This is a genomic window from Rhodococcus sp. RDE2, assembly GCF_020885655.1.
Taxonomy (GTDB): Bacteria; Actinomycetota; Actinomycetes; order Mycobacteriales; family Mycobacteriaceae; genus Rhodococcus; species Rhodococcus pyridinivorans.
Genome location: NZ_AP025186.1, coordinates 3,669,118 through 3,724,550, shown reverse-complemented (window position 1 = coordinate 3,724,550; position 55,433 = coordinate 3,669,118). Strand labels below are relative to the sequence as shown.

The 55,433-nt window shown below is 69.1% G+C and carries 57 protein-coding genes, 1 pseudogene and 1 riboswitch (2 of these 59 only partly in view); of the genes and pseudogenes, 31 read left to right on the top strand and 27 right to left on the bottom strand.

Annotation, left to right across the window (positions count from 1 at the left end; all coding sequences use genetic code 11):
• Positions 1 to 474: the end of a glutamine-hydrolyzing GMP synthase gene (guaA, locus tag LPH33_RS17415; protein WP_145693352.1), read on the top strand. 1,101 nt of this gene lie to the left of the window's left edge; only the last 474 of its 1,575 coding nucleotides appear in the window; its start codon lies beyond the left edge, outside the window; it ends in the stop codon at positions 472 to 474.
• A 174-nt stretch (positions 475 to 648) separates the two neighbouring features.
• On the opposite strand, the gene LPH33_RS17410 is transcribed toward guaA, so the two are convergent.
• Positions 649 to 882 carry a hypothetical protein gene (locus LPH33_RS17410; RefSeq protein WP_229565261.1) on the bottom strand — a complete coding sequence of 78 codons (234 nt, stop codon included), beginning with the start codon at positions 880 to 882 and terminating at the stop codon, positions 649 to 651.
• Positions 875 to 2,422 (bottom strand): PspC domain-containing protein, encoded by a 1,548-nt coding sequence (locus LPH33_RS17405; RefSeq protein ID WP_229565259.1) that lies wholly within the window; start codon positions 2,420 to 2,422, stop codon positions 875 to 877. Before LPH33_RS17405 ends, LPH33_RS17410 begins: the two co-directional genes overlap by 8 nt.
• A 97-nt stretch (positions 2,423 to 2,519) precedes the next feature.
• Between LPH33_RS17405 and LPH33_RS17400 the strand changes: the two genes are divergently transcribed.
• Both LPH33_RS17400 and LPH33_RS17395 read left to right on the top strand, forming a co-directional pair.
• Positions 2,520 to 3,842: an ATP-binding protein gene (locus LPH33_RS17400; RefSeq protein ID WP_229565257.1), complete on the top strand. Its 1,323-nt coding sequence runs from the start codon at positions 2,520 to 2,522 to the stop codon at positions 3,840 to 3,842.
• Positions 3,839 to 4,525 (top strand): response regulator, encoded by a 687-nt coding sequence (locus LPH33_RS17395; protein ID WP_120279934.1) that lies wholly within the window; start codon positions 3,839 to 3,841, stop codon positions 4,523 to 4,525. Before LPH33_RS17400 ends, LPH33_RS17395 begins: the two co-directional genes overlap by 4 nt.
• Positions 4,526 to 4,619: 94 nt before the next feature.
• Here the strand turns inward: LPH33_RS17395 and LPH33_RS17390 are convergent, their stop codons facing one another.
• Entirely contained in the window at positions 4,620 to 5,768 is a 1,149-nt protein-coding gene (locus LPH33_RS17390; protein WP_081314853.1) for a serine/threonine-protein kinase, read from the bottom strand.
• A gap of 273 nt (positions 5,769 to 6,041) precedes the next feature.
• Between LPH33_RS17390 and LPH33_RS17385 the strand changes: the two genes are divergently transcribed.
• Genes LPH33_RS17385 through LPH33_RS17370 form a run of 4 tightly spaced genes read left to right on the top strand, consistent with a single transcriptional unit; the run spans position 6,042 to position 10,098 of the window.
• Positions 6,042 to 6,803, top strand: coding sequence for a DNA recombination/repair protein RecA (locus LPH33_RS17385; RefSeq protein ID WP_229568377.1), 762 nt, complete (start codon positions 6,042 to 6,044; stop codon positions 6,801 to 6,803).
• Positions 6,800 to 8,380 carry a DNA polymerase Y family protein gene (locus LPH33_RS17380; protein ID WP_229565255.1) on the top strand — a complete coding sequence of 527 codons (1,581 nt, stop codon included), beginning with the start codon at positions 6,800 to 6,802 and terminating at the stop codon, positions 8,378 to 8,380. The genes LPH33_RS17385 and LPH33_RS17380 overlap by 4 nt, the downstream gene beginning before the upstream one ends.
• A gap of 15 nt (positions 8,381 to 8,395) precedes the next feature.
• Entirely contained in the window at positions 8,396 to 9,172 is a 777-nt protein-coding gene (locus LPH33_RS17375) for an alpha/beta fold hydrolase (protein WP_160874376.1), read from the top strand.
• A gap of 11 nt (positions 9,173 to 9,183) precedes the next feature.
• Positions 9,184 to 10,098, top strand: coding sequence for an exodeoxyribonuclease III (locus LPH33_RS17370; RefSeq protein WP_229565253.1), 915 nt, complete (start codon positions 9,184 to 9,186; stop codon positions 10,096 to 10,098).
• 24 nt (positions 10,099 to 10,122) lie between these two features.
• Here the strand turns inward: LPH33_RS17370 and LPH33_RS17365 are convergent, their stop codons facing one another.
• A complete protein-coding gene (locus LPH33_RS17365; RefSeq protein WP_229565251.1) occupies positions 10,123 to 11,229 on the bottom strand; it encodes an alcohol dehydrogenase catalytic domain-containing protein in 1,107 nt (368 codons plus the stop codon).
• 50 nt (positions 11,230 to 11,279) lie between these two features.
• Here LPH33_RS17365 and LPH33_RS17360 point away from each other — a divergent pair, with 50 nt between their 5' ends.
• Positions 11,280 to 11,804 carry a hypothetical protein gene (locus LPH33_RS17360; protein WP_160874370.1) on the top strand — a complete coding sequence of 175 codons (525 nt, stop codon included), beginning with the start codon at positions 11,280 to 11,282 and terminating at the stop codon, positions 11,802 to 11,804.
• 55 nt (positions 11,805 to 11,859) lie between these two features.
• Entirely contained in the window at positions 11,860 to 12,738 is an 879-nt protein-coding gene (locus LPH33_RS17355; RefSeq protein ID WP_160874368.1) for a sucrase ferredoxin, read from the top strand.
• 30 nt (positions 12,739 to 12,768) lie between these two features.
• On the opposite strand, the gene LPH33_RS17350 is transcribed toward LPH33_RS17355, so the two are convergent.
• The 4 genes from LPH33_RS17350 to LPH33_RS17335 all read right to left on the bottom strand — a co-directional run bounded on the left by LPH33_RS17350 (position 12,769) and on the right by LPH33_RS17335 (position 18,357).
• On the bottom strand, positions 12,769 to 14,892 hold the full coding sequence (locus tag LPH33_RS17350) for an MMPL family transporter (RefSeq protein WP_229565249.1): 2,124 nt from the start codon (positions 14,890 to 14,892) through the stop codon (positions 12,769 to 12,771).
• Positions 14,893 to 15,177: 285 nt separating this feature from the next.
• A complete protein-coding gene (locus LPH33_RS17345; RefSeq protein ID WP_229565247.1) occupies positions 15,178 to 16,707 on the bottom strand; it encodes a multicopper oxidase family protein in 1,530 nt (509 codons plus the stop codon).
• Positions 16,708 to 16,781: 74 nt separating this feature from the next.
• A complete protein-coding gene (locus LPH33_RS17340; protein WP_229565246.1) occupies positions 16,782 to 17,921 on the bottom strand; it encodes an RNA polymerase sigma factor in 1,140 nt (379 codons plus the stop codon).
• Positions 17,922 to 17,949: 28 nt separating this feature from the next.
• The gene (locus LPH33_RS17335; RefSeq protein WP_026061262.1) at positions 17,950 to 18,357 is read right to left on the bottom strand and encodes a YciI family protein; all 408 of its coding nucleotides are present in this window, start codon (positions 18,355 to 18,357) and stop codon (positions 17,950 to 17,952) included.
• Positions 18,358 to 18,469: 112 nt separating this feature from the next.
• On the opposite strand from LPH33_RS17335, the gene LPH33_RS17330 reads away from it, so the two are divergent.
• Positions 18,470 to 19,375, top strand: a complete 906-nt coding sequence (locus tag LPH33_RS17330; RefSeq protein ID WP_229565244.1) for a D-isomer specific 2-hydroxyacid dehydrogenase family protein — start codon at positions 18,470 to 18,472, stop codon at positions 19,373 to 19,375.
• Here LPH33_RS17330 and LPH33_RS17325 read toward each other — a convergent pair.
• Together LPH33_RS17325 and LPH33_RS17320 are read right to left on the bottom strand one after the other, a co-directional pair.
• Complete coding sequence (locus tag LPH33_RS17325) at positions 19,369 to 19,701, bottom strand: ArsR/SmtB family transcription factor (RefSeq protein ID WP_229565242.1); 333 nt, start codon at positions 19,699 to 19,701, stop codon at positions 19,369 to 19,371. The genes LPH33_RS17330 and LPH33_RS17325 overlap by 7 nt on opposite strands.
• Entirely contained in the window at positions 19,688 to 20,146 is a 459-nt protein-coding gene (locus tag LPH33_RS17320) for an ATPase (protein ID WP_016933556.1), read from the bottom strand. The genes LPH33_RS17325 and LPH33_RS17320 overlap by 14 nt, the downstream gene beginning before the upstream one ends.
• 187 nt (positions 20,147 to 20,333) lie before the next feature.
• Between LPH33_RS17320 and LPH33_RS17315 the strand changes: the two genes are divergently transcribed.
• Genes LPH33_RS17315 through LPH33_RS17305 form a run of 3 tightly spaced genes read left to right on the top strand, consistent with a single transcriptional unit; the run spans position 20,334 to position 24,755 of the window.
• Entirely contained in the window at positions 20,334 to 23,585 is a 3,252-nt protein-coding gene (locus LPH33_RS17315) for an error-prone DNA polymerase (protein WP_229565240.1), read from the top strand.
• 11 nt (positions 23,586 to 23,596) lie between these two features.
• Entirely contained in the window at positions 23,597 to 24,454 is an 858-nt protein-coding gene (locus LPH33_RS17310; protein ID WP_088897641.1) for a DUF4349 domain-containing protein, read from the top strand.
• Positions 24,447 to 24,755 (top strand): rhodanese-like domain-containing protein, encoded by a 309-nt coding sequence (locus LPH33_RS17305; RefSeq protein WP_016692855.1) that lies wholly within the window; start codon positions 24,447 to 24,449, stop codon positions 24,753 to 24,755. Before LPH33_RS17310 ends, LPH33_RS17305 begins: the two co-directional genes overlap by 8 nt.
• Here LPH33_RS17305 and LPH33_RS17300 read toward each other — a convergent pair.
• Positions 24,752 to 25,216, bottom strand: a complete 465-nt coding sequence (locus LPH33_RS17300) for a tRNA (cytidine(34)-2'-O)-methyltransferase (RefSeq protein ID WP_080597680.1) — start codon at positions 25,214 to 25,216, stop codon at positions 24,752 to 24,754. The two genes, LPH33_RS17305 and LPH33_RS17300, sit on opposite strands and share 4 nt — an antisense overlap.
• A 144-nt stretch (positions 25,217 to 25,360) precedes the next feature.
• On the opposite strand from LPH33_RS17300, the gene LPH33_RS17295 reads away from it, so the two are divergent.
• The 4 genes from LPH33_RS17295 to LPH33_RS17280 all read left to right on the top strand — a co-directional run bounded on the left by LPH33_RS17295 (position 25,361) and on the right by LPH33_RS17280 (position 28,615).
• Entirely contained in the window at positions 25,361 to 26,023 is a 663-nt protein-coding gene (locus LPH33_RS17295; protein ID WP_229565238.1) for an excalibur calcium-binding domain-containing protein, read from the top strand.
• 154 nt (positions 26,024 to 26,177) lie between these two features.
• Positions 26,178 to 27,209: an aldo/keto reductase gene (locus tag LPH33_RS17290; protein WP_229565236.1), complete on the top strand. Its 1,032-nt coding sequence runs from the start codon at positions 26,178 to 26,180 to the stop codon at positions 27,207 to 27,209.
• Between the two features lies 1 nt (position 27,210).
• Positions 27,211 to 27,939, top strand: coding sequence for a GNAT family N-acetyltransferase (locus LPH33_RS17285; RefSeq protein ID WP_088897644.1), 729 nt, complete (start codon positions 27,211 to 27,213; stop codon positions 27,937 to 27,939).
• A 61-nt stretch (positions 27,940 to 28,000) separates the two neighbouring features.
• Positions 28,001 to 28,615 (top strand): maleylpyruvate isomerase N-terminal domain-containing protein, encoded by a 615-nt coding sequence (locus tag LPH33_RS17280; protein WP_160874350.1) that lies wholly within the window; start codon positions 28,001 to 28,003, stop codon positions 28,613 to 28,615.
• 10 nt (positions 28,616 to 28,625) lie between these two features.
• On the opposite strand, the gene LPH33_RS17275 is transcribed toward LPH33_RS17280, so the two are convergent.
• A complete protein-coding gene (locus LPH33_RS17275) occupies positions 28,626 to 29,840 on the bottom strand; it encodes a glycosyltransferase (RefSeq protein ID WP_088897645.1) in 1,215 nt (404 codons plus the stop codon).
• Positions 29,841 to 29,959: 119 nt separating this feature from the next.
• On the opposite strand from LPH33_RS17275, the gene LPH33_RS17270 reads away from it, so the two are divergent.
• From LPH33_RS17270 to LPH33_RS17260, 3 genes are read left to right on the top strand one after another with little or no spacing between them, the layout of a single operon-like run.
• A complete protein-coding gene (locus LPH33_RS17270) occupies positions 29,960 to 31,435 on the top strand; it encodes a wax ester/triacylglycerol synthase domain-containing protein (protein WP_202399492.1) in 1,476 nt (491 codons plus the stop codon).
• A 5-nt stretch (positions 31,436 to 31,440) separates the two neighbouring features.
• Complete coding sequence (locus LPH33_RS17265) at positions 31,441 to 32,295, top strand: bifunctional methylenetetrahydrofolate dehydrogenase/methenyltetrahydrofolate cyclohydrolase (protein WP_186455312.1); 855 nt, start codon at positions 31,441 to 31,443, stop codon at positions 32,293 to 32,295.
• Positions 32,296 to 32,321: 26 nt separating this feature from the next.
• Complete coding sequence (locus tag LPH33_RS17260) at positions 32,322 to 32,606, top strand: DUF3017 domain-containing protein (protein ID WP_016692847.1); 285 nt, start codon at positions 32,322 to 32,324, stop codon at positions 32,604 to 32,606.
• On the opposite strand, the gene metX is transcribed toward LPH33_RS17260, so the two are convergent.
• Positions 32,603 to 33,730 (bottom strand): homoserine O-acetyltransferase MetX, encoded by a 1,128-nt coding sequence (gene metX, locus LPH33_RS17255; RefSeq protein WP_229565234.1) that lies wholly within the window; start codon positions 33,728 to 33,730, stop codon positions 32,603 to 32,605. The two genes, LPH33_RS17260 and metX, sit on opposite strands and share 4 nt — an antisense overlap.
• Before the next feature lie 134 nt (positions 33,731 to 33,864).
• Positions 33,865 to 33,976, bottom strand: a riboswitch (SAM riboswitch).
• Between the two features lie 269 nt (positions 33,977 to 34,245).
• On the opposite strand from metX, the gene LPH33_RS17250 reads away from it, so the two are divergent.
• Together LPH33_RS17250 and LPH33_RS17245 are read left to right on the top strand one after the other, a co-directional pair.
• Complete coding sequence (locus LPH33_RS17250) at positions 34,246 to 35,463, top strand: NADP-dependent isocitrate dehydrogenase (protein ID WP_229565233.1); 1,218 nt, start codon at positions 34,246 to 34,248, stop codon at positions 35,461 to 35,463.
• 144 nt (positions 35,464 to 35,607) lie between these two features.
• Positions 35,608 to 36,822, top strand: a complete 1,215-nt coding sequence (locus LPH33_RS17245; protein ID WP_229565231.1) for a hypothetical protein — start codon at positions 35,608 to 35,610, stop codon at positions 36,820 to 36,822.
• 46 nt (positions 36,823 to 36,868) lie between these two features.
• Here LPH33_RS17245 and LPH33_RS17240 read toward each other — a convergent pair whose 3' ends face one another.
• Both LPH33_RS17240 and LPH33_RS17235 read right to left on the bottom strand, forming a co-directional pair.
• The gene (locus tag LPH33_RS17240; RefSeq protein ID WP_174556231.1) at positions 36,869 to 37,015 is read right to left on the bottom strand and encodes a hypothetical protein; all 147 of its coding nucleotides are present in this window, start codon (positions 37,013 to 37,015) and stop codon (positions 36,869 to 36,871) included.
• Between the two features lie 113 nt (positions 37,016 to 37,128).
• Positions 37,129 to 37,230 (bottom strand): annotated as a pseudogene (locus tag LPH33_RS17235) (IclR family transcriptional regulator); the annotation flags it as partial.
• A 217-nt stretch (positions 37,231 to 37,447) separates the two neighbouring features.
• On the opposite strand from LPH33_RS17235, the gene LPH33_RS17230 reads away from it, so the two are divergent.
• The 4 genes from LPH33_RS17230 to LPH33_RS17215 all read left to right on the top strand — a co-directional run bounded on the left by LPH33_RS17230 (position 37,448) and on the right by LPH33_RS17215 (position 40,711).
• Positions 37,448 to 38,251 carry an exodeoxyribonuclease III gene (locus LPH33_RS17230; protein ID WP_088897653.1) on the top strand — a complete coding sequence of 268 codons (804 nt, stop codon included), beginning with the start codon at positions 37,448 to 37,450 and terminating at the stop codon, positions 38,249 to 38,251.
• A 75-nt stretch (positions 38,252 to 38,326) separates the two neighbouring features.
• Positions 38,327 to 39,367 carry a tryptophan--tRNA ligase gene (gene trpS / locus LPH33_RS17225; RefSeq protein WP_026061260.1) on the top strand — a complete coding sequence of 347 codons (1,041 nt, stop codon included), beginning with the start codon at positions 38,327 to 38,329 and terminating at the stop codon, positions 39,365 to 39,367.
• A 16-nt stretch (positions 39,368 to 39,383) separates the two neighbouring features.
• Positions 39,384 to 40,412 (top strand): YhjD/YihY/BrkB family envelope integrity protein, encoded by a 1,029-nt coding sequence (locus LPH33_RS17220; RefSeq protein WP_145693340.1) that lies wholly within the window; start codon positions 39,384 to 39,386, stop codon positions 40,410 to 40,412.
• Between the two features lie 68 nt (positions 40,413 to 40,480).
• Positions 40,481 to 40,711, top strand: a complete 231-nt coding sequence (locus LPH33_RS17215; protein ID WP_229565229.1) for a LapA family protein — start codon at positions 40,481 to 40,483, stop codon at positions 40,709 to 40,711.
• Positions 40,712 to 40,729: 18 nt separating this feature from the next.
• Here the strand turns inward: LPH33_RS17215 and LPH33_RS17210 are convergent, their stop codons facing one another.
• The 5 genes from LPH33_RS17210 to sdhC all read right to left on the bottom strand — a co-directional run bounded on the left by LPH33_RS17210 (position 40,730) and on the right by sdhC (position 44,959).
• A complete protein-coding gene (locus LPH33_RS17210) occupies positions 40,730 to 41,254 on the bottom strand; it encodes a winged helix-turn-helix transcriptional regulator (protein ID WP_088897655.1) in 525 nt (174 codons plus the stop codon).
• A gap of 312 nt (positions 41,255 to 41,566) precedes the next feature.
• Entirely contained in the window at positions 41,567 to 42,343 is a 777-nt protein-coding gene (locus tag LPH33_RS17205; RefSeq protein WP_229565227.1) for a succinate dehydrogenase iron-sulfur subunit, read from the bottom strand.
• Positions 42,343 to 44,094 (bottom strand): succinate dehydrogenase flavoprotein subunit, encoded by a 1,752-nt coding sequence (gene sdhA / locus LPH33_RS17200; RefSeq protein ID WP_016692833.1) that lies wholly within the window; start codon positions 44,092 to 44,094, stop codon positions 42,343 to 42,345. The genes LPH33_RS17205 and sdhA overlap by 1 nt, the downstream gene beginning before the upstream one ends.
• Before the next feature lie 15 nt (positions 44,095 to 44,109).
• On the bottom strand, positions 44,110 to 44,550 hold the full coding sequence (locus LPH33_RS17195) for a succinate dehydrogenase hydrophobic membrane anchor subunit (RefSeq protein ID WP_088897657.1): 441 nt from the start codon (positions 44,548 to 44,550) through the stop codon (positions 44,110 to 44,112).
• A 1-nt stretch (position 44,551) separates the two neighbouring features.
• Positions 44,552 to 44,959 carry a succinate dehydrogenase, cytochrome b556 subunit gene (gene sdhC / locus LPH33_RS17190; RefSeq protein WP_071935442.1) on the bottom strand — a complete coding sequence of 136 codons (408 nt, stop codon included), beginning with the start codon at positions 44,957 to 44,959 and terminating at the stop codon, positions 44,552 to 44,554.
• 254 nt (positions 44,960 to 45,213) lie between these two features.
• On the opposite strand from sdhC, the gene LPH33_RS17185 reads away from it, so the two are divergent.
• From LPH33_RS17185 to LPH33_RS17175, 3 genes are read left to right on the top strand one after another with little or no spacing between them, the layout of a single operon-like run.
• The gene (locus LPH33_RS17185) at positions 45,214 to 45,633 is read left to right on the top strand and encodes a cytidine deaminase (protein ID WP_088897658.1); all 420 of its coding nucleotides are present in this window, start codon (positions 45,214 to 45,216) and stop codon (positions 45,631 to 45,633) included.
• Positions 45,575 to 46,909, top strand: a complete 1,335-nt coding sequence (locus tag LPH33_RS17180) for a thymidine phosphorylase (RefSeq protein WP_202399491.1) — start codon at positions 45,575 to 45,577, stop codon at positions 46,907 to 46,909. The genes LPH33_RS17185 and LPH33_RS17180 overlap by 59 nt, the downstream gene beginning before the upstream one ends.
• Before the next feature lie 56 nt (positions 46,910 to 46,965).
• Positions 46,966 to 48,051, top strand: coding sequence for an adenosine deaminase (locus LPH33_RS17175; protein ID WP_229565225.1), 1,086 nt, complete (start codon positions 46,966 to 46,968; stop codon positions 48,049 to 48,051).
• Between the two features lie 245 nt (positions 48,052 to 48,296).
• Here LPH33_RS17175 and LPH33_RS17170 read toward each other — a convergent pair whose 3' ends face one another.
• Genes LPH33_RS17170 through LPH33_RS17150 form a run of 5 tightly spaced genes read right to left on the bottom strand, consistent with a single transcriptional unit; the run spans position 48,297 to position 51,647 of the window.
• Complete coding sequence (locus LPH33_RS17170) at positions 48,297 to 49,541, bottom strand: primosomal protein (protein ID WP_229565223.1); 1,245 nt, start codon at positions 49,539 to 49,541, stop codon at positions 48,297 to 48,299.
• A 60-nt stretch (positions 49,542 to 49,601) separates the two neighbouring features.
• Positions 49,602 to 49,949, bottom strand: a complete 348-nt coding sequence (locus LPH33_RS17165; protein ID WP_088897662.1) for a YbaB/EbfC family nucleoid-associated protein — start codon at positions 49,947 to 49,949, stop codon at positions 49,602 to 49,604.
• On the bottom strand, positions 49,946 to 50,260 hold the full coding sequence (locus LPH33_RS17160; protein ID WP_088897663.1) for a hypothetical protein: 315 nt from the start codon (positions 50,258 to 50,260) through the stop codon (positions 49,946 to 49,948). Before LPH33_RS17160 ends, LPH33_RS17165 begins: the two co-directional genes overlap by 4 nt.
• 59 nt (positions 50,261 to 50,319) lie before the next feature.
• Positions 50,320 to 51,315 (bottom strand): C40 family peptidase, encoded by a 996-nt coding sequence (locus LPH33_RS17155; RefSeq protein WP_088897664.1) that lies wholly within the window; start codon positions 51,313 to 51,315, stop codon positions 50,320 to 50,322.
• Positions 51,312 to 51,647, bottom strand: coding sequence for a type VII secretion target (locus tag LPH33_RS17150; RefSeq protein ID WP_160874338.1), 336 nt, complete (start codon positions 51,645 to 51,647; stop codon positions 51,312 to 51,314). The genes LPH33_RS17155 and LPH33_RS17150 overlap by 4 nt, the downstream gene beginning before the upstream one ends.
• 112 nt (positions 51,648 to 51,759) lie before the next feature.
• On the opposite strand from LPH33_RS17150, the gene upp reads away from it, so the two are divergent.
• The gene (gene upp / locus LPH33_RS17145) at positions 51,760 to 52,383 is read left to right on the top strand and encodes a uracil phosphoribosyltransferase (RefSeq protein ID WP_016692821.1); all 624 of its coding nucleotides are present in this window, start codon (positions 51,760 to 51,762) and stop codon (positions 52,381 to 52,383) included.
• Between the two features lie 165 nt (positions 52,384 to 52,548).
• Positions 52,549 to 53,250 carry an MspA family porin gene (locus LPH33_RS17140; protein ID WP_202399490.1) on the top strand — a complete coding sequence of 234 codons (702 nt, stop codon included), beginning with the start codon at positions 52,549 to 52,551 and terminating at the stop codon, positions 53,248 to 53,250.
• Positions 53,251 to 53,286: 36 nt separating this feature from the next.
• Here LPH33_RS17140 and LPH33_RS17135 read toward each other — a convergent pair whose 3' ends face one another.
• Positions 53,287 to 54,786 (bottom strand): phospho-sugar mutase, encoded by a 1,500-nt coding sequence (locus tag LPH33_RS17135; RefSeq protein ID WP_088897666.1) that lies wholly within the window; start codon positions 54,784 to 54,786, stop codon positions 53,287 to 53,289.
• Positions 54,783 to 55,433, bottom strand: the 3' portion of a protein-coding gene (locus tag LPH33_RS17130; RefSeq protein WP_088897667.1) for a purine-nucleoside phosphorylase. Its footprint extends 162 nt past the window's final position; 651 of the gene's 813 nt are visible here — the last part of the coding sequence; the start codon falls outside the window, past its right edge; its stop codon occupies positions 54,783 to 54,785. Before LPH33_RS17130 ends, LPH33_RS17135 begins: the two co-directional genes overlap by 4 nt.

Sequence of the window (55,433 nt, the reverse complement as noted above, 5' to 3'; positions counted from 1 at the left end):
TTCGAGCTCGTCGAGCCGCTGCGCCTGCTGTTCAAGGACGAGGTGCGCGCGGTCGGACGTCAGCTCGGCCTGCCCGAGGAGATCGTCGGCCGCCAGCCGTTCCCCGGCCCCGGCCTCGGCATCCGCATCATCGGTGAGGTCACCCGCGACCGCCTCGAGATCCTGCGCCGCGCCGACTCGATCGCCCGCGAGGAGCTCACCTCCGCCGGCCTCGACGGACAGATCTGGCAGTGCCCGGTCGTGCTGCTCGCCGACGTCCGCAGCGTGGGCGTGCAGGGCGACGGCCGCACCTACGGACACCCGATCGTGCTGCGTCCGGTCTCCAGCGAGGACGCGATGACCGCCGACTGGACGCGCCTGCCCTACGAGACTCTCGAGCGGATCTCCACCCGCATCACCAACGAGGTGGCGGAGGTCAACCGAGTGGTGCTCGACGTGACGAGCAAGCCCCCGGGAACGATCGAGTGGGAGTGATCCTCACTCGCGTGTGACCGAGTGGGAGTGATCCTCACTCGCGTGTGACCGAGTGGGAGTGATCCTCACTCGCGTGTGACTGCGTGGGAGTGATCCTCGCTCGCCGGAAGCGGTGAGACGACGAACGTCCCCCGGACCGATCAGGTCCGGGGGACGTCGCGTAGGTGGGGGTGGTTACCTCCGGCGGGTGGGGAGGAAGACCAGCACCGCTCCGATCAGCAGGGCCGCGCCCACCAGGACCCATCCGAGGTTGACGGCGGCGAGGAACTCGACGGAGAACGGCCCGATCATGGCCCATCCGCTCACGACCAGCGCTGCCAGTGCGGCGAGCAGGAGCAGGAGCGACGGTCCCTTGCGGGTGCGCTCGGTCCGATCCTCGGTGTGTGTTCCGGTTTCGTGATCAGCCACGATGCACCTCCAGAGATCCGAATTCCATGTTCGCGTTCAGGTCCAGGACCGGCCCGTCGTCGACTCCGTCGGCGCCGCCGTCGATGCCGGGGGCGGGGCATCCCCTGATCTCACCGGGGCCGACCGTGCAGTCGGCGCGGACGTCCAGGTTCTCCGGCAACAGCACCTCGACGCTGCCGAACCGGCCGTCGACCTGCACGGTGCGGTCCTCGGTGAGTTCGAGTCCCCGCAGGTCGAGGGTCATCGCCCCGAACTGGAAGCTGTACTCGGACTCGAGCTGGTCGGTGCTGGTCGGTGCCCAGGTGCGGTCGCCCCAGTTCGAGGTGTCGACCGGTCCGGCGATCGAGGCGAGGACGACGAATCCCAGCAGGGGGCCGGTGACGACGAGCAGTCCGTGACCACGGTGCAGGAACGCGCCGATCAGCAGGCCCAGACCGACGACCGCGAGGGCCACAGCGCCCACCCGGGCGGGGGTCACCCAGGCCAGGTCGGCGGCGGCACCGAGCGCGCCGGTCACCGCAGCGGCGATCACGGCCAGGCCGAGGACCGTCGTGGTCAGGCGCGAACGCCTGTTCGTGACGACCGCGGGTTCGTGCTTCGGCGCCGGTTCGGGCAGATCCCACGCGAACGGGGCGACCCCGAGGGGATCCCATGCCGGCGGTGCCGAACGGTGGGGCGAGAGTGCGTTGACATCCGGGAGCGGAACGTCGGTGTCCGTGCGGTCGGTGTCCTTGCGTAGGTCGGGCATCGGGGACGTCTTCCTCTCCGTCGTCTCGGTGGGCGCTGTGGCGTCGGTGCCCGAGGCAGGGGTATCGGTGCCCGAGGCAGGGGTATCGGTGCCCGAGGCAGGGGTATCGGTGCCCGAGGCGGGGGTGTCGGTGCCCGAGGCGTCGGTGGTGTTCACGACCTCCGTCGCATCGGTGGTCTGCGCAGGCGGGGTTGTCTCCGTGCCTGCTGTCTCCCCGCCCGGTGTCGTCGTGGCCGCCGGACCCGCGTGCATGTTCCATGCACCGGTGTGTGCGCCCCACGGGGAGCAGTACGAGTTCGTCACCGGGGGCTGAGGAAAGGCCGCCTGGGTGGGGAAAGACGTTCCTTCGGGGGCCGGCAGCACCGGCGGTTCGGGACGCCGCTGATAGAGCAGCCACCAGCCGCCGAGCAACAGGAGCGTTCCGATGAATCCGGAACCACCCGAACCCGCCCCCACCGGTCCGATGGCGCCCGCCGCGATCGCCAGGGCCACGAGGATTACGACGACCTTGGTGGTCGAGTCCGAGCTCGCGCCCCGCCCGACGAGCGATTCGAGCGGAGAGACCTGGTCGCCGTGGCGGGGAAACATCAGCCAGGCAGCCAGATAGAGGACGAGACCGCCACCGCCGAACAGCGCCGACGCGACGAAGACGACACGGATCAGCACGGGATCGACGCCGTAGCGCACTCCGATACCCGAGCACACACCCGCGATGTGCCCCCCCTTCGGCAGACGCACGGGGCGGGTCCGCCACATGTCCGCCACCTGGTCCTGAAAGCTCCTCGTGTCCATGGCACCCATCCTGCTGGGCTTCCGCGCGCGGCACATCAGGGACCGACCCTGATTTCCGAGGGCCCGATCGGAACCCGGACATCAGGGTTCGTCCCCGATGCCGGGCCGGCGATCGCCGTGCCAGTATCGAGGTGTGCAACCGGTACCTGGACTACCCGTGACCGTTCCCCGCCTCGAACGGCGGGTGGGCGGTCGCATCGTGGGCGGTGTGGCCGGTGGCGTCGCCGACCATCTCGGCATCGACGCCACCAAGGTGAGGGTCGCGTTCACGGTGCTCGCCGCCCTCGGCGGCTTCGGGATCGCGGCCTACGGCCTGCTGTGGATGTTCGTGCCCCCCGGCTCCGACACCGATCGCCCCACCGGCCCCGAACGTCGCCGTGCCATCGGTCTCGCCTTCATGGGTATCGGGCTGGCGGTGGGTCTTTCGTGGCTGTTCAGTGGTGGTGCCGCCGGCGTGGTGCTGCCGATCGTCGTGGTGGTCGTCGGTGCGGCGCTCGTGTGGCGTGAATTCGACGTCGAAGGCCCCCGATCGGTGCTCGGGCTGCCCGCGCATCCGACGGTCCTCACGTGGGCTCGCGTACTCGGCGGCCTGACCCTCGTAGTCACCGGACTCGGGGTGATGGTCATCGCGCAGGTCGACGTCGCGGCGCTGCGCTCGTCGCTGGTCGCCGTGGTGGTCACGCTGGTCGGCGCGGCCCTGCTGTCGGTGCCGCTGTGGATCCGGATGTGGCGTGCCCTCGAGACCGAGCGTGCCGCCCGGGTGCGCAACGAGGAGCGCGAGGAGATCGCGTCGCACCTGCACGACTCGGTGCTCCAGACCCTCGCGCTCATCCAGAAGCAGGCCGGCGACCAGCAGGAGGTCGTGCGACTGGCACGCAGCCAGGAACGCGAACTGCGCCGCTGGCTGTTCGGCGGGGACGAGACGCCGAGCACCTCGCTCGCCGAGACGCTGCGCACCATCGCCGGTGAGGTGGAGGACCAGTACGGCCTGTCCGTCCAACCCGTCATCGTCGGCGACGTCGCGCCGGACGACAGCGATCTGACCCCCGAGGCCGCGACCGCCGTGCTCGGCGCGACCCGCGAGGCTCTCGTCAACGCCGCCAAGCACGCCGGGGTGGACAGCGTCGACCTCTTCGCGGAGGTGGAACCGCATCAGGTGAGCGTGTTCGTGCGCGATCGCGGCGTCGGATTCGATCCCGACGAGGTGCCGGCCGATCGGCAGGGTCTGGCCAAGTCCATCCGGGCGCGCATCGAACGTCGCGGCGGCCGGACGGTCGTGAAGTCGAGTCCCGGAAAGGGAACCGAGGTGCGCATCCATGTGCCGCGCGCCGGCCGTACGGAGACCGAACGCGAACAGGACACCGAGTCGACCTTAGAGTGGGGGGTGAACGACCCCCACCCCGAGGAGCAGACACAGTGACTTCGATTCCGGCGACATCGTCCGATGCCACCGAGAACAACCGTCCCTATCGTGTCTTCCTGGTGGACGACCACGCCGTCTTCCGCTCCGGAGTGCGCACCGAACTGGGGCGCGAGGCCGACATGGAGATCGTCGGCGAAGCCGGGGGAGTCGCCGAGGCCGTCGCCGGGATCGAGGCGACCAAACCGGATGTCGTGCTCCTCGACGTCCACATGCCCGACGGTGGTGGCGTCGCCGTCCTCCAGCGGATCCCGGACGGTCCGGTGTGCCTGGCGCTCAGTGTGTCCGACGCGGCCGAGGACGTCATCGCCGTCATCCGCGCCGGGGCCCGCGGGTACGTGACGAAGACGATCTCCGGTCCGGATCTGGCCGACGCCGTCCGGCGGGTCGCCGGGGGAGACGCCGTGTTCAGTCCGCGTCTGGCCGGTTTCGTGCTCGACTCGTTCACCGGCCGGTCGGCCGCGCCGGAACCGCCCCTCGATCCCGAACTCGACTCGCTGACCCCACGGGAACTCGAGGTGCTGCGCCTGCTCGCTCGCGGCTACACCTACCGCGAGATCGCCGAGGAACTCGTGATCTCGGTGAAGACCGTCGAGACGCACGCGTCGAACGTGTTGCGCAAGACGCAGCAGTCGAACCGCAACGCGCTGACCCGTTGGGCACACCGGCGACGCATCGACTGAGCGTGACCGGTGCTCGTCGTGCCGATGCCGGCGGCGTGCAGTTCTCGTCGCTCGCGCGCAGAATTGCCGACGAGAACTGCGCAGCCGGGGCGGGTCAGACGACCAGCGCGATGATGACGGCGACGAGCAGCGCCACCAGGATCACCGCGACCATCGCCGCCATCGCCAGGGGCGCATAGGCGACGATGCGGTCCTGCGGGTTGTCGGGCACGGGGCCCTTCGGGAGCAGACGGTCGAGCAGATCCGCCGGGGCGAAACCCTTCGCCGACTTCTTCGGACCACCGGCGGCCTGCGTCGCGGCACCGAGTGGCCGGTCGACGAAGGAACCACGGGGACGTGCGGGTTCGGCGAAGTGCGCGGAACGCTGTGCCCACGACGGGATCGTGCCGTCCTCGTTCTGGATGGGACGGCCGCGCAGGGCCGCCGCCGATCCGCCCGGTCCGAGGACCACGCGGGCGAGCAGATCGCGTGCCTGCGCCATCGTCGGGCGTCGCGCCGGATCGGGCTGGAGCATCTCGAGCAGGGGCTCGGTGAGCGGACCGGTGTGCGTGGGCATAATGATCTCCGCCCGCGCGACCCGGTGCAGCAACGCGATCGAGTCGGTCTCGAAGCCGAAGGGCGGTTGCCCCTCCACCGCGGTGTAGAGGGTGGCGCCGAGCGAGAAGACGTCGCTGGCCTCGGTGGGGTCGTTGCCGCGCGCGACCTCGGGCGCGAAATAGGCGGGGGTGCCGATGATCACGCCGTCGGGGTCGTTGTCGCCCTTCGCGCGGGCGATGCCGAAGTCGCTGATCTTCACGATGCCGGCGTCGCGGCCGCGCTCGGCGATGAGGATGTTGCCGGGCTTGACGTCGCGGTGGACGATCCCAGCGGCGTGCGCGGCGGTCAGGGCGTCGGCGACATTCGCGCCGATCTGCGCCACCACGTACGGCGGGAGGGTGTCGACGACGTTCATCACCTGCGCCAGGCTGCGGGACGGCAGGTGCTCCATGACGAGCCACGGTTCGCCGTAGTGCAGAGCCATGTCGTACATCGAGATGGCGTGCTCGTGGGCGAGCTGGGCGGCGGCCCGGCCCTCCCGGAGCGCGCGGCGGCGGAGATCCTCGGCCTCGTCGGGATCGAGGTCTGCGGTGGAGATCACCTGCTTGACGGCGACGTCGCGGCCCAGACGGTTGTCGCGGGCGAGCCAGACGGCACCCATGCCGCCACCGCCGAGCTTGGAGTCGAGCCGATATCGACCGGCCACCAAGTGATCCGGCCCTACGGCCCGTCCTACCCACGCCTGCTCCGCCACTCGATCGAGAGTAGCCGATCGGAGGTGTTCGCCCCGGCCGAAAAACGTGTGAGCTGCACTGTAGTCACCGTCGGGGCGGTGCTTCCGGCTTGACGGGAAGGATTCGGGTCGGTTCTACTTGAGGAAGATCGAAAGTATGTTCGAATGGAGTGCGAGCCGGGCCACGACTTCCCCGTGGTCGGCCGGTCGTGTGTGTCAGGCGGCAGGCGGATGACAGGGGTGACAGTGGGCGAGGTGGCCGAATTTCCGGTGGACGACGAGGAAGCGGGTCGCGCGGAGCGGATCGAAGCGTTGCGACGTCGGATCGCGGCAGTGCCGGCGCGGGGCGAGGTTCAGTCCCTCGCGCGAGGCCGGGTCGAGGCCCCCTCCGACCGCATCCTGCCCGTCCCGGCACCGCTCGCGGAACTGTTGCCCCAGGGCGGACTGGTGCGCGGCAGCGTCGTCTCGGTGTCCGGCGCCACCTCCCTTCTCCTCGGGATGCTCGCGTCCGTGACGGCCGCCGGCGGGTACGCCGCCGTGATCGGTCAGCGCCGGCTGGGTCTGCTCGCCGCCGCGGAGATGGGAGCCCGTCTGCACCGGTTGGCCGTGATCCCCGATCCCGGACCGGATCCCGTGGAGATCGCCGCGGTGCTGCTCGACGGGATCGACCTGGTGGTGTTGGGGCTCGGTGGGGCATCGGTGCCGCCGTCCCGCGCTCGTGCGGTCGCCGCCCGGGCGCGGAACAAGCAGTCCGTCCTTGTAGTCACGGACGGTCGCTGGGAGGGTGCCCACGTGCGACTGGAGGCGCGGGTCGACGGTTATCGGGGTGTGGACGGTCCCGGCCGGGACCGGCTGTGCGCGACCCGCCTGTCGGTCCGGGCGCACGGGCGTGCGTTCCCTCCGCGCGCCACCCGCGTGGAGGTGTGCGCCGACCGCAGTGCCGTCGAGTGGGCGAGCGAGGAGCGGAATCGGCTGGAGGACGGGCGTTTCCGTAAAGCGGTCCGGTGAACGAATCGTCCTCTCTGCGGGCGTCCGCGCGGGTCGTGGCCCTCTGGTGCCCCGACTGGCCCGCGGTCGCCGCCGCCACCGCCGCGGAGTTGCCCGCGACCGTCCCGGTGGCGGTGGTCTCGGCGAATCGTGTCGTCGCCTGCTCGGCCTCGGCGCGGGCCGCGGGTGTCCGGCGCGCCCTGAGACGACGTGAGGCGCAGGCGCGCTGCCCGGAACTGCATGTGGCCCGCTCGGATCCCGACCTGGAAGCGCGGACGTTCGAGGCGGTGGTGGCCGCGATCGATGCGGTGGCCCCGGGCGTGGAGGTGCTGCGCCCGGGTCTGGTGATCCTCGCCGCGCGCGGTGTGGTCCGGTGGTTCGGTTCGGAGGAGGCCGCCGCGGAGGCCCTGATCGACGCGGTCGCCGCGACCGGCGTGGAATGTCAGGTCGGTGTCGCCGACGAGTTGTCCACAGCGGTCCTCGCCGCGCGCCGGAACGCGCTGGTCCCGACGGGGAGGGGCGCCGAGTTCCTGGCGCCGCTGCCCGTCTCGTATCTCGCGGTGGAACCGGCGCTGGCGGCTCCTCGGCGGGCCGACACGGTGGATCTGTTGCGTCGTCTCGGTATCCGCACCATCGGAGCGTTCGCCGCGTTGTCCTCGATCGATGTGGCCTCACGCTTCGACGCGGACGTCGTGGCTGCGCACCGGAGCGCGCGGGGGCTGCCGGAACGTCCCCCGTCGGGACGGCCGATCCCTCCGGACCTGACGGTCGAGCAGCCCTGCGACCCGCCGGTGGAGCGCGTCGACGCCGCGGCCTTCGCCGGTCGCGCACTGGCCGAACTGCTCCACACCCGGCTCGCGGCGGCGGGAGTCGCGTGCACGCGACTGCTCGTGACGGCACGCACCGGGGCCGGGGAGGAGCTCGCGCGCACCTGGCGCTGCGCCGAACCGCTCACCCCCGAGGGCACGGCCGATCGTGTGCGCTGGCAGCTCGACGGATGGCTCACCGGCCGCAACACGAACCGGCCCACGGCGGGAATCGTGCTGCTGCGTCTCGAACCGGTCGAGGTCGTCGCCGCCGGTGCGCTGCAACTCGGGTTGTGGGGCGGTGTCGGCGACGAGGACGAACGGGCACGTCGGGCGCTCGTCCGGGTGCAGGGCCTGCTCGGTGGGGACGCCGTCCGGATCGGGGTGCTCGGCGGCGGCCGGGGACCCACCGAACGGATCGTCCTCGTGCCCGTCGGCGACGAGGCGATACCGCACTCCGACCCGGACGCATCGTGGCCGGGCCGGCTCCCGCCCCCGGCTCCCGCACTGGTGTTGCACACACCTCCCGCGATCCGGCTGGACGACGACGTGGGAAATCCGGTCTCGGTGACCGAGCGCGGACTGCTCAGCGGGTCACCTGCTCGGCTGCGATGGGGAAGTCGCAGCTGGACGGTGATCGGATGGGCCGGTCCGTGGCCGGTGGACGAGTACTGGTGGGATCCGGCCGCGGCCCGGTGCGCCGCCCGTCTGCAGGTGCTGCTCGAGGAATCACGGGCCCTGCTGGTGTTCTTCGGTGCCGACGGCTGGCGGGTGGAGGGCGTCTACGACTGAGTAGGCTCGAGCATCATGAGATCTCCGGTCCTCACCGCCGCGCCGAACGGGGTCGCCCTCGCATATCGCGAGTTCGCACCCTCCGCTGCCGCCGCCCGTTCCGTGCCCGTACTGCTGGTGCACGGGATGGGTGGCGACGGGCGCACGTGGACCCGGTTCGCCGGAGCCCTGGTGAAGGCGGGCCGACGGGTGGTCACCGTCGACCTGCGCGGGCACGGACGCAGCGGCCGGGCCCCCTCGTACCGTTTCGGCGAGTTCGCCGCCGACGTCGCCGGCTTGTGCGCCCACCTCGACGTCGAGGCCGTCGATCTCGTCGGGCACTCGCTCGGCGGTCACGTGGGATCGCTGGTCGCGCAACAGAATCCCGGCCTCGTCCGACGGCTCGTCCTCGAGGAGACACCCCTGCCGCTGCGGGAGGGGGATCCGGTTCCGGAGGTGCCGGCCCACCGCCCGACTCCCGCGGAGCTGTGGCACGCCGCGACCAGCATGGCGCTCAACCCGCGCGCGGTCACCGCCTTCGACCGTTCGATGACACCGTCGGTCGTCGCCCAGTTCCACACGCCGAATCCGGTGTGGTGGCAGCACCTTCCGTCCCTCACCGCCCCCACCCTGCTGTTGCGCGGAGTGCGGCGCGGCAGCATGGTCGACCCGCGCCTGCTGACGGCGGCAGTCGAGGCGCTGCCTTCGGCATCCGTGCGGGAGGTCGGCTGCGGGCACAGCATCCATCGCGACCGTGCCCGCGATTTCGCGGCGGCGGTCGTCCCGTTCCTCACGGATCGAACGGTTGCCTAGACTGGACGATCGTGCGCATCGCGACCTTCAACATCAACGGAATCCGCGCCGCACAGCGACGCGGATTCGAGAACTGGCTGCATGAGCGCAACCCCGACGTAGTGGCCCTGCAGGAGGTACGTGCTCCGGCGGCCGCGATCCCGCAGGGTGTCTTCGGCAAGTACCACCTCGCCTACGACGAGGGCACCCTTCCCGGCCGCAACGGCGTCGGGATCCTGACCCTGCACGAACCCGCCGCCGTGCGCGCCTGGAGCGGCACCGCACTGCTGCGACTTCCCGGTGAGGAACACGTCGACCGGATCGAGTTCGATCGGGGACCGCTGGCTCGCGGACTGTCCGAATTCGCCCACGAGGGGCGGTACGTCGAGGTGGATCTCGCCGACGCGCCGATCACCGTGGCGTCGTTGTACCTGCCGAAGGGTGGGCTCCCGGCGCACCTCCAGAAGCCCGGGCGCATGCGCGACGAGCCGGACGGTGGGGTGCGTTACCAGCGCAAGATGCGGTTCCTGTCGGCCTTCGCCCGGCAGCTGACCCGTAGCCGGCTCGCGGCGCGCGCCCAGGGGCGGGAGTTCCTGATCATGGGTGACTTCAACGTCGCCCACACGCGTTACGACGTGCGCAACTGGCGGCGTCGCGGGCAGGCCGAGGGTTTCCTGCCCGAGGAACGCGCCTGGTTCGATTCGCTGCTGTCGCCGCGCACGCTCGTCGACGTCGTCCGCCGGCATCATCCCGAGGTCGACGGTCCCTACTCGTGGTGGTCGTGGCTGGGGGAGTCGTTCACCTCCGATTCAGGGTGGCGGATCGACTACCACCTCGCCACCCCGCGATTGGCCCGGACCGCGATCTCCGCAGGGACCGACCGCGATCCGGCGCCCGACCGGAGGATCAGCGATCACGCGCCGGTCGTCGTGGACTACGACATCTGAACCGACGGGGACATGGATGGATGTTCAGTCCATGGTGAGGATCTGACGGAGGGCGGTTCCGTCGGCCAGGGCGTCCATCGCCTCGTTGATCTGGTCCAGCGGCAGACGGTCGGTGACGAGCCGCTCGACCGGCAGTCGCCCCTCGCGCCACATGTCCACGAAGCGGGGGATGTCGCGGGCCGGGACGGCGGAGCCGAGATAGCTGCCCACCAGCGAGCGACCCTCGCCGACGAGAGCGGTGGGCGAGATCTCGAGCCGGGCGTCGGGCGCAGGTAGTCCGACGGTGATCGTGGTGCCTCCCGGTCCGGTGAGCGCGACCGCCGTGGTGAGCGCGGGCACGCTCCCCGCGGCCTCGATGACCAGTCGTGCCTTCACACCCTGTCCGACGGCCTCGTCCGGTGAGAGCACGAGTTGTGCTCCCAACGAGCGTGCCGTGTCGCGCTTGTCGGGGGAGGTGTCGACGGCGATCACGGTGACGTCGTCGTGGGCCAGCGCCACGAGCAGCGCGGCCATGCCGACTCCGCCGAGACCGACGACGACCAGCGTGTCCCCGGCCTGAGGACGAGCAGCATTGACGACCGCACCGCCACCGGTCAGCACGGCACAGCCCATCAGCGCGGCGACCTCGGCGGGGACGTCGTCGCCGACACCGACGAGCGACCGCGTGTCGACGACGGCGTGGGTCGCGAAGGCCGATGCTCCCAGGTGGTGGTGGACGTCGTTCCCGTCGCGGTGCAGCCGCCGGGCGCCCGACAGCAGGGTCCCCGCAACGTTCGCGGCCGATCCCGGGATGCAGGGGCGGATGCCGTTGCTCGCGCAGCCCTCGCATTCGCCGCAGCGGGGCATGAAGGTCATGACGACCCGCTCGCCGACGGAGAAGCCGGTGGTGTCGTCGCCGAGTTCGACGATGCGTCCGGCCGCTTCGTGCCCGAGGAGCATGGGCACCGGCCGGGGCCGGTTGCCGTCGACCACGGACAGATCGGAATGGCACACACCCGCGCATTCGATCTCGACCAGCGCCTCACCCAGTCCCGGTGGGTCGAGTTCGAGAAGGTCCACGCTGAGCGGGGTGGACTCCTCGTACCGGCGTCGACGTCCGATCTCCTCCAGGACTGCTCCGGTGATCTGCACGGGTCTCCCTTCCGTAGGGTCGCGGATTCTCTGCCCCTAGCATCACGAGCATGACACTCACTCGGGCGGACCGCTTCCTCATCGGTGCTGCCGCCGTCTTCCTCGTGTCCCAGGCGAACATCGGCCGGGTCCTCGGCTCCACGGCGCCGACGGTGGGCACCGTCCAGACCACCTTCTCGGCCGCGAAGTACCGGAAGATCCTCGACGATCTCGGTCCCGAGGAGATCGAGCGCTACCGGGAGCACTACTACTGGGACATGGTCCACCCGGCGACCTTCGCGATCGCGCTGCGGGCCGGTGCGCGCTCGCTCGACAAGCACCGCCCGCTGTCGCCGCGCACGCGTCGGATCCTGATGGCGGCGCCGGTCGTCGCCGCGGCGGGGGACTACGTCGAGAACGTCGTCGGCCTGTACCTGCTGGATCACCGCACCCGGATCGACGACCGGACGGTCCGGGCCGCCTCGACCGTCAGCGTCACCAAGTGGGTGCTGGCGCTGGGCAGCTTCACGTACCTGTCGCAGGGATTCCTGCGGATGTGGGGCGGTGCGGCACGGCGGCTTCTTCGCCGCGGCTGACCGGTCACCGCGGGGTGCCGGGCCGTCACGAGGGTGTCCGGGCCACAATGTCCGCGTGACCACCATTGCCGCGCCCACCTGTTCCGCACTGTCCGCGCTCGACGAGCCGCTGCCCGGTACGGCGGCCACCGCGCCCGGCTACGTGTGTCTCGAGGTGCCGACGGGTTGGGGACGCGACGTGCTCGACGGCACCGCCCTCGGCACAGAGTTGTCGGACGAGCTGTCCGCCCGGGCGAAGGTCGCGGACGTGCGGATCCTGTTCATCCGGAGACCCGGCCGCGACGTGGTGCGGGAGACCCGGACCGTCCTGCTGGCCCGCACCGAACCGGGGAACACCTGGTGCGAGCGGCTCGAGATCACCGAGCCGGCGGAGCTGCTCGACATCGTCCCGCGCGTGCTCGCGGGTCCCGCCCCCGGTATCGGTGCCGCCGTGCAGGACCCGATCGCCCTGGTGTGTGCCCACGGCAAACGGGACCGGTGCTGCGCTGTGCTGGGGCGTCCGATCGCGGCGGCTCTGACCGCCGAGTTCGGGCAGGACGTGTGGGAGTGCTCGCACACCGGCGGACACCGTTTCGCGCCGTCGATGATCATGCTGCCGACCGGGTACACCTACGGACGGCTCGACGAGGACGACAGTCTCGCCGCGGTCCGCGACGCCCGGAACGGACACGTCCACGCGGCCGGCCTGCGGGGTCGCAGCACCTGGGGTGCGGCCGGGCAGTCCGCCGAGATCGCGGTGCGCGAGGCGATCGACGAGTTCGCGATCGACGCCGTGACGGTCGAGGACGGGGACGAGCCGATCGTGCGTCACCGCGACGGCCGGGCATGGCGGGTCGGGGTGGAGACCTCGGAACTACCGGCGCGGCCGGCGAGCTGCGGTGCCGCGGCCAAGCCGGCGCGTCCCGTCGTCGCGACGACGATCACGCCGCTGTAGCGACCCCTGCACACCCGGCCGCCCTGCGGTCTAATGACCCAGTCCGACCTTCGCGTGCACGCGCTTCATCCATGCCGGTGCCCACCAGTTGGCCTCGCCCATGAGTTTGACCAACGACGGTACGAGCAGCATGCGCACGATCGTCGCGTCGATGATCAGCGCGACGATCATGCCGACGCCGAGGAACCGCATGATCGACAGGCCGGAGACGGTGAAGGCCCCGGTGACCACGATCAGCAGGAGGGCGGCGGCGGTGACGACACGTCCGGTGCGGGAGATGCCGTACTCGACGGCCTCGACCGTGCTCGCCCCGGCCGCGCGGGCCTCCATCATGCGCGACATGAGGAACACCTCGTAGTCGGTCGACAGGCCGAACACCACGGCGAGGATGAGGACGACGAAGGTCGGCTCCATCGCCGCGGGCACGACGTGCAGCCACGAGGCGCCGTGACCCAGCTGGAACACCCAGGTCAGCACACCGAAGGTCGCGGCGAGGCTCAGTGCCGCCATGAGCACCGCCTTGATCGGCAGTGCCACCGACCCGAATGCCAGGAACAGCAGTACCAGGGTCGAGAGCACCATGATCGTGATCATCCAGGGCAGCGAATCCGAGACGGCCTGGTTGGCGTCGTCGACGAGCGCCCGGCCACCGCCGACGAGCAGATCGGTGCCGTCCGGCACGTCCAGGGCGCGCAGTTCGCCGGTGATCTCGCTCGCCCGTGCGGTGCCGTCCACACCCTGCGCGTAGAGGCCCTGCAGGACCACGACGTCGGACTCCTGCCCGACGATGACGGTCTGCGAGATGCCGTCGATCCTGGCGACCTCGGTGGACACCGTGCGCACGGCAGTGCTGTCCGGGGCCTGCCCGTTCTCGCCGCGCAGGACGAGCGTGGCGCCGTTGCCGGTGCTCGGGAACTCGTCGAGCAGGGTCTGGGTGGCCGCGCGGGCCTGGCTGTCCTCGGGCAGCGCGGTGTATTCGATCTCCCCGAACCGGGCTTCCACCACGGGCGACGCGAGCACGAGCAGACCGCCCGTGATCACCACGGCGATCAGGGCGGGACGGCGCACGACCTTGCGGACGACCCCGCCCCAGAAGCGGCGCGCCCGCGCTTCGGCGCGGGTGGAGGTCTCACGGTCCCAGGTCCACGCGTTGATGCGGTGGCCGAGCATCGTCAGCAGCGCGGGAACGGCAGTCAGCGACAGGACGGCGGCACCGAGGACGGCGGCCATGGCCCCGAGGCCGAGCGACCGCAGCACCGTCTGCGGGAAGACGAGCATGCCCGCGAACGCGCAGATCAGCAGGGCAGCGGAGAACATCACGGTGTGACCGGCGGTGGACATCGTCCGCTTGACCGCCGACGCGACGTCCGAACCGGCCGCGAGTTCCTCGCGGTAGCGGCTGACGATGAACAGGCCGTAGTCGATCGCCAGACCCAGACCGATCAGCGACGTGATGTTCAGTGCGTACGACGACACCTCGGTGAAGTTCGACAGCAGGCGCAGGGTGGCGAGGGACGAGAAGATCGCGAGCACACCCACGAAGACCGGGACCGCAGCGGCGATCACGCCGCCGAAGATGAACACCAGCAACACCAGCGTGATGGGCACCGCGATGAGCTCGGAGCGGATGAGGTCGCTCTCCAGGGTGTCGGTGAATTCGATCGCGACCACGGTGTTGCCGGCGAACTGTGATTCCACACCGGGTACTTCGAGCAGCTCGAGGGCATCGGGGAAGTTCGCGGCGGTGAGTCCGGAATTCGCGCCGAGCGTGATCGAGGCTGCCACGCTGCGCTGGTCGGTCGACAGCAGCAGCTGGTTCATCGGCGGGGGAGCGGTCCAGTAGGTCTGGATGGATTCGGCGGGGACGGCGTCCTGGAACTCGGCGAGGGTTCTCTCGATGTCGGGACGGATGTCGTCGACCGTGCGTCCCTCGGGTGCGGCGTAGAGCGCGATGATGTCCGCGGCCTGCGACCCGAAGTTCTCGTAGATGATCTGCTCGACCTCGACGGCCTCGCTGTTCGGGTCGTAGTAGCCCGTACCGGTCAGCTTGCCGAAGATCCCGACGCCCCAGGCGCCGGCGAAGAGCACGACGAGCAGCACGATCGCCAGTACCCATCGGCTCCTGGTGACGACGATCTCGGCCCAGCGACTCATGCCCACTCCCGGTTCCGCTGACGATTGTGACGATCGGCAACTGTACTGGCGTGGAGTGGGAGGGCTTCACCCTGCTCGGCCGGAACGGGTGCGAGATCAGGGGAGGAAGTAGGTGGACCGACGCGCCGGATGCCTCACGGCACGGTGCGCAACGTGGCTCCAGCCGGACGGTATTCCACGAAGGCGGTTTCTCATTGGCTCCGGGGCGTACGCGACGCGCCGATCCACACTCCTCAACAGGGGCGGGCGGGGATCCATTCCCCACCCTGCCGGACGTGACCGGGTTCACCCGCCGTCGTGGGCATGGTGGGCCGTGCCGGCCGCGTGCGTCACGTCGTGCACCTCGTCGGCGCCGACCACCACGAACTGCCCCATCATCCCGGCGTCCTCGTGTTCGAGCAGGTGACAGTGGTACATGTACGGCATCACCGGATCGGTGTGGCTACCGAACGGGACGAGCAGCCGCGCGGTCGCCGCCGGCGGGATGAAGACGGTGTCCTTGCGCCCTGCCAGGGACGGATGGTCGGGACTCATCCCGGTCATGCCGAGGATCTCGAACTGCACGTCGTGGATGTGGAAGTTGTGGATCGTGCCGCTGGCGTTGGTCACCTCCCACAGCTCGGTGGTGCCGGCGACGACCACCTCGTCGATCCGGTCCATGTCCATCTCGCGATCGTTGATGGTCGTCGACGAGGTCAGGTCGATACGGCGGGTGGTGTTCGGTTCTCCGAGCTCCGGGAGGGTCGTCAACTTCTCCGGGATCGCGGCCGACGACCGGAGGACGGGTGCCGCCCGCAGTTCGAGGACGTCCATGCGGTCGTCCCCACCGGAGAAGCGGTCCTGGAAGAAGCCGGCCTTCAACTCGGGTGGGGTGCTGCGCAGCACGTGCCTCGAACCGGCTTCCGGCCGGACGACGATCTCCGCGCGTTCACCCGGCGACAGCTGGAGGCTGCGGACGGCCTGCGGTTCCTCGAGCAGACCGCCGTCGCTGCCGACGACGAGGAACGGTATCCCGGTGTCGAACGAGAAGTTGTAGACGCGCGCGTTCGACGCGTTGAGCACCCGGAGCCGGACCGCCTCGGTGCCGACGTCCAGGAAGGGCCGCGGTGTGCCGTTGACGAGGATCTCGTCACCGAGCGTCCCGACATCGGCGAAGATCGCGTTGCTGTCGTCGAGCTGATCGCCCTCGAACTTCCGGTCCTGGACGACGAGGGGGATGTCGTCGACACCGTAGTCGTGGGGGAGCGGCGACGTGCCGGGTTCGTCGATCAGGAACATGCCCGCGACACCCCGGTACACGTGCGCGGCGGTGGAACCGTGCAGGTGTGGGTGGTACCAGAGGGTCGCGGCCGGTTGATCGACGGTCCAGTACGGCGACCATGTCGTTCCCGGCTCGATCGGCTGGTGCGGTCCGCCGTCCATCGCCGCGGGCAGGTGCATGCCGTGCCAGTGCATCGTGCTCGTCTCGTCGAGTTCGTTCGTGACGTTCACGCGCACGTTCTCACCCCGCACGGCGCGGAGGGTGGGCCCGAGATAGCTGCCGTTCACTCCCCACGTCCGGGTGCCGGGACCGTGCCCGAGGTCGGTCGTGCCGCGCTGCATGGTCAGGTCGAACACGCGTGTGCCGTCGGCGTCGACGGTGCCCGACTCGACGGGAGGGATGCGCAGGGCGGTGTCGAAGTCGACGCGTCCGGTGGTGTCGATCGCGCGCGTGGTCCACGCGTGGACGGCCAGGCCACCGATGACCGCCACGAACGCGATGAAGAGCACGAAGGGTATGGCGAGCAGACGCACCAGGATTTTCACGACGTCCATGCTCGTTCTCCCGCACCGTCGGCACATCCGGCGTGGCACCGGATTTCGTGGTGGGGGAGAACCCTGACCGACCCTCAGGAAACGCTGTGCAGACGTGCCGCCTGCCGCACGAGATGGTCGCGCTCGGGCACGCTGGTCGCCAGGTGCGCGGCCTCTGCATAGAGCCGGGCCGCCGTCGCGGTGTCGCCGGCGCGTTCGTGGAGATACGCCGCGGCCGCCGTGTACCGGGGCAGGCCGGGATCGAGCTCGGCCAGGGCTGCGAGACCGGCGTGGGGTCCGTCGGCCTCACCGACCGCGACGGCACGGTTGAGGCGGGCCACCGGGTTGTCGGTGAACTGCAGGAGCTCGTCGTACCACTCGACGATCTGCACCCAGTCGGTCTCCTCCGCGGTGCGTGCGTCGGCGTGCAGGGCGGCGACGGCGGCCTGCGCCTGGAACTCGCCGAGCCGGTCGCGGGCGAGTGCGGCCTGCAGGATCTCCACGCCCTCCGCGATCATGCGCGTGTCCCACAGGCTGCGGTCCTGTTCGGTGAGCGGGACGAGACTGCCGTCCGGCCGGATGCGCGCCGCTCGCCGGGAGTGATGGAGCAGCATCAACGCGAGCAGACCGGACACCTCCGGATGATCGATCACCGCTGCCAGCCGGCGCGTGAGCCGGACGGCCTCGGTCGCCAGGTCGACGTCACCCGAATAGCCCTCGTTGAACACGAGATAGAGCACTCGCAGCACCGTCGCGACGTCGCCCGGCCGATCCAGCCGGACGTCCGCGATCGTGCGCTTGGCCCGGCTGATGCGTTGGGCCATCGTCGCTTCCGGGACGAGATAGGCCTGCGCGATCTGCCGGGTGGTCAACCCACCGACGGCCCGCAGGGTCAGAGCGACCGCCGAGCCGGGCGTGAGCGACGGGTGGGCACACAGGAAGTACAACGCGAGCGTGTCGTCCACCGGTGTGCCCGGACCGGGCCGGGGCTCGGCGTCGACGAGGATCTCGCGGCGTCGGCGGGACGCATCGGCGCGCACGGTGTCGAGGAATCTGCGCCACGCCACCGCGACCAGCCAGCCCTTCGGGTCGCGCGGCGGATCCTCCGGCCACACCCGCAGGGCTTCGACGAGCGCGTCCTGCACGGCATCCTCGGCCGACGCGAAATCTGCTCCGCGGCGGACGAGGATGCCGATCACGGTGGGGACGAGCGTGCGCAGCAACGCCTCGTCCATATCTCACTCCGTGACGGTGTCCATGACGTCACTCCGTGACGGTCGGCGGTTCGGACATGAACGGGCGCACCTCGAGCCATTCGTGGATCGGTTTCCCACCGGCTCCCGGCGCGGCCGACAGTTCGGCGGCCAGTTCCAGGGCCCGGTCGTAGTTGTCGACGTCGATCACCATCCACCCGGCGATGAGATCCTTCGTCTCCGGGAACGGCCCGTCGGTGACCGGGGGACGTCCCTCACCGTCGTAGCGGACGAAGGTGCCCTCGGGGGAGAGCGCCTGCGCGTCGACGAACTCGCCGGTGCTCTCGAGACGGGCGGCGAAATCCTGCATGAAGCGGATATGGGCCGACACCTCCTCCGGCTCCCACTGATCCATGGGTACGTCGTTCACCGCTGCCGGGGCGCCGCGGTAGTGCTTGAGCAGCAGGTACTTGGCCATGATGTTCTCCTCCGTGCGGTACGGCCCATTGTGGCCGCGTTCACGGAGGAGACGGAGCCGCTTCCGGATTCTCGACATCCCTCCGCGACCGATTCGAGGTTAGGGTCGCGGCATGCGTATTCATCTCGGACCCGGCCACGACGAACACCTCGCCGCCGCGATCGTCTCCGGCGGTGGAACCCTCTCCGACCTGGACGAGGCCGAAGCCCTCGTGTGGGACGGCAGCGCCGAGGAGTTCCCGGATCTGCCCGACCGGGTGCGCTGGGTGCAGCTCACCTACGCGGGTATCGAACCGTTCTTCCGGGCGGGCGTGATCGACGACCGCCGGTTGTGGGCGAATGCGTCCGGTGTGTACGCCGACAATGTGGCCGAGTACGCGGTGGGAGCCCTGCTCGTGGGGTTGCGGCAGTTCCATGCCTCGGTCGCCGCGAAGCGCTGGACCAAGAACGTTCTCGACCCGCGGGTGCGAACCCTCCACGGCTCGACCGTGGCCATCGTCGGATGCGGCGGTATCGGCCGGGCGATGATCCCGCGCCTGCATGCCCTCGGCGCGGACGTCGTCGCGGTCAATCGTTCGGGTCGTCCCGTCGACGGTGCGAAGGTCACGCTGCCGGCCGACCGCACCTCGGAGGTGTGGTCGATGGCCGATCACTTCGTCGTCGCCGCACCCGCGACCGCCGAGACCGATCATCTCGTCGACGCCGCCGCGCTCGCGGCGATGCCCGGGTCGGCGTGGCTCGTGAACGTCGCGCGGGGCAACCTCGTCGACACCGACGCGCTGGTGAAGGCCCTCGGGGACGGCGCGATCGCCGGGGCGGTCCTCGACGTGACCGATCCCGAACCGTTGCCCGACGGTCATCCGCTGTGGGATCTCGACAACGCCGTGATCACGCCGCATATCGCCAACACGCGCAGTCGGCTGACACAGACGTTCGCGCCGACCCTCGAGGAGAACGTGCGCCGGTTCGTCGCGGGCGAGGAGTTGATCGCCCGGGTCGATCCGAACGCGGGTTACTGAGGCCGTTCGGCCGCCTTCTTGATCACGGACAGGCGACGGTCCCAACCGGCCCCCACCGCGTCGATCGCACGCCCGACCGCGCTCAGCCGCGATCCGACGGCGGAGAAACGGATCTCCCGCCCGGCGCGCTCGGAGGTCACGAGACCGCACCGTTCGAGCACCGCCAGATGCTTGGCGATGGCCTGACGGGAGACCGTGAACTCGGCCGCGAGCCCGGACGCCGACGCCGGAGACCGGCCCAGTCGCTGCAGAATGCGCCAGCGGGTGTCGTCGGCCAGGGCCGCGAAGACGGGATGCAGGTCGGCGGAGAACTCAGCGTCGGGCAACGCTTCCGTCCTTCTCGAGATGGTGCTTGGCGATCTCCAGTTCGGTGGTCCAGCCGCGGGAGTTCTCCTCGAAGCGGGTGCGGCGTTCGCTCGCGTCGCCGGGCAGGGAGTCGAATCCGGTTTCCGTGACGCGCAATTCGGTCGTGCCGGTGTCGAGCGCGGTGAGCCGGAACTCGACGAGGGTCGACGGACTGTCGGGATCGGTGTGGTCGGCGAGCCAGCGGAAGGCCGCGTAGTGCGGTTCGTCGAGGGTCACGGTGCGGAAGACGAAGGCGCCGTGGACCGGATCGTGCACGGTGGTGAGATCTCCGTCGTGTTCGAGGCGGTGCTCGGTCCACTCGTTGTCGTTGATGTACCAACCGGGTTCGGCCACGAGTGTCCACACCCGGTCCACAGGGGCGTCGATGGTGATGTCGCGTTCGATTCGGTCGAGTTCGTCGGTCATGATTGCCTCCTTCGATGGGAATGCAACTCCAGGGTTGCACCTACGCCCTGATGGCGCAACCCCCTGGTTGCAGTCGATCGTGCAGTTCTCGTCGCGACACGCCGGGATGCGTCGACGAGAACTGCACGCGTTCGAACGTCTTGTTCGAACACATGTGCGATACTGGACCGGTCGAGGAGGTGTCGGAGTGGGATGGGGAAACGGTCCGCCGACCTGGTCGGAGATGGAGCGTGTGCTCTCGGGACGACCCGGCACTTCCCGTCGCGATGCCGAACATCCCGGCGACGGGAGCGACAGCCCGGCGTGGTCGCGCACCCGCGCCGAGTACGAGGCGCGGGTCCGACGTCCACAAGGGCCGGTCGTGCCCTACGCCGAACTGCACGCCCACTCCGCGTTCAGCTTCCTCGACGGTGCCTCCACGCCGGAGGAACTCGCCGAGGAGGCGGCACGACTCGGACTCGAGGCCCTCGCGGTGACCGACCACGACGGACTGTACGGGGCGGTGCGATTCGCCGAAGCCGCACGCGAACTCGACATCCGCACCGTCTTCGGAGCCGAGCTGGGCCTCGACGATGCGCATCTGCTCGTCCTCGCCCGCGGTCAGGAGGGCTATCGACGCCTGTCGCGGCAGATCGCCGACGCCCACCTCGCGGGAGGGGAGAAGAACAACCCGACGTACGACTACGACGCGCTCACCGATGCTGCCGGTGGGCACTGGCAGATCCTCACCGGTTGTCGTCGGGGGCACCTGCGACAAGCGCTCGCCACGGGCGGGGTCCCTGCCGCCGAGGCGGCATTGCTCGACCTCGTCGACCGGTTCGGTGCCGACCGCGTGACCGTCGAACTCACCCGTCACGGATATCCCGACGACCACGAACGCAACGCAGCCCTCTTCGAACTTGCCGGGCGACACGGCATTCCGTGCATCGCGAGCACGGCGGCGCACTTCGCGCACCCCCGTCGGCGACGTCTGGCGATGGCCGTGGCGGCGATCTCCGGCCGGCAGAGTCTCGACGACGCCGTCGGCCGGATCCCGCCGACCGGCGGCGGGCACCTGCGGTCGGGGGAGGAGATGGCACGGCTGTTCGAGGCCTTTCCGGGTGCCGTGCACCATGCCGCCGAACTGGGTCGTGAATGCGCCTTCGACCTGCGTCTCGTCGCACCGAAACTGCCGCCCTTCGATGTTCCCGACGGGCACACCGAGTTCACCTGGCTGCGCGAACTCACCTACGACGGGGCGCGTCGCCGTTACGGTCCGGTCGAGCGCCGCCCCGACGCCTATCGGCAGATCGAACACGAACTCGACGTCGTCGGCCGGCTGGGGTTTCCGGGATACTTCCTCGTCGTCCACGACATCGTCGACTTCTGCAAGCGGAACGACATTCTCTGCCAGGGAAGAGGGTCGGCCGCCAACTCGGCGGTCTGCTACGCGATCGGCATCACCAACGTCGACCCCGTCGGCAACAAGCTGCTGTTCGAACGCTTCCTGTCGCCCGAACGCGACGGTCCACCCGACATCGACCTCGACATCGAATCCGACCGGCGCGAGGAGGCGATCCAGTACGTCTACCGCAAGTACGGACGGATCAATGCCGCGCAGGTCGCGAACGTCATCACCTACCGCGGTCGTTCCGCCGTCCGCGACATGGCCCGTGCCCTCGGATACTCACAGGGGCAACAGGACGCGTGGAGCAAGCTGATCGGCCGGTGGGGTGGGGTGCGGGTCGAGACCGACGAACGGATCCCGGAGACGGTTCTCGATCTCGCCGAACAGATCGAAGGTCTCCCACGGCATCTCGGCATCCACTCGGGCGGCATGGTGATCTGCGACCGGCCCGTCGCCGACGTGTGCCCCGTCGAGTGGGCGCGGATGGAAGGGCGCACCGTCCTGCAGTGGGACAAGGACGACTGTGCCGCAGCGGGTCTCGTGAAGTTCGATCTGCTCGGCCTCGGCATGCTCTCCGCGCTGCACTACATGATCGACCTCGTCGACGAACACGAAGGCGTCCGAGTCGATCTCGCGCACCTCGACCTCTCCGAACCGGGGGTGTACGAGATGCTGTGCCGCGCCGACTCGGTGGGCGTCTTCCAGGTGGAGTCGCGGGCGCAGATGGCCACTCTGCCGCGGTTGAAGCCGCGCTGCTTCTACGATCTGGTCATCGAGGTGGCCATCATCCGGCCCGGCCCTATCCAGGGCGGTTCGGTGCACCCCTACATCCGGCGGCGCAACGGTCTCGAACCCGTCACCTACGACCATCCGTGCCTCGAGAATGCCCTCGAACGCACCCTCGGCGTTCCGCTCTTCCAGGAGCAGCTCATGCAGATGGCCGTCGACGCCGCGGGATTCACCGCGGCGGAGGCCGACCGGTTGCGTCGCGCCATGGGATCGAAACGGTCGACGGAGAAGATGGAGCGTCTGCGAGGACGTCTCTATCAGGGCATGCGGGACCTGCACGGCATCACGGGAGACGTCGCCGACCGCATCTACGAGAAGCTCTACGCCTTCGCGAATTTCGGTTTCCCCGAGAGCCACTCGCAGAGCTTCGCCTCGCTGGTGTTCTATTCGGCGTGGTTCAAGCTGCACCATCCCGCAGCGTTCTGCGCGGGCCTGCTGCGTGCTCAGCCGATGGGTTTCTACTCGCGGCAATCGCTGGTCGCCGATGCCCGACGTCACCGTGTGGTCGTCCACGGCCCCGACATCGGGGCGAGCCTCGCGCACGCCACCCTCGAGAACGAGGGTCGCGAGGTCCGGCTCGGCCTGGCGACGGTGCGGCACATCGGCGACGATCTCGCCGAACGCATTGTGACCGAACGCAGTGCCCACGGCCCGTACACCTCGCCCGCCGACCTCGCCGCCCGCGTCGGTCTCACCACCGCGCAGGTCGAGGCACTGGCCACCGCAGGAGCGTTCTCCTCGTTCGGTGTCACCCGCCGCGAAGCCCTCTGGGGTGCGGCCCCGGCCGCGGCACAACGCCCCGGACGGCTTCCCGGGATCGGGACGGTGCCGGCTCCGGCCCTGCCGGGCATGAGCGCTCTCGAACTCGCCGCCGCCGACGTCTGGGCCACGGGAATCTCGCCCGACAGCTATCCGACGCAGTTCCTGCGCGAGAGGCTCGACGAACTCGGGGTGATCCCGGCCGCTGACCTGTTGCAGGTCCCCGACGGGACACGCATCCTCGTCGGCGGGGCCGTGACCCACCGGCAGCGACCGGCGACCGCCGCCGGTGTCACCTTCCTCAACCTCGAGGACGAGACCGGAATGGTGAACGTGGTGTGCTCGGTCGGCCTGTGGGCGCGCTACCGGACGGTGGCCCACACCGCTCCCGCCCTGCTCGTCCGCGGCCGGCTCCAGAACGCCGAGGGGGTGGTCACGCTCCTCGCCGACCATCTCGAAGCCATGGATCTGCGAATGCCGAGCAGATCACGCGACTTTCGCTAGCATCTCCGAGTGTGAAACGCCTGTCGCTGGTGTCGTTGGCTCTGTTCGCGCTGGTCGTCACCGGCTGCGACGAGGGTGGGGGAGGCGAGGGCTCCTCGGCGTCCGCGCCGGCGATCTCGGCACCCGCGATCGTCGACGGCGGTCTCCGCGAGTCGCAACCCGCCGAGGAGTCCGACCGCAAGGAGGTCGTCACCGGCTACCTCGAGATGGATGCCGGCGATCCCGTGGCGACCGGCCGCCGGGTCGTGACGGTCGTCGAGGAGGCCGGTGGGCGCGTCGACTCGCTCACCGAACAACCGGAGACGAGCAGCATGCTCACGGTGCGGGTGCCCGCCGAGCGGCTCGACGAGGTCGTCGACGAGATCCGCACGCTCGGCCGTGTCACGAGCTTGAGCACCACCCGCGACGACGTGACGATGCAGTACACCGATCTCGAAGCCCGAGTAGGGGCGTTGCGGGCCTCGGTGGACCGCCTGCGGGCACTGCTCGAATCGTCGGCCGACGTCGAGGCACTGATCGCCGCCGAGACCGCCCTGGCCGAACGACAGGCCGAACTCGACAGTCTCGAGGCGCAGCGACGTCAGCTGGGCGACCGGATCGAACTGTCCACGCTCACCGTCGACATCACCACCGATCGCCTTCCCTCCGAGCAGGACAGTTTCTGGGACGGGCTGGTCGCAGGATGGAACAGCCTGTGGGCCGCGCTGGGGGCAGCGGTGGTCGGTATCGGCGCCGCGCTACCGTGGGTGGCGTTCCTGTTCGTGTGTGCAGGTGTCCTCTACCTGGTCATCCGGCTCATCACCCGACGGGAACGTTCGTCCGGAACCACCGGGACGCCCGATACCGAGAGGACCGACAGCGATGCGTGAGGTCGACCTGGCCGCACTCGAATCCGCGCTCACCGACGGGGCGACCGTCATCGACGTGCGTGAACGCGACGAATACGCCCAGGTGCGCGTACCCGGCGTCACGAACATCCCGCTCAGCGAGTTCGTCGCGCGGATCGACGAGATCCCCACCGAGGGCACCGTCTACGTCGTCTGCGCCGTGGGTGGCCGCAGTCTGCAGGCCGCGCAGTATCTCGCCGGTCGCGGAGTCGACGCCGTGTCCGTCGCGGGCGGCACCGACGGATGGGCCCGCTCGGGTCGTCCGGTGGAGAGCGGCGCCTAAACCCCTCCGGGGAAACCGTGCTGCCGCCACGCCTCGTAGCAGGCGACGGCTGCGGCGTTCGACAGATTCAGTGAACGACGCCCCGGCAGCATGGGGATACGGATCTGTTCGGTGATGTGCGGGTCGGCGAGCACCTCGGGCGACAGCCCGGTCGGTTCAGGGCCGAACAGCAGCACGTCGCCGGCCCGGTACTCGATCTCCGCATAGCTCGACGTGCCGTGCGCGGTGAACGCGAACACCCGCTCGGGGGCCAGCGCCGCCCACGCGGCGTCGAGACTGCTGTGCACGGTGACCGACGCGAGGTCGTGGTAGTCGAGCCCCGCGCGGCGCAGTTTCGGCTCGGACAGGTCGAAGCCCAAGGGTTCCACCAGGTGCAGTTCCGCGCCGGTCGCGGCGACCATGCGTATGGCATTGCCGGTGTTGGGGGGAATACGCGGCTCGTGGAACATCACTCTGAACACGATGCAGGTTAACAAGTCGGCACTGTGTGGCCCGGCTCGCACGCCCCTCCCACCTGCCTCGGTGAGATTTCCGAATCGTCGGTGTAACACACCGATCGGTACCGGCGACGTTCTGCGGAACGTATTCCTCAGAACGGATCGAGCATGAATCCTCCTGCCGGTTGGCATCCCGACCCCTACGACCCGTCCATCGATCGCTACTGGGACGGTCAGCAGTGGACGAACCAGACCAGGCCCAAGGGCAGCGGCGACCCCACACAGGTGTTCGGGGCTGTCGGCCAGGGTGGCAATCCTCCTGCTGGAGGCGGGCAGAAGCGACGCAAGTGGCCGTGGGCGCTCGGCGCCGGCCTCGTCGGACTCGTGGCGCTCGGCGCCGCTGTCGGTGACGAGGAACCGAAGACGGAAACCACCTCGGTGGTGTCCACGACGAGCAGCTCGGTGGCTCCGACCACGACGACGGCGAAGCCCACCACGACTACACCCCGGACGACGACACCGGCGCCCACCACGACCTCCGACTCGCCTACCGTGGTGCCGTTGGTTCCCCAGGTCGGAACGACCGTCGACGAAACGACGACGGAGTACACCCCGCCGCCCGCTCCCGCCTACACCCCGCCGCCGGTGACGCAGTACACGCCGCCGCCGGTGACGCAGTACACGCCGCCGCCGCCGGTTCAGCAACCGTCCGCGTCGTACGAAAACTGCGCCGAAGCGAGAGCAGCAGGTGTCGCCCCGATCCTGAAGGGAGAACCCGGCTACGGCACACATCTCGACAGGGACAAGGACGGAATCGCCTGCGACAAGTAGCGCGCTCCGGTGTTCGGGTGTGCCTGTCACATCCGAACACCGGTGACGGTGCATTGCGCGCAGCCTGAGCGGAACCGGTGACAGTCCGGAAGCGCCCGTGATCGAGTGTCGTGGACCCGAATTTCCGCTGGAACCGAAAGGCGAACCCCGCCCGATGTCGCACGGCACCGTCGAAACCCTGTACACCGCATCCGAGGACCGTTACGAGACGATTCCCTACCGTCGCTCGGGGCGGTCCGGGCTCGACCTGCCGGCCTTCTCGTTCGGCCTGTGGCAGAAGTTCGGCACCGACTATCCGTTCGAGACGCAGCGGGAGATCATCCTCCACGCCTTCGATCTCGGCATCACCCACTTCGACAACGCCGACCGGTACGGTCCGCCGCACCGCGCCGCGCAGAAGAACTTCGGCCGGATCCTCGGCAAGGACCTCGCGCCCTACCGGGACGAGATCATCCTGTCGACGAAGGCCGGCAACCCGATCGGTCCCGGTCCTTACCAGAAGGGCGGGTCGCGCAAGTCGCTGCTGGGCTCGCTCGAGCACAGCCTGCGTGATCTCGGCACCGACTACGTCGACATCTTCTACAGCCACAGCCCGGACCTGTCGACGCCGCTCGAGGAGACCGTCGGGGCACTCGTCTCCGCGGTCGAGCAGGGGAAGGCGCTCTACGTCGGCATCTCGAACTATCAACCGGACCGTGCGCGCGAGGCCGCGGCACTCCTGCGGGAAGCCGGTGCCCCGCTGCTCGTCCATCAGCCGCGCTACTCGATCTTCGACCGCAGCATCGAGCAGAACGGTCTGCTCGATGCTGCCGAGCAGGACGGCTTCGGACTCGTCGTGTATTCGCCGCTCGCACAGGGACTTCTGACCGACAAGTACCTCGAGACCATCCCGGACGGTGCGCGAGCGGTGGACAGCGCGTTCCTCTCCCCGGACGTGATCGACGAGACCTACCGGCAGCGCGTCACCGAACTCGACAAGCTCGCCCGGTCGCGTGGGCAGTCGCTGGCCCAACTGGCGCTGCAGTGGGTGCTCCGGCAGCCTGCCGTGACCTCGGCGCTGGTCGGTGCGAGCTCGACCTGGCAGCTCGACCACAACCTCGAGGCGCTGAGCTTCCCGCCGCTCACCGACGACGAGCTCGCCGTCATCGACGAGTACGGCGTCCACGGCACCGGGCTCGGTCTCTGACATGACTGCGGGTGCTTCGCCGGCGGTCGACGCCGTCGAGGTGGACGAGGACGTCCATCCGCTCGACGATCCGATCCGGCAGTCGCTGCGTGGAGTGCATGCGCGCTTCGCGCGGTGGTCGGGCCGGATCGGCGGATACCACCCCGACGTCGCGGGGCACATCGGACACCCGGCAGTGATGACCGACGAGGACTGGACGCACCTGGCCGCGCTCGTGGGTCCGTCGGTCGAGGTGGCCGTGCGCGGACCCGGGCACACACCACCACCCGGCTGGGAGGTGCTCGGCTCGTTCGGGCTCGTCCAGATGGACGGGACGGACCTGGTCGTCGAACCCGATCCGGACCTCGTGGTCCTCGGCCCCGCGGATGTCCCGGAGATCCTCGAACTCGTGGCCCGCACCCGACCGGGACCGTATCTGCTGCGAACCGTCGAGATGGGCACCTATCTGGGCATCAGGGTGAACGGACGTCTCGTCGCGATGGCGGGGGAGCGTCTGCATCCGCCGGGATGGACCGAGATCAGTGCCGTGTGCACGGACGCCGAGTTCCGGGGATGCGGATTCGGCACGCGCCTGGTCAAGGCCGTCGGTGCCGGTATCCGCGCACGCGGCGAGATCCCGTTCCTCCACGCATCGGCCGCGAACACGACCGCCATCCGGCTCTACGAGAACCTGGGATTCACGCTGCGCAAGCGATCCGTGCTCACCCGCGTGCGCACACCGACGGTGTAGCCGGGAGACGCGTGCTTTCATTCTCGTGTCGGGTTCGATCCGGTCGACCGCGGGAGATGTCATGGAATCACCGGTAGCGACGTATGTCTCGGCGGTACGCAGCTTCTCGGAGCTGGTCCGTGTCGTGCCGATCGACCGCTGGGACGGCCCCGGCCTGGGTGAGTGGGACCTCCGAGCGCTGATCGGCCACACCTCGCGCTCGTTGACGACCGTCACGACCTATCTGGACGGTCCCGCCGACACCGAGGACCTCGCGAGCGCGGAGCAGTACTACGTGCACGTCAAGGAACTCACCTCGGTTCTCGGTGCGGAGGACATCGTCGAACGCGGACGTCGTGCCGGTGCCGACCTCGGCGACGACCCGGTGGCCACGATCGATGCCCTGTCGACCGCGGTGATCGAACGGCTCGGTGCCGGCGAGGACCGTCTGATCCGGGTGATCGGAGACAAGGGGATCCGGTTGCACTCCTATCTGCCGACGCGCACCTTCGAGCTCGCCGTCCACGGTCTCGACATCGCAGCTGCGGCGGACGTCCCCTTCACGCCTCCGGCCGACGTCCTCGAAGAGGCAACCCTGCTGGCCACGAGGATCGCGCTGGCACTCGGCGACGGTACGACCGTGCTGCGGGCCCTGACCGGACGGACGTCGCTACCGGACGGTTATTCCGTCGTGTGAGCGGAGACGTTCAGCGCAGCCGGGACCGGAACATCCGATCCTCGAGCAGCGCGAGCACGGATGCCGGGGGAGGCAATCGTGCGATCTCGACGCGCAATTGCTCGGCCCCGCGGCGGAGAGAGCCCGAGGACAGCGCGTCGAGGGTGATCCCTCCGATCTCCGCCGAGGTTACGGTGACGGGATCGACCGTGGTCCCTGCGCCCAGCGCGACCAGACGTCGGGCGTTGAGTTCCTGGTCCGCGCCCATCGGAAGCGCGACGACCGGAACGCCGTGGGTGAGCGCACCGATGACGCTGCCCGATCCGCCGTGATTGACGACGAGATCGACGTGCGGGAGCACCGCCGACTGCGGCACGAACCGCTCGATGCGGACGTTGCCGCCCGGTGAGGGCAGGGTGGCCGGGTCGACGTCGCGGCCGACCGTGACGAGCACGCGCGCAGGTAGTCGGTGGAGTCCCCGGACGAGACGGCCGAAGAGATCACCGGACTCGGTGTTGAAGACGGTACCCAGCGTGACGTACACGCGGTGGGGCTTCTCGCCGCTACGAAGCCAGTCGATCGCGGGGTGTCCGTGGGACGCGAGCGACGGGCCCGGCCCGATCGAGACGGCTGTGGCGGGCAGGGGGAAGTCGGGATCGCGGAACGACGGCGGGAACGGTGAGATGACGAGATCCCGTTTCAGGAAGGAGAACTCGGGATCCGAGGGGAGTCCGTGGGTCGCCCGCAGTCGTCCCAGTGGCTCACGGATGCGGTCGATCCGGGTGAGCGCTCCGGACGCGATCACGTCGACCACCACGCGGGGAACGGCGGCGTGTTCGGCCGCCGTCATCGCACCGAAGTCCATCTCGTCGCAGATCACCAGATCCGGATGCCAACGGTCGACGACATCGCAGACCAGGTCGAATCGTCGCGCCGCGAGCGCACCGGCGAAGTGGGTGCCGATCACCGAGTACTCGTGGTCGAGGTCCGGAGGAGCGAGCGTGCCCGTGGACCGTCCGGAAGGAGATGTCGTGTCCCCCTCGGGGAAGTACGCGTCGAAGCCTTCGGCGCCTGCGAGGACGTCCGCCTCCCCGCACACGCCGAGACGGTGGCCGGCTCCGCGCAGGACGTCGGCGATCGGGAGCATCGGTGCGAGATGGCCGAGGCCGCCTGCGAACGAGAACAGGACGCGACGCGCGGCCCGGCCTCGTGTGCTGCCGGTCGTCGATCCGACTCGGTGCGCCATGGCCGAATTACACCGCTCCGCGTTCCTGTACGCGAATCGCCGACCGGATGTGACCTCGAGCGGTAACTGGTTCAATCGAGAGGCACGAGCAGCGGGCGACCCGGGAGAGAACCATCGCGATGACACGCCGACGCGGAATTCGACTGGCCGCGCGGGACGCGCTCCACGTCTTCGTGGGGGACACCGACCCCGAAGCCCCGCCGCCGACCATGGTGAGTTTCTACGTCTTCGACGCCCGGGCAGGCGAAGCCCCCATCCGCACCCGTGAGGATGCCGTCACCTGGATCGGGGAGCGTCTGCATCGCGCACCGGCGCTCGGCCGACGTCTGCACCGCGTGCCGGCGAACCTCGACTTCCCCTACTGGGTGGAGACGGACGTCGATCCGGACGATCACGTCCGGTACGAGACGATCGGACCGACCTCGCGCAGCGAGTTGCATCGGCTGCTCGCGTCGACGAAGGAACGCCGTCTCGATCTGTCCGCACCGCCGTGGGAAGTGCACGTCCTGAGCGACATCCGCGGTGTCGAGGACCTTCCCGAGGGCGCCACCATCGTCGCGTTGCTCCTGCACCACTCGGTGACCGACGGGCTCGGAGCCGTCGAGATCGCTCGTGCGCTGCTCGACGATCCGGCTGCCGCCCCTTCGACGGGAGGACGCGTCGTCGCCGTGCCGGGACCGGTCCGCGCGGCGGTCTCGCTGCCCTTCCGGTACGCGAGGATGCTCCCGGCTCTGGTCGCAGCACGTCGCGCTCGACGAGCACTGGGTGATCTCACCACCTCGGGGGAGATCACCGCGCCCCGGCCGCAGCGTCCCCGCACCCGCTTCGACACCGACGCCGGCGGCCCCTGGCAGTTCGGCGTCGTCCGTATGCCGTTGCCGGAGGTGCGTGCCGTCGCGCGCGCCACGGATACCTCGGTGAACGACGTGATCCTGACGGTCGTCTCGGGCGGACTGCGCGCCTACCTCGCATCCCACGAGGAAATTCCCGCCGACTCGCCGGCGGCGATCGTTCCGGGATCCCTCCGGGACGGAGCGGGAGCGGAGTCGGAGAACAAGGTCACGCTCATGTATGTCGACCTGCACCTCGATCGGGCTGATCCGCGCGAGCGGCTCCGCCGAGTCCACGAGTCGGCCGCTCTCGAGAAACAGCGCATCCGGCGTCCGGAGGCGGCTGCCTCCGTTGCGGCGGTGGATGCATCGCCCGCGTTCGACCTGGCGATGACGATCCGGCGAGCGCACCGCGGGCGGGTGGGGCCCACGGGAGACGTGGTGCCGCTGGCCAACACCACCGTGACGAATGTGCCCCGCGGGCCGGTCGAGGGACTCCGCTTCGGGGACAGTCCCGCCGTCGAGGCGATCGGTACTCCGATGCTCAACCGGAACTACGGTCTCGTCCACTCCGTGACATCCCTCGGCGAGGCCCTCACCTTGTCTTTTCTGGCCTCGGACTCCTGCATGCCCGACCCCGGGCAGTACGAGCGGCATCTCGCCGAGGCCTTCGCGGAACTGGCCCGGGAGTGCCTGCCTCCGGGCGCGCGGACGGTTTCCGGTACCGGCCGCGATTCGACGCCGGACGGGCGCCTGGAAGAATGAACGACGTGACTGCGACGATCCTGGACGGCAAAGCAACCCGCGACGAAATCTTCGAGGACCTGAAGGTCCGCGTGGATGCGCTGAAGGCCAAGGGCGTCACGCCCGGTCTCGGCACGATCCTCGTCGGCGACGATCCGGGATCCGCGGCCTATGTGCGCGGCAAGCACAACGACTGCGCGAAGGTCGGCATCACGTCGATCCGCAAGGATCTGCCCGCCGACATCACCCAGGAACAGCTGTTCGAGGCGATCGACGAGCTCAACGCCGATCCTGCCTGCACCGGCTACATCGTCCAGCTCCCGCTGCCGAAGCATCTCGACGAGAACGCGGCGCTCGAGCGCATGGATCCGGGCAAGGACGCCGACGGATTGCACCCGGTCAACCTCGGCCGGCTCGTGCTCGGCAAGGAGGCTCCGCTGCCCTGCACGCCGCGCGGCATCATCCACCTGTTGCGCCGCTACGACGTGGAGATCGCCGGCGCGCACGTGGTGGTGGTCGGTCGTGGCGTCACCGTCGGTCGCCCGATCGGTCTGCTGCTGACCCGTCGTTCGGAGAACGCGACGGTCACCCTCTGCCACACCGGCACCCGCGACCTCGCCGCAGAGGTGCGCCGCGCCGACATCATCGTCGCAGCCGCAGGTGTTCCCGGCCTGGTGACGGCGGACATGGTCAAGCCCGGCGCCGCTGTGCTGGACGTGGGTGTCTCCCGCACCGAGGACGGACTGCGCGGCGACGTCGCCGCGGACGTGCGTGAGGTCGCGGGCTTCGTGTCCCCGAACCCCGGGGGCGTCGGACCGCTGACCCGCGCCTTCCTGCTGACCAACGTCGTGGAGCGGGCCGAGCAGCTCGCGTCCCGATAAGCAGGTCGACGACTCCGGGAGACGAGATGGCTCAGGCTCTGCGATTCACGCGTCTGAACCTGCCGCTGCTCGCGGTCACCCTGGTGATCGCGGCAGCGGTGATCTTGGTGATCGCCGACCGGTGGCGACGCGGAGCGTTCGTCTTCGGCGGCGCCACGATCCTCGCCGGCCTGTTCCGCTGGGCTCTCGACGAGGACAAGGTCGGTGTCCTCGCGGTACGCGGCAAGGCGTTCGACGTCGCCTCGATGATGGTCGTCGGCGGAATCGTGGTGGCGCTCGCCGCGTCGATCGACCCGCTGGGAACCGACTAGCCCTCGGCGAGCTTCATCAGTTCGACGAGGAGCTTCGCGACCTCGTCTGCCTCCGTGAGGAATCCGTCGTGCCCGTCGCGGGAGACGAGCACACGCAGGTCGCCCGATCCCGGGAGCAGATCGGCGATCTCCTGCTGCAGGCGCAGCGGGTACAGCCGGTCGGAGTCGACGCCGGCGACGATCGTCGGGACCGGGGTGGACGCGAGTGCGGCCTCGACGCAGCCGCGTCCGCGGCCGACGTCGTGCCGGTTCATCACGTCGGACAGCACCACGTAGGTACCGGGATCGAAGCGCGCGACGAGCTTGCGCGCCTGGTGCTCGAGATAGCTCTGCACGGCGTACCGGCCCCCGCGCCACGGGTCCTCGTCGTCCTGGGGGAGATTCCCGAAGCGCGTGTCGAGTTCGAGTTCGGTCCGGTAGGTGAGGTGCGCGATGGTCCGGGCGATGGCGAGCCCGGCTTCGGGACGCCGCCCAGAGCCGTAGTAGTCGCCGCCCTGCCAGTCGGGGTCGGCCGTGATGGCAGCCATCTGCGCGGTCTGGGTGCCGATCTGGTCGGCGGTCGCGCGGGCACCGGTGGCGAGGACGAGCGACGCCCGCACCCGCTCCGGGTACGCGATGATCCACTCGAGAGTGCGCATGCCACCCATCGATCCGCCGGTCACGGCGGCGAGGACGTCGATGCCGAGCTTGTCGAGCAGCGCAACCTCGGCCGCCACCTGGTCGCGCACGGTGATCAGCGGGAAGCGGGACCCCCAGGCCTTGCCGTCGGGCGCGGTGCTGCCGGGCCCGGTGGAGCCGCGGCACCCGCCGAGGATGTTCGTCGAGACCACGCACCAGCGATCGGTGTCGATCGGAGCACCGGGGCCGACCATGCCCGACCACCAGCCGGGGGACGGATGCTCCGGTCCGGCGGGGCCGGTGACGTGCGAGTCGCCGGTGAGGGCGTGTTCGACGAGCACCACGTTGTCGCGGGCGGGGGAGAGTTCGCCCCACCTCTGCACGGCGATCGTGACGTTCGGCAGCGTCTCGCCGCTCTCGAGCGCGAGATCGCCGATGTCGATGGTGTCGAGGCGTCCGTCCGCCGGGGGCAGTTCGACGCGACGCCGCTCGGTGCCCGCCGTCAAGAGGTGACCGCCTCGAGGCTCGCGGTGGGCTGGCAGCGCCGGCTGCGGATGTCGGTCATCGTGTCCTTCCGGCGGTGATGGGAGGTGTGATCGTGGCTTGGGTGCGACAGCACATCATCATCTCAGTCCTCCCGACAACAGGCTTGTCGGTGGGGTTCCACCGACCGTGTCATCACCCGGAGCACCCCACCCCGGTCGGAGGGTTGCCGGCCAGCAAGCCGGGGCTTGACGCTGGCACTCATGACTTTCCCGGCAGTCTAGCGACTCTCCGTCGCAGGGTCTTATGCACCCTCTGAACATCCCTGACCAGCAGGAAAGTTACCGGTCGGTAGGGCGTGGGGCTGGGACGAGGTGCTTTGCGGTCGTCGGCAATAGCAGTACGCTTGTCATGTTTGGCCGCGGTCCAGGACGTGGACACGGCCATGCTCGCTGCTCGCGAGCCGACGGCGACCGCACCCACAAAGTGCGGTCGATTGGGGACCTACAGAAACGTCCTAGGAGGACACGAAGCGCATATGTCCAAGATCAAGGTTGAAGGTAAGGTCGTCGAGCTCGACGGCGACGAGATGACCCGCATCATCTGGCAGTTCATCAAGGACAAGCTGATCCACCCGTACCTGGACGTGGATCTCGAGTACTACGACCTCGGCGTGGAGAACCGCGACGCCACCGACGACCAGGTGACGGTCGACGCGGCGAACGCCATCAAGAAGCACAACGTCGGCGTCAAGTGCGCCACCATCACCCCCGACGAAGCGCGTGTCGAGGAGTTCGGCCTGAAGAAGATGTGGCGGTCGCCCAACGGCACCATCCGTAACATCCTCGGCGGCACCATCTTCCGCGCGCCCATCATCATCTCGAACGTGCCGCGTCTGGTGCCGGGCTGGACCAAGCCCGTCGTCGTCGGCCGTCACGCGTTCGGCGATCAGTACCGCGCCACCGACTTCAAGGTCGACCGCCCGGGCACCGTCACCATCACCTTCACGCCCGAGGACGGCAGCGAGCCGATCCAGCACGAGGTCTGCCAGATCCCCGAGGACGGCGGCGTCGTGATGGGTATGTACAACTACAAGAAGTCCATCCAGGACTTCGCGCGTGCATCGTTCTCCTACGGCCTGCAGCGCAACTACCCGGTCTACCTGTCGACCAAGAACACGATCCTGAAGGCCTACGACGGCATGTTCAAGGACGAGTTCCAGCGGATCTTCGACGAGGAGTTCAAGACCGAGTTCGAGGCTGCCGGTCTCACCTACGAGCACCGCCTCATCGACGACATGGTCGCATCGTCCCTCAAGTGGGAGGGCGGCTACGTCTGGGCCTGCAAGAACTACGACGGCGACGTCCAGTCCGACACCGTCGCGCAGGGCTACGGCTCGCTGGGGCTGATGACCTCCGTCCTGATGACCCCGGACGGCAAGACCGTCGAGGCGGAGGCCGCACACGGCACCGTCACCCGGCACTACCGTCAGCACCAGCAGGGCAAGCCGACGTCGACCAACCCGATCGCGTCGATCTTCGCCTGGACCCGCGGACTCGAGCACCGCGGCAAGCTGGACAACACCCCCGAGGTCATCGAGTTCGCGCAGCAGCTCGAGGACGTCGTCATCAAGACCGTCGAAGCCGGTCAGATGACCAAGGACCTCGCACTGCTCGTCGGCCCCGAGCAGGGCTGGCTGACCACCGAGGAGTTCCTCGCCGCACTCGACGAGAACCTGCAGAAGGCTCGCGCCTGACCTTCCGCTCCGTTCTCGACAGCACGTACACGGGACGCCCGAATCGGGCGTCCCGTGTCGTGTTCCCGAGCACTCTCGGCACCGGCTACCGTTTCGTGTACCACTGTCAGTCGCACCACCGTTAGGCCCGGGAGGAGGACGGCCGTGACCACCACTGCCACCGACTCCGAAGCCCGCGGCGGAGCGCACGCCCGCCGGCGGTTCTGGACCCGGGTGTGGATGCTGATGTTCGGCTCGGCGCTCGCCTACCTGCCCGTCGCGCTCGCACCGAATCTGATTCACGCGGTCGCCCGCCGCACCGACGAACTGGCCTACGACCGGTCCACGCCGGTGCGCAGCGGCGTGCTCACCACCCTCACGATGGGTGAGGCCGCCGCCGTCCTCGGGGTGCTCGCCGCCCTCGTCATCGCGCTCAATCTCATCGCGTGGTCGCTCGGACCGGCCATCACTGCGGAGGGTTCGTCCCGGTCGACCGAAGCGCTGCGCCTCGAACACCTCGAACTGTGCGGATCGGTGTTCGGCGTCGGGGCGACGATGACCTTCGTCGCTGCGCTGCTCGACGGCCTCCCGCACTCCGTGGATCTGGCGGCGCTGCTGCTGTTCCCGGCAGTCTTCGTGATCGTCGTGCTCAGCCAGGACCTGTTTCTCGCGACCCAGCGTGGCGTCGGTGCCCGCCGTCGTCTGCGCCGGGAGGCGTCGCTGCTGCGCCGGCGTGAATTGCTCGCCACGGCAGCGAGGCTGCGACCGGGCGACCCGCGGGTCGCCGGCCACCCCTTCGCGGCGCTCGCCGTCGAACTCGCGATCCTGGCTGTCGTCACGGTGGTGACGGGGCTCCTCATGATCGTGGTGTTCGACGACGAGTCGGGTTCCGGACCCCTCCTGGACTCCTCGGACATCGCTTTCGTGGTGGTCACGTCCGCGATCACGCTGTTCACGGCCGTCGTCCTCGTGCTGTGGACGGTCCGCTGCTGGTTGCTCCGCCGATACGTCGGCGCCGTCCTGTCCGCGGCCCTGGCTGGCACCCTCTACGTCGTGGTCGGTGCGGGAATCGTGTGGGCGGCACTCGACGAGGACGCCGTCGCCGAGGCGATCGCCTCCGCCGCCGTCCTGTACGCCTGGATAGTGCTGCCGGCTGCCGTCCTGCTCCTCGGCACCGTCGGAGTGGGCCGTCGCGGTCGCTTCCCTGGTGTCACCGCCGCCCTGCGCGCCGCAGTGCTGCGCGAGCGGTACCGGGTGCGGCGCGCCGAGGTCGACGGTGGCCGGAGGAACGGTCGAGCGGAGGGTTCCGTCCCGCCGCTCCGTCATCTGATCGTGCGGGCGCGCACCGTCGCCCGTGTCGCTCCGGCGGACCGGACATGACGACGGGGACGTCCTCCTCGGAGGACGGCCCCGTCGATCCACTCGTCTACCGGTGCGCGCCCACCGGATCGCGGTGCGTAGCGCGCTGCCGCTCCGTCTGCTCGGTCAGCAGGTGGCCGAACAGACCCCCGGCGCGCAGCCATTCCCACTCGAGGGGAGTGTCGATCCGGGAGAGCGCCGTGCCCTCCCACACGATCTCGCCTGCACGGCGGACCCGGACGGTGATCCCGGTGGTCGATCCGAGAGCGGCCAGTCCACCACCGTCGACTTGGGGAGCCCGGTGATCCCGACGAGTTCGCGCAGCGTCCGGATCGGGTGCTCGGCGTCGAATGCGTTGAGCAGATCGAACGCGCGGGCGACGCTCCGCACGCCGCCGTCGGCTCCGGCGACCGTCGATGCCTGTGTCATGCGAGTCACTCCAGGCCCACAGAACGGTTCGAACAATCCGCAGAATGGAACACATGAGTGTTTCCCCAGGAATACTCTCGGGACGTTCCGCTGAATGAGAGAAATTGGTGAATGTGTTCCGTCTTGTGGAACTCGCGGTCGTGGGGTGAGCCACTCTCACGGCAGGCTCCTTCCACGGTGGAGCAGTGGCATCGCCGGCGTCGGCTACGGTGACCCGGTGCCTCTCGTGATCACCACCGTGAACGTCAACGGCGTGCGCGCAGCCGCAGCCAAGGGTCTCGTCGACTGGCTCGCCTCGTCGGCCGCCGACATCGTGTGCCTGCAGGAGGTGCGCGCCACCGAGAAGCAGTTCCACGCCGCCATCGCTCCGGCGCTCGAGGCCGGATGGCACTGCGTCGGCGCGGAGTCCTCGGCCAAGGGCCGTGCCGGGGTGGCGATCCTCTCGGGCGTACCGGCGGACGCCGTTCGCGTCGGATTCGACGTCGACGAGTTCGCGTCGGCCGGCCGCTACATCGAGGCCGACTTCGGCGACGTGACGGTGGGAAGCCTCTACTTGCCGACCGGTGAGGCGCAGACGCCGAAGCAGGACGAGAAGGAACACTTCATGAAGAGCTTCGCGACCTATCTCGCCGAGCGGTACGCCGCAGTGACGGCCGCAGGGCGCGACATGGTGGTGTGCGGCGACTGGAACATCGCCCCCACCGAGCGGGACATCAAGAACTGGAAGGGCAACGTCAAGAAGTCCGGCTTCCTGCCCGAGGAGCGCGCCTGGGTCGGCGACCTGCTCGACGCGGGCTGGCGCGATGTGGTGCGCGACCTCCACGGAGACGTCGCCGGTCCCTATTCGTGGTGGTCGTACCGCGGCAAGGCATTCGACACCGACGCAGGTTGGCGCATCGACTACCACCTCGTGACTCCGGGCCTGGCGGCCCGCGCGACCGAGGCCCGCGTCGAACGCGCCGCGAGCTACGACCAGCGCTGGTCCGACCATGCACCGGTGACGGTGGCCTTCGATCGCTGACCACTTCTGCGGATCGCCGCAGAAGTGCCCACCTCGGTCGCAGCGCGGCGTGGCCTGCGTGAAATCATCGACGGCATGTCGAGCACTGCAGAACAGAACGCCACGAAGCCGAAGGCCCGCCCCCGTGTGCTGTCCGGCATCCAGCCCACCTCGGATTCGTTCCACCTCGGGAACTTTCTCGGGGCGCTGGCGCAGTGGGTTCCGGCGCAGGACGAGAACGACGCCTTCTACTTCATCCCCGACCTGCACGCGATCACCGTTCCGCACGAGCCGAAGCTGCTGCGCAAGCGCGTGCTCGTCTCCGTGGCGCAGCTGCTCGCGATCGGTATCGATCCGGAGAAGTCCGTGCTGTTCGTGCAGAGCCAGGTGCCCGAGCACGCCGAGCTCGCCTGGGTCCTGAGCTGCATCACCGGTTTCGGTGAGGCCAGCCGGATGACGCAGTTCAAGGACAAGTCGGCCAAGCAGGGCACCGAGCACGCCGGCGTCGGCCTGTTCACCTATCCGATCCTCATGGCCGCCGACATCCTGCTCTACCGCGCGAGCCACGTGCCGGTGGGGGAGGACCAGCGTCAGCACCTCGAGCTGACGCGAGATCTCGCGCAGCGCTTCAACTCCCGCTTCGGCAAGACCTTCGTCGTCCCCGAGCCGACGATCGTGAAGGAGACCGCGAAGATCTACGACCTGCAGGATCCGACGTCGAAGATGAGCAAGTCCGCGGCGACCGACGCGGGCCTGATCAACCTGCTCGACGATCCGAAGGTCTCGGCGAAGAAGATCCGCTCCGCGGTGACCGACAACGAGCGTGAGATCCGTTTCGACCGCGAGAACAAGCCCGGAGTGTCGAACCTGCTCACCATCCAGTCGGCGCTGTCGGGTCGCAGCATCGACGAACTCGTCGCCGGCTATGAGGGCAAGGGCTACGGCGATCTGAAGGCCGACACCGCAGAGGTCCTCACCGAGTTCGTCACGCCGATCCGCACCAAGGTCGACGAGTACCTGGCCGACCCGGCCGAACTGAACCGCATTCTCGCGGGCGGCGCGGACCGCGCTCGTGAGGTCGCATCCCGCACCTTGGCGCAGGTCTATGACAAGGTGGGTTTCCTGCCGCGGACCTAGACGAAGGAGCACCCGGATGGCCGGCGAACCCGACGAGAAGCCGGGCTTTCTCGAGCGTCAACGCGCGGCCCATCCGGTGCTCGACCGCATCCTCCGGGCCGGGGTGCGGTACCAGGAGAACAAGGGCGACTACTACGCGGCCGGTCTGACCTACTTCACGGTGCTGGCGATCGTCCCGATCATCATGGTCGTGTTCTCCCTGGCCGGTTTCGTGCTCGCCGGGCGACCCGAACTGCTCGACCAGATCCGCCAGATCATCTCCGAGAACATTCCCGGTCAGCTCGGCGGCACCGTGCAGAGCCTGATCGACTCGGCGATCGAATCCCGCGGCGCGGTCGGCCTCATCGGTCTGCTCACCGCCTCGTATGCCGGTCTGGGCTGGATCACGAATCTCCGAGAAGCCCTCACCGCCATGTGGGAGCACCCGCGCGACAAGGGCAACTTCTTCGTGGTGAAGCTGCGCGACGGCGGCGCACTCCTCAGTCTCGGCCTCGCGATGACCGTGTCGTTGGGGCTCTCGGCGCTGAGCAGCGGGCCGATCGCGCGCAGGATCGTCGAGTTGCTCAACATGGAGAACCTCGTCGGTATCGGCGTGGGTCTGCGCGTTCTGGCGCTGGTGACGGCCACCGCCGCCACCGCTCTGGTGTTCACCTGGGTGATCGCTCGCCTGCCCCGCGAACCCGTTCCGTTCCGCAGCGCTCTCGTCGCGGGTCTGATCGCCGGGATCGGTTTCGAACTGCTCAAGCAGACGGGTTCGATCTACCTCGAACGTGTGCTCAACGGACCGGCCGGCGTCGCGTTCGGACCGATCCTCGGCATCCTCGTCTTCGGTAACCTCACGGCCCGCCTGGTGCTCTTCTGCACCGCGTTCGCGGCGACGTCCCGAGCGAGCCTCGCTCTCGCACACCATCCCGCGCCCTCGGGGGCGGTCATCACGCCCCGCCTCGAGGTGCACGAGGGTCTCGATGCGCGCCGCGGTGCTGCGCTCCTCGGTGCGGGTGTGGTCGGTGGACTCCTTGCCGGACTGCGATTCCGGAGGAAATGAACGAACTCCCGGGGTGAAAACCCGGTTCGGGGGTGCCGATCGTGCCGCGGACGGGCGACGATGGAGTCGTGGCAAAACAGACGCGATCCGTCGCGCCCCGACGCTCGTTCCGGGTGACTCCGCGCAGAGTGCTCGCGGCCGTCCTGGTCCTGCTCGCCGCGCTGTTCGTCCTCCAGAACCGCAACAGTACGAGCATCGACCTCTTCTGGATCTCGCTGCAGGCACCGCTGTGGCTGGTGCTCGTCGTCATCTTCGCGGTCGGGTGGGTCGCGGGCTTTCTGTTTGAACGCGGACGCTGATCCGATCCCGCTTCCGGCTCACCCGCGCGCGGAGTCCTGTTCCATCGACCGGCGGGCCTGTTCCTCGGTGAAGTTCGGGACGATACGCAGTTCGTCGAGCGCGACCCGCCGTCCCGATTCGGTGCGCAGTTCGACCCGCACGGGTTCGCCGGTCCGGTCGTCGGCCAGGGCGAGCGGGGCGCCTCGTTCGCCCTGCAGATACATGTCCCCCCACTGCATCAGCGCGACGACGGCCGGCAGCAGATCGCGTCCCTTGTCGGTGAGCACGTATTCGTACCGGGTGCGCTGCCCGGGTTCCTTGTAGGGCCGCCGCTCCAGCAATCCCTCGGCGGTCAGTTCGCGCAGACGTGTCGCCGCCACCGCCTCGGTGATCCCGACGCGCTGCGCGAAGTGGTCGAACCGGGTGGTGCCGTAATAGGCCTCCCGCAGCAGCAGGATCGCCGAGCGGGTTCCGACCACGTCCATGGCCTTGCCGATGGAGCACTGGGTGGGTCGCCACGCGTCCCGGTCCGAGAGGAATCCGTCCAGCCGTGCAGCCTCCATGGGATCCACTCTACTACTGACTTGTGTAATCCATAGTCAGGATGCACACTCCTGACTATGGAAAACAGGAGTCAGCTCGTCGTCGGGCTCCTCCTCCGTCCCAGGAGTTGCGCTCATGACAACGACCCTCGCCCCGTTCCCCGTCCGCTTCGACGAGACCGAATTGTTCACGGCCGACGGCGAACTCGCCGCCCAGGCGCGCCAGCTCCGCCGGATCCTCGAGTGAATACAGCCGAGTGGGGCACAGGGGAGTGGGCACAGACGACAGCAGGCCCGTCCCCGAAGGGACGGACCTGCTGTCGTGCGAGGTGATCAGCGAGCGAACATGAGCGCGCGCTTGACCTCCTGGATCGCCTTCGTCACCTGGATGCCACGGGGGCACGCGTCGGTGCAGTTGAAGGTGGTGCGGCAGCGCCACACGCCTTCCTTGTCGTTGAGGATGTCCAGACGCTCGGAGACACCCTCGTCACGCGAATCGAAGATGAACCGGTGCGCGTTGACGATCGCGGCGGGGCCGAAGTAGCTGCCGTCGCTCCAGTACACCGGGCACGAGGTGGTGCAGCACGCGCACAGGATGCACTTGGTGGTGTCGTCGAACCGGGCACGGTCGGCCTGCGACTGGATACGCTCGCGGGTCGGCTCGTTGCCGGAGGCGATGAGGAACGGCTTCACGGCGCGGTAGGCGTCGAAGAAGGGCTCCATGTCGACGACGAGGTCCTTCTCGACCGGAAGGCCACGGATCGGCTCGATCGTGATCGTGACGTCCTTGCCGTTCTTGTCCAGCATGTCCTTCATGAGGATCTTGCAGGCGAGACGGTTGACGCCGTTGACACGCATCGCGTCCGAGCCGCACACGCCGTGGGCGCAGCTGCGGCGGAAGGTGAGCGTGCCGTCGAGGTAACCCTTGACGTAGCCCAACAGGTTGAGCAGACGGTCGGACGGCAGTGCCGGCACCTGGAACGAATCCCAGTGCTGACCCTTGTCGTCCTCCGGGTTGAACCGGGCGATCTTGAGGGTGACCATCGTCGCGCCCTCGGGCACGGGTGGCAGTGTCGACGCGCCCGTGTCGGTCTTCTCGATGGTTGTCATCAGTACTTACGCTCCATGGGCTCGTACCGGGTCTGGACCACCGGCTTGTAGTCCAGGCGAATGTCGGAGATCAGTTCCTCGCCCACCTTGTACGCCATGGTGTGCTTGAGGAAGTTCTCGTCGTCGCGCTTCGGGAAGTCCTCGCGGGCGTGCCCGCCACGCGATTCCTTGCGGTTCAGCGCACCGACGACGGTGACCTCGGCCATCTCCAGGAGGAAGCCGAGCTCCAGCGCCTCGAGCAGGTCGCTGTTGTAGCGCTTGCCCTTGTCGTGGACCGTGATCTCCTTGTAGCGCTTCTTCAGCTCGTGGATGTCGTTGAGCGCCTGCGTCAACGTCTCCTCGGTGCGGAACACCGACGCGTTGTTGTCCATCGTCTGCTGCAGCTCGGTACGGATGTCGGCCACCCGCTCCTTGCCGCCCTGGTGCAGGATCAGATCGAGCCAGTCGTCGACGTACTTCGTCGGCTGCTCCGGCATCTCGACGTGCTTCGTGCTGTTGGCGTACTCCGCGGCGGCGATGCCGGCGCGACGACCGAAGACGTTGATGTCGAGCAGCGAGTTGGTGCCGAGACGGTTGGCGCCGTGGACGGACACGCACGCGCACTCGCCGGCCGCATACAGGCCGGGCACGACGTTCTCGTTGTCGCGGAGGACCTCGCCGTCGACGTTGGTCGGGATACCGCCCATGACGTAGTGGCAGGTCGGGAACACCGGCACGAGTTCGGTGACGGGATCGACACCGAGGTAGGTGCGGGAGAACTCGGTGATGTCGGGGAGCTTCTCCTCGAGGACGTCCTCGCCGAGGTGGGTCACGTCGATGTAGACGTAGTCCTTGTTCGGTCCGGCGCCGCGACCCTCGAGCACCTCGAGCACCATCGAGCGGGCGACGATGTCGCGGGGCGCGAGGTCCTTGATGGTGGGGGCGTAGCGCTCCATGAACCGCTCGCCGTCGGCGTTGCGGAGGATGCCGCCCTCACCGCGCACGGCCTCCGAGATGAGGATGCCGAGACCGGCCAGGCCCGTCGGGTGGAACTGGTGGAACTCCATGTCCTCGAGCGGCAGGCCCTTGCGGAAGATGATGCCGAGGCCGTCACCGGTGAGGGTGTGGGCGTTCGACGTCGTCTTGTACATACGGCCCGAGCCACCCGTCGCGAAGACGATGGCCTTGGCGTGGAAGACGTGGATCTCGCCGGTCGCGAGCTCGTACGCGATGACACCCGTCGCGACGGGACCGTTCTCGGTCTCGGTGAGGGTGATGTCGAGCGCGTAGAACTCGTTGAAGAATTCGACGTCGTGCTTGACGCAGTTCTGGTACAGCGTCTGCAGAATCATGTGGCCGGTGCGGTCGGCGGCGTAGCACGCGCGACGGACCGGGGCCTTACCGTGGTCGCGGGTGTGACCACCGAAGCGACGCTGGTCGATCTTGCCCTCGGGCGTCCGGTTGAACGGAAGACCCATCTTCTCGAGGTCGAGAACGGCGTCGATGGCCTCCTTGGCCATGATCTCCGCAGCGTCCTGGTCGACCAGGTAGTCGCCACCCTTGACGGTGTCGAAGGTGTGCCACTCCCAGTTGTCCTCTTCGACGTTCGCGAGGGCGGCGCACATGCCACCCTGAGCGGCGCCGGTGTGGCTGCGGGTGGGGTAGAGCTTCGTGAGCACTGCGGTGCGCGCACGCGGGCCGGCTTCGATGGCCGCACGCATGCCGGCGCCGCCGGCGCCGACGATGACTACGTCGTAACGATGTTCCTGCATGAAGGGTCGGCTCCCCTAGCTCGCCGGGATGTTCGGGTCGAAGGTGAAGATCACGTAGGTGCCCAGGCCCATGATCAGGATCATCGACACGACGAGGATCGTGTTGAGCCAGAACCGGGTGGAGTCCTTACGTGCGTAGTCCGCGATGACGGTGCGCAGACCGTTACCGCCGTGGAGCTGTGCGAGCCACAGCATCGACAGGTCCCAGACCTGCCAGAACGGGCTGGACCAGCGGCCTGCGACGAACGCGAAGTTGATGCGGTGCACGCCGTCATCGAGCATCAGCATGATGAAGAGGTGACCGAGGACCAGGATGATCAGGGCCAGGCCGGACAGGCGCATGAACAACCAGGCGTAGAGCTCGAAGTTGTTCTTCGCGGCACGCCGCGGCGTGCGCGGGTTGTCGAGGCCGGCGGGCCGGTCGTATTCCTTACCCAGAGTCTTCGCTTCGGTCATGTCAGTGCCCCGCAAACGTGTTGAAGAGGATGCGAACGGCCGCGGGGATCATCACCACGAACCAGATCGCGAGGATCGTCCAGAGCATCACGCGCTGGTACTTCGGGCCCTTCGACCAGAAGTCCACGAGCATGACCCGCAGGCCGTTGAGTGCGTGGTACAGGACCATCGCGACCAGGCCGAGCTCCATGAGGCCGACGATCGGGTTCTTGTACGTATCGATCACCGCGTCGTAGGTCTCGGGGTTGACCCGGACGAGTGCGGTGTCGAGGACGTGGACGAAAAGGAAGAAGAATGTCGCCACGCCCGTGATCCGGTGCAATACCCAGGACCACATGCCGGGGTCTCCCCGGTAAAGCGACCGTGTGCGCCCCGCCTTTGCGGGGGCGGCTTCAGTCGTGCTGCTCATCGAGTGCTGTGCCTCCAACGTCAATGGTGGACGCGTCGAGCTGCTCCTACCTGTGGGGGATTCCGCAGTACGGGCCCGACGTGAACCTGAACCGACTTGGATCGACTCTAGACCCATCCCAAACTCGGGAACTAATCTCCGCCCCCATTCGTACAGGGCTCCAAATGCGAAGTTAGGTTTGCCTTTCCAACTGTGATCTGGCGCGGTGGGGGTCGCCTACCGTCGCCCACGCCACCGTGACAGGATGATGAACCATGCCGGACATCGACTGGAAAATGTTGCGCGCCAAAGCACATGAGGTGATGGGTCGAGCCTACGCCCCCTACTCCGGGTTCCCGGTGGGGGCCGCCGGCCTCACCGTCGACGGTCGGATGGTCCTCGGGTGCAATGTGGAAAATGTCTCACACGGACTGGGTCTGTGTGCCGAATGTGTACTCGTCGGTAACTTGTTCGCCCAGGGTGGAGGCCGCCTCCGGGCCGTCGCCGTCTGCGACTCCCGAGGCCACGTCCTGACCCCGTGCGGCCGGTGCCGGCAGGTGCTTCTCGAACACGGCGGCCCCGATCTCGAGGTCGACGCGCAGGGCGGCCCGCGTCGTCTCTCCGAGCTCCTCCCCGATGCGTTCGGCCCCGACGATCTGGCGGCCGTGCGGGAGAACGAGGACCGCCGTGCCTGACATCGTCACCGTCATCCGCCGCAAGCGCGACGGCCACGAACTCTCCGGCGCCGAGATCGACTGGGTCATCGAAGCGTTCACCCACGGGATCGTCTCCGACGCCCAGATGTCGGCCCTGGCGATGGCGGTCTGGTTCCGTGGCATGAGCCGGGCCGAGACGGCACGCTGGACCACCGCCATGATCGACTCCGGTCGTCGCCTCGATTTCTCCGCGCTCGGCCTGCGCACCGTCGACAAACACTCGACAGGCGGTGTGGGGGACAAGATCACCCTGCCGCTCGCCCCGCTCGTCGCGGCGTGCGGCGTCGCCGTCCCGCAGCTGTCGGGCCGCGGTCTCGGTCACACCGGCGGCACCCTGGACAAGCTCGAGGCGATCCCCGGCTGGAAGGCCGATCTGACCACCGCGGAGATCGCCGAGATCCTCAGCGACCCGGCCGTCGGTGCGGTCGTGTGCGCGGCGAGCGCCGATCTCGCCCCCGCCGACCGCAAGCTCTACGCGCTGCGCGACGTCACCGGAACCGTCGAATCGATCCCGCTCATCGCCAGCTCGATCATGAGCAAGAAGATCGCCGAGGGCACCGGAGCCCTCGTCCTCGATGTGAAGGTCGGCAGCGGTGCCTTCATGAAGGAACTCGGCGAGGCCCGCGAACTGGCACGCACCATGGTCGAGCTCGGCACCGACGAAGGGCTGCCCACGACGGCCCTGCTCACCCGCATGGACAGCCCGCTCGGGCGTACGGCGGGCAACGCGCTCGAGGTCCGGGAGTCCGTCGAGGTGCTCGCCGGCGGCGGACCCGACGACGTCGTCGAGCTGACCCTGGCCCTGGCCCGCGAGATGCTCGAGGCCGCCGGTGTCGACGACGTCGACCCCGCCGACCGGCTGCGCGACGGCACCGCGATGGACCGGTGGAACGCGATGATCGCCGCCCAGGGTGGCGACCCCACAGCGCCGTTGCCGGTCGCGACCCACATCGAGACCTTCCACGCCGACGCGGACGGGGTGCTCTCCGAGCTCGACGCGTACGCGGTGGGCATCGCCGCGTGGCGTCTCGGAGCCGGCCGCGAACGGCAGGGTCAGGACGTCCAGCCCGGGGCCGGTATCGAACTGCACGCGGTCCTCGGCGATCGCGTCCGCGCGGGACAACCGATCGCGACGCTGCACACCGACACCCCGGGACGTATCCTCGACGCGCTCGCCGCCCTCCGCGGCGGTGTCCGCATCTCCGACACGGCCCCCGACCGGCAGCCGCTCGTCATCGAACGGATCCGGGCGTAGGGTCCCGGCGGCCGGAGACCGAGCGGAACCGGCCGCCGCCGACTACCGTCCCGATCATGAACGGCCGTCTGACTCCCGAACTCGTTCGCACCGCACCCAAAGTGGTTCTCCACGACCACCTGGACGGCGGCCTCCGTCCCCGGACGGTCCTCGAACTCGCGGACGCGTGCGGGTGGTCGTTGCCCGCGGACACCGAAGCGGATCTCGCCCGGTGGTTCCGCGAATCCGCCGACAGTGGGTCGCTCGAGCGCTATCTCGAGACTTTCGAGCACACCGTCGCCGTGATGCAGACGGCAGAAGGGCTCGAACGGGTCGCACGCGAATGCGTCCTCGACCTCGCCGACGACGGCGTGGTGTACGCCGAGGTGCGCTTCGCACCCGAGCAGCACCTGGAGAAAGGTCTGTCGCTGGACGAGGTCGTCGAGCACGTCCTCGAAGGTTTCCGCGCCGGGGAATCCGAGGTGGCGGCGGGAGGTCGACGTATCCGGGTGCGCTGCCTGCTCACCGCGATGCGGCACGCGGCGCGTTCGTTGGAGATCGCCGAACTCGCCGTGCGCTTCCGGGACCGCGGCGTGGCAGGTTTCGACATCGCCGGCGCCGAAGCGGGCAACCCGCCGAGCCGTCATCTCGACGCCTTCGAGTACACCCGCGCGGCCAACGCACACTTCACGATCCACGCCGGCGAGGCGTTCGGGCTCCCGTCCATCCACGAAGCGGTCGCCTTCTGCGGCACCGACAGGCTCGGCCACGGCGTACGCATCGTCGACGACATCGAAGTGCACGACGACGGAACCGCCACTCTGGGCCGGCTCGCCAACTACATCCGCGACAAGCGCATCCCGCTCGAACTGTGCCCGTCGTCGAACGTGCAGACCGGCGCGGTGCGCACCCTCGCCGAGCATCCCGTCGACCTGCTGGCCCGCCTGCGCTTCCGCGTCACCGTCAACACCGACAACCGGTTGATGAGCGACACCACGATGACGCAGGAGATGGTGCGGCTCGTCGAGACCTTCGACTACGGCTGGGTCGACCTCGAACGGTTCACGATCAACGCGATGAAGTCGGCCTTCCTCCCGTTCGACCAGCGGCTGGACCTGATCGACGACGTCATCAAACCTGGCTACGCCGTCCTCGTCGGGTAGAGACCGCGACCCGCAGATACCTCTATGGGGCGCGGAGCGGGAAATGGTCATCGGAGCGCGCTCCAACGCGCTCTTGTGACCACTTCGCGCGCCGGAGTGCCCGAGTCGACCCGCGTCAGTGCCGACCCGACGCGACCCGCGTCAGTGCCGACCCGACGCGACCCGCGTCAGTGCCGACCCGACGCGACCCGCGTCAGTGCCGACCCGACGCGACCCACGTCAGTACCGACCCGACGCGACCCGCGTCAGTGCCGGCGCAGTCGTGCCTCGAACTCGCGCTCGAGTTCGCGCCAGGCGAGGGACTCGGTGTCGAACGGCGGCTTGGGTGCCGTGCGTCCCGAATCGGGTTCGATCACGTGGTTGACGAACCAGCCGAGTTCCGTGGACGCGGCGAGCGCGGCCTCCGTCGAGTCGTCGTCCGCGAAGTTCGCTGCGTCGACGAACAACTCGACCGCGAGTTCGAGCTGATCGGGATCGACGGCCGCGACACCTCCGGCGATGTCGTCGGCGATGCCGGTGAGCACGTAGACGTTGTCGTCGGTGACCGTCACGTCGAGCGATCCGTCGACGGCCGCGAGCTGGATCTCCGTGTACGGCTCGAGCGTCGCGAGGTCGTGGTCGTGGTTGTCGGCGAGGTGGCGGGCCAGCGCGCGCTCGGACGGGAAGACGTCGATCGTGCCGTCGTGGCCGAGGAAGACGGCGTCGTCGTTCACGTAGCACCGCAGCGAGTACCAGGTGCCGGCGGTCGTGATGATCCGGATGGGATCGATGCCGACCCGGGTCCAGAACTCGTAGCCGTCGTCCTCTTCGTCGTCGTCACCGTCGATGAACTCGTACTCGTCGTCGTCGTCGACGTCCTCGACCGTGTCGTCCGCCTCGACCTCGTTCTCGTCGACCGCGACGAGCTCGGATTCGATCTCGGCGACCACTGCGGCGTCGACGTCGGGAGTGGAGATCACGGCATCGAGCGCGTCGATCACGCCGTCCCAGTCCTGCGCGACCGCGGTGCCGACGCGATTCCACAGGTCGAGGCCCTCACGCGTGCGGAAGGCCGAGACACCGTGCTGCAGCAGGAGGTCGATCTCCTCGCGTTCGAAGAACTTCGACACGACGTCGAGATCGCAGACGTCGCCGAGGATGCTCACGATGTCGAAGGTGTCCTGCAGCTCGGACACCGAGACGGGATCCGGGTCGTCGGCCACGAGCTCGGGTACGCCGACGAGGTCGTAGGTGTGCGGCTCGTCGGGCTCGAACTCCGAGGCCGCGAGCTTGGACACGATCGGCCATGCCTCGTGCTCGACGAGGTCGTTGTCGGCACCCGAACGCACGAACGCGACGAGCTCGGGGACCGACGGGAAGGCGTACAGATCGTCGCCGTGGCCGAGGAATGCCTCCCACTCGTCGTCGCCTTCGCGCCAGCGCGGCGCCCAGAGCGTCACGAGGTTGCCGTCGGTGAGACCGAGCTCGATCGGGACGATGTCTCCAGCCATGGCGCGAAGCCTAGCCATGTCGGCGCCGAGAATATAGCCGGGGGCGGCTCGCTATCGGTTTCATCGCGTTACCGGACGGTCGCCGACGGTGACCGGACCGTCGTCGCTCGCGGAGAGGGCCCCGCGGAGCTCGTCCATCGCGGAGACACGCGCGGCAGCGGCCTGCCGCGCGGCCTCGTGCACGGTCGCGAGGATCACCGTGGCCAATTCGCGGGTGTCGGTGCCGCCGATCGGCTCGGCCAGCTCGAGTCCTTCGAGCGCTCCCGAACCGTCCACGCGGGCGGTCACCCGTCCGTCGGGACTGCTCGCGGTGCCCCGCACCGCACCGAGCCGCTCCACCGTGCGTTCGAGCGCATCGAGCCGGACATGGGCCCGATCGACGATCGCCTCCACCATCCGTTCGCTCATCGGACGAGACCTCCTCGACGATCGGTCGGTCCGTCCGCCAGGTCGGCACGGGACGGCAGCCGCATCCGGTCGAGGATCTCGCGGGGGACACCTTCGGCGGCGAGGCGTTCGCCGCGGACCACCGCGGCCTCGAGGGCGGCCTGCCGGTTCAGGGCGAGGATCTGATCGGCCAGTTGCCGTGCTCCGTAACGTAACTCGCGGGGGTCGATGCGAAGGTCCACCGGCAGTCCACCGTCCGTCGTCCGCACCGAGATCGTCCCGGCCCGGTTGTGGGCGGTGGCCGTGATCGGTTCCGTCGTCGTGCTGTCCATATCGGGTTGGACGCAGCGCGAGTCCGGCCGGTTCCCCTCCGGTGCGGAATTCTCCGGAATCAACCGGCGGTCGGTCGGTAGACGCCGTGGAAGGCCATTGCGCCGTTGGTGGTGCGCATCGGCGACACGGAGACGGGGTCCCCCGCCTCGACCATGAGGCCGTTGCCCACCACCATCGCCACGTGCCCGTCCCACACGACGAGGTCTCCGGGCAGGGCGGCCGCAGGATCTACCCGTGTGCCGACGTCCTGTTCCTGGGCCAACCGCGGCAGTTCGACGCCGGCCTGCGCGTAGGCGTACTGCGTCAGCCCGCTGCAGTCGAGCCCGGAGCCCGGACTCGTGCCGCCCCACACGTACGGGGTGCCCTGCTGGGCGAGGGCGTGACGCACCGCTGCCGCCGCGGTCTCGTTCGGTGCCCGGCTGACGCTGCCGTCCGGGAGTCGCACCTCCACGCCCGCTAAGAACCCTCCACCGAAGGTGCGCAGCGTGCGTGGCTCGTCACCGGTCGGGTCGGTGCCGCGGTGGTCGCCGGAGCCGATCGGGGGAGCGGAGGGCTCGGGTGGGAGGAGCGCGGACGCCCGATCGGTCAGCTCCGCGAGGGTTCCGGTCACCCGTGTCAGCACGTCCAGCCCGGCGACGAGGTGGTCGATCGCCACCGCGAGGAGTGCGAGCTGACCCTGCGGAAGCGACGTCACGGGTGCGGCCTGGTCGGCGAAGGTGACGAACGAGTCGACGAGACGAGCGATCTCGGCCGCACCGGTGACCACCGTGACGGTTGCTTCGAGCGCGATCCCGGCCAGTGCCGACCCGCGATCGGCCGCCGCGAGGACGTCGGTGAGCACCTGCTCGGCACTCGCGATCGCCTGCGAGGCGGCCGGGCCGCCCCAGGCCCAGGCGAGTTCGGCGACGGCGTCGCGCCCGGCCGCGTGTACCTCCTCGGCCCACTGTGCACCGATGCGCACCATCTCACCCGGATCCACGCCGGGTGGCGCCGCGGTGCCGAACGCGTCGAGCAGGCCGGTCAGCGGTGCGACGAGCGCATCGGCCGGGATCACAGTGACTCCGCGACGGAGTCGAGTCGTGCGGCGGTGTCGTCGGTGGTGCGCTCGTAGGCGGCCGCGGAGGCCTTCGCGGCGTCTCCCATCCCGCCGAGCAGGTCGCCGAGCCGGCCGAGATCGCGCACGTGGGCGGTGTGGGTGGCGGTGAGCGCGGCGAGCAGGGATGCTCCGATCGGGCCCAGTGCGGCGCTCAGCGCCGAGGGGTCGCCGTGCCGTGTCCGGTCGGCGGCCTCGTGCAGGCGCGCGGCCAGTTCGGCGGCGTCGTCGCCGAACCTGCCGACGGCGCTCGTGTCGATCCGTATCGCGTCCCTACCGGAGTACTCGGTCACCTCGTCGCCTCTCGCGTCGTCGCTGTGGGATTCGGCACCTTCGGGCGGTTCCGTCCCTGTCGGGTTCGACGCACCCGACTGTCGATCGGTTCCGTCGTTCTATCCTTCGGACATGGATTCGCTCGTCGTCGACCACCCGCTCGCTGCTTCGCTCCTGACCATCCTTCGCGACGAACGCAGCGACAACGCTGCTTTCCGGCACGCGTTGAGGCGGCTCACCCAGATGCTCGTCTACGAGGCGGTGCGCGATGCGCCCACCGCGACGTTCGACGTGAAGACGCCGGTCGCGGTGACGACGGGAGTGCGGTTGCAGCAGCCTCCGCTGCTCGTCCCGGTCCTTCGCGCCGGCCTGGGCATGGTCGAACAGGCCCACGCCCTGATTCCCCAGGCGCAGGTCGGTTTCGTCGGTCTCGCTCGCGACGAGAAGACCTTCGAGCCGGTGCCCTATCTGGAGTCGCTGCCGGAGGACCTGTCGGGTCTTCCCGTCTTCGTGCTCGACCCGATGCTCGCCACCGGTGGGTCGATGGTGCACACCCTCGACATCCTCGCCCAGCGCGGTGCCACGGACATCACCGCGATCTGTGTCGTTGCGGCGCCGCAGGGCGTCGAGGCCCTTGCTGCCTCGGGTCATCCGGTCCGGTTGGTCACGGCGTCGGTCGACGAAGGTCTCAACGAGAACAAGTACATCGTGCCGGGTCTCGGTGACGCGGGGGACAGGCAGTTCGGACCGCGGTAGATCGCGCATCGCGTGTTACTCGTGTGACTGGCGGTACGGATGTGACATCCGACCGCAGTCATCTCGTTATCGAAAAACAACCCGCAGGTCTCGATTTCTTCTTACGCTCGGTGTGCTCCGTGTGAAGTCCACTGCGTAGGTACAGCCAGAGATGGGGTCGGCGGAATGGCAAGAATCTTCTCCCGCAAACTGATTCGTGGAAGTGTCGGAGCGGCTTCGGTGGGCGCGGTCGCCGTCCTCGCCGCCGTGACGAGTCACGGCACGGCTGCGGCCGCTGTCGACAACTCGCGCATCCTCCCGCTGGACGGAGGGCACGCGATCGAAGTGATCCAGGCCGACACCTCGACACAGTCGGTGCCGCCGCTCGACAGCTCACCGCTGAGTGTCGAGTTCTTCCACGACGAGGTTGCGACCGTTCGGATCACCGGTCCGAACGCAGCGAACTTCGCCGGGACGGCGGTGGAGGTCGGTTTCCAGGTCGGCTACCCGGTCGCACTGCCGGGTGCGACGGTCACCGTCATCACCCCGAGTCTGTCGTGGGGCGTGGAGAACGGTGCGGCCATCGGCCTCTCGCTCGACAACGAAGGTGGGGCCTCGCTCGATCTCGGCTTGGAGTCGGGTGGTTCGCTCAGTGGCGACATCATCCCGTCCCAGGAGATCGAGATCCCGCTCGAACCGGGCGGCATCACATCCGTCCCGATCGTCGAGGACTTCGAGTTCGACGGCAGCTCGACGACCATCCGGATCGCCGGCGTGCACGGTTCGGTCTCGGGAGCCATCGGACCGGTGATGATCCGTCCGTACCTGAAGGCGGTCACCGCCGACCGGAACACCGTCGTCACCTACGGTGTGCCGCAGCAGGTCTGATCGAATCGGCTCCTGACCCGGTCGAGTCCGGCCGGGTCAGGAGCTCTCGTCACCGAGCGAGGCCGCCCATCCGCGCAGGGCGTCGAGTGTCGCCTCCGCGGTCGGGCGGTCTCGCTCCGTGACCACCTCCAGATAGACCTTGAGCTTCGGCTCGGTGCCCGACGGTCGCACCACCACGCGTACCGTCGTTCCGTCCGGGGCGTCCGCGCGACTGACGAAGACGAGCGCATCGGTGCTCATCGGTCCCGGACTTCCGGCGAGATCGGTCGCGGTCACATCCAGACCCGCAAGGGTCGTCGGCGGATCCGCACGCAACCGCGTCATCACGGCGCCGATGCGCTGCAGGTCGTCGACGCGGATCGACACCTGATCGCCGACATGGACACCGAGTTCGCGATGCAGGTCGTCGAGTGCGTCGAGCAAGGTCCGGCCCGATTGCTTCAGGTCCGCGGCGTAGTCGGCGACCACCACGGCGGTCGCGATGCCGTCCTTGTCGCGTACAGCGTCCGGATCGACGCAGTGCCCGATCGCCTCCTCGTACGCGTAGACGAGGCCGTCACCGGCGCGGGCGAGCCACTTGAAGCCCGTGAGCGTCTGCGCATAGCGCGCGCCGCGTGCGGCCGCGAGTCGTCCCAGCATGGTCGACGAGACGATGGTGGTCGCGACCAGCGAGCCGGGCGGCGACGACGCGAGGATCCGGTCGCCGAGCAGGACCCCGGTCTCGTCGCCGCGCAACATCGTCCACCCCTGCGGGCCCGGGACACCCACTGCGCAACGGTCGGCATCGGGATCGAGCGCCAGCGCGATGTCGGCGTCGACCTCGGACGCCAGCGTGAGCAGAGCATCGGTCGCGCCCGGTTCCTCGGGGTTGGGGAAGGCGACGGTGGGAAACGCCGGGTCGGGTGCGAACTGGGACGCCACGACGTGGATGTCGTCGAATCCCGCGGCGCGCAGGGCCGCGACCGCCGTCTCGCCGCCGACACCGTGCAGTGCCGTCAGGGCGATACGCACCCCTCGGTGCGGTGAACGGGGGAGCGACGCGACCCGGGCCAGATAGCGGTCGACGAGGTCGTCCCCCGACGGCGCGACCGGCATCCGGGGCACGTCCGCGGCGGCACCGACGGCGTCGATCGCCGCTTCGATCTCCCGATCGGCGGGTGCGGCCAGCTGCGCTCCGTCGGCGAGATAGACCTTGTACCCGTTGTCGGCCGCGGGATTGTGCGACGCCGTGATCTGCACGCCCGCAACGGCGCCCAGCGCCCGCACCGCGAAGGCGGTCACCGGCGTGGGGAGGGGCTCTCCGAGGGCGACGACGTCGAAGCCGGCCGCGGCGAGAACCTCCGCGGCGGCGGTGTGGAATTCCGCCGAGCCCGTACGAGCGTCGCGGCCGACGACGACGGTGCCGTCGCCCTGCCCGTTCGCCCCGAGCCACGCCGCGAGTCCGGCGGTGGTGCGGACGACGACGGGCACGTTCATGCAGTCCGGTCCGTCGCCGACCGGGCCGCGCAGACCCGCGGTGCCGAATCGCAGCGTCACAGCCGGGCCGCCAGATCGCGCAGGAGATCGCCCATCCGGGTCGCGGCCGCGCGTCCGGCGGCGAGCACCTCGGTGTGGTCGAGGGGAGCACCGGTGATGCCGGCCGCGGCGTTGGTCACCAGCGAGACCGCGAGCACCCGCGCGCCGGCCGCGCGCGCCGCGATGGTCTCGTGGACCGTGGACATGCCGACGAGATCGGCGCCGAGGGTGCGCAGCATCCGGATCTCCGCCGGTGTCTCGTAGTGCGGCCCGGGCAGACCGGCGTAGACCCCTTCGCGCAACGACGGATCGATCTCGCGGGCGAGCGCGCGCAGCTCCGGTGAGTAGGCGTCGACGAGGTCGACGAACTGGGCACCTACCAGCGGCGAGCGACCGGTGAGATTGAGGTGGTCCGAGATGAGAACCGGCTGCCCCACGGAGAACTCGGGATCGATGCCGCCCGCCGCATTGGTGAGGACGACGGTGCGGGCACCCGCTGCGACCGCCGTGCGCACGGGATGGACGACGCGGGCGAGATCGTGCCCCTCGTAGGCGTGGACGCGGCCGGCGAGGACGAGGACGGCGTTGTCACCGGCGCGCACCGAGTGGATGTTCCCGGCGTGCCCTGCTGCCGTCGGTGGTGCGAAGCCGGGCAGCTCGCTCATCGG

Excerpts from the sequence above, each read along its gene's own strand:
- LPH33_RS17405 (WP_229565259.1), bottom strand. The coding sequence starts at position 2,422 with ATGGACACGAGGAGCTTTCAGGACCAGGTGGCGGACATGTGGCGGACC.
- LPH33_RS17400 (WP_229565257.1), top strand. The coding sequence starts at position 2,520 with ATGCCGGGCCGGCGATCGCCGTGCCAGTATCGAGGTGTGCAACCGGTA.
- LPH33_RS17375 (WP_160874376.1), top strand. The coding sequence starts at position 8,396 with ATGAGATCTCCGGTCCTCACCGCCGCGCCGAACGGGGTCGCCCTCGCA.
- LPH33_RS17360 (WP_160874370.1), top strand. The coding sequence starts at position 11,280 with ATGACACTCACTCGGGCGGACCGCTTCCTCATCGGTGCTGCCGCCGTC.
- LPH33_RS17350 (WP_229565249.1), bottom strand. The coding sequence starts at position 14,892 with ATGAGTCGCTGGGCCGAGATCGTCGTCACCAGGAGCCGATGGGTACTG.
- LPH33_RS17345 (WP_229565247.1), bottom strand. The coding sequence starts at position 16,707 with ATGGACGTCGTGAAAATCCTGGTGCGTCTGCTCGCCATACCCTTCGTG.
- LPH33_RS17340 (WP_229565246.1), bottom strand. The coding sequence starts at position 17,921 with ATGGACGAGGCGTTGCTGCGCACGCTCGTCCCCACCGTGATCGGCATC.
- LPH33_RS17335 (WP_026061262.1), bottom strand. The coding sequence starts at position 18,357 with ATGGCCAAGTACCTGCTGCTCAAGCACTACCGCGGCGCCCCGGCAGCG.
- LPH33_RS17330 (WP_229565244.1), top strand. The coding sequence starts at position 18,470 with ATGCGTATTCATCTCGGACCCGGCCACGACGAACACCTCGCCGCCGCG.
- LPH33_RS17320 (WP_016933556.1), bottom strand. The coding sequence starts at position 20,146 with ATGACCGACGAACTCGACCGAATCGAACGCGACATCACCATCGACGCC.
- LPH33_RS17305 (WP_016692855.1), top strand. The coding sequence starts at position 24,447 with ATGCGTGAGGTCGACCTGGCCGCACTCGAATCCGCGCTCACCGACGGG.
- LPH33_RS17295 (WP_229565238.1), top strand. The coding sequence starts at position 25,361 with ATGAATCCTCCTGCCGGTTGGCATCCCGACCCCTACGACCCGTCCATC.
- LPH33_RS17290 (WP_229565236.1), top strand. The coding sequence starts at position 26,178 with ATGTCGCACGGCACCGTCGAAACCCTGTACACCGCATCCGAGGACCGT.
- LPH33_RS17285 (WP_088897644.1), top strand. The coding sequence starts at position 27,211 with ATGACTGCGGGTGCTTCGCCGGCGGTCGACGCCGTCGAGGTGGACGAG.
- LPH33_RS17280 (WP_160874350.1), top strand. The coding sequence starts at position 28,001 with ATGGAATCACCGGTAGCGACGTATGTCTCGGCGGTACGCAGCTTCTCG.
- LPH33_RS17275 (WP_088897645.1), bottom strand. The coding sequence starts at position 29,840 with ATGGCGCACCGAGTCGGATCGACGACCGGCAGCACACGAGGCCGGGCC.
- LPH33_RS17270 (WP_202399492.1), top strand. The coding sequence starts at position 29,960 with ATGACACGCCGACGCGGAATTCGACTGGCCGCGCGGGACGCGCTCCAC.
- LPH33_RS17260 (WP_016692847.1), top strand. The coding sequence starts at position 32,322 with ATGGCTCAGGCTCTGCGATTCACGCGTCTGAACCTGCCGCTGCTCGCG.
- LPH33_RS17250 (WP_229565233.1), top strand. The coding sequence starts at position 34,246 with ATGTCCAAGATCAAGGTTGAAGGTAAGGTCGTCGAGCTCGACGGCGAC.
- trpS (WP_026061260.1), top strand. The coding sequence starts at position 38,327 with ATGTCGAGCACTGCAGAACAGAACGCCACGAAGCCGAAGGCCCGCCCC.
- LPH33_RS17220 (WP_145693340.1), top strand. The coding sequence starts at position 39,384 with ATGGCCGGCGAACCCGACGAGAAGCCGGGCTTTCTCGAGCGTCAACGC.
- LPH33_RS17210 (WP_088897655.1), bottom strand. The coding sequence starts at position 41,254 with ATGGAGGCTGCACGGCTGGACGGATTCCTCTCGGACCGGGACGCGTGG.
- LPH33_RS17205 (WP_229565227.1), bottom strand. The coding sequence starts at position 42,343 with ATGACAACCATCGAGAAGACCGACACGGGCGCGTCGACACTGCCACCC.
- sdhA (WP_016692833.1), bottom strand. The coding sequence starts at position 44,094 with ATGCAGGAACATCGTTACGACGTAGTCATCGTCGGCGCCGGCGGCGCC.
- LPH33_RS17195 (WP_088897657.1), bottom strand. The coding sequence starts at position 44,550 with ATGACCGAAGCGAAGACTCTGGGTAAGGAATACGACCGGCCCGCCGGC.
- sdhC (WP_071935442.1), bottom strand. The coding sequence starts at position 44,959 with ATGAGCAGCACGACTGAAGCCGCCCCCGCAAAGGCGGGGCGCACACGG.
- LPH33_RS17185 (WP_088897658.1), top strand. The coding sequence starts at position 45,214 with ATGCCGGACATCGACTGGAAAATGTTGCGCGCCAAAGCACATGAGGTG.
- LPH33_RS17180 (WP_202399491.1), top strand. The coding sequence starts at position 45,575 with ATGCGTTCGGCCCCGACGATCTGGCGGCCGTGCGGGAGAACGAGGACC.
- LPH33_RS17175 (WP_229565225.1), top strand. The coding sequence starts at position 46,966 with ATGAACGGCCGTCTGACTCCCGAACTCGTTCGCACCGCACCCAAAGTG.
- LPH33_RS17170 (WP_229565223.1), bottom strand. The coding sequence starts at position 49,541 with ATGGCTGGAGACATCGTCCCGATCGAGCTCGGTCTCACCGACGGCAAC.
- LPH33_RS17165 (WP_088897662.1), bottom strand. The coding sequence starts at position 49,949 with ATGAGCGAACGGATGGTGGAGGCGATCGTCGATCGGGCCCATGTCCGG.
- LPH33_RS17160 (WP_088897663.1), bottom strand. The coding sequence starts at position 50,260 with ATGGACAGCACGACGACGGAACCGATCACGGCCACCGCCCACAACCGG.
- upp (WP_016692821.1), top strand. The coding sequence starts at position 51,760 with ATGGATTCGCTCGTCGTCGACCACCCGCTCGCTGCTTCGCTCCTGACC.
- LPH33_RS17140 (WP_202399490.1), top strand. The coding sequence starts at position 52,549 with ATGGCAAGAATCTTCTCCCGCAAACTGATTCGTGGAAGTGTCGGAGCG.